Annotated in this window: 39 protein-coding genes, 1 tRNA gene and 2 pseudogenes; 10 read left to right on the top strand and 32 right to left on the bottom strand. The window is 73.0% G+C overall.

The annotated features are described in order from the left end of the window. Nucleotides 1-938: 938 nt before the first annotated feature. Nucleotides 939-7,151: a hypothetical protein gene (locus ACIO5D_RS36215; RefSeq protein WP_400659629.1), complete on the bottom strand. Its 6,213-nt coding sequence runs from the start codon at nucleotides 7,149-7,151 to the stop codon at nucleotides 939-941. Nucleotides 7,152-7,267: 116 nt separating this feature from the next. Further along, nucleotides 7,268-9,553: a hypothetical protein gene (locus tag ACIO5D_RS36210; protein ID WP_400659631.1), complete on the bottom strand. Its 2,286-nt coding sequence runs from the start codon at nucleotides 9,551-9,553 to the stop codon at nucleotides 7,268-7,270. A gap of 299 nt (nucleotides 9,554-9,852) precedes the next feature. Here ACIO5D_RS36210 and ACIO5D_RS36205 point away from each other — a divergent pair. Then, nucleotides 9,853-10,268, top strand: a pseudogene (locus tag ACIO5D_RS36205) (transposase); the annotation flags it as partial. A gap of 564 nt (nucleotides 10,269-10,832) precedes the next feature. Here ACIO5D_RS36205 and ACIO5D_RS36200 read toward each other — a convergent pair. The 6 genes and pseudogenes from ACIO5D_RS36200 to ACIO5D_RS36175 all read right to left on the bottom strand — a co-directional run bounded on the left by ACIO5D_RS36200 (nucleotide 10,833) and on the right by ACIO5D_RS36175 (nucleotide 16,411). Beyond that, a tRNA-Pro gene (locus ACIO5D_RS36200) sits at nucleotides 10,833-10,906 on the bottom strand. A gap of 154 nt (nucleotides 10,907-11,060) precedes the next feature. Next, nucleotides 11,061-12,240: pseudogene (locus ACIO5D_RS36195) on the bottom strand (MFS transporter). A 288-nt stretch (nucleotides 12,241-12,528) separates the two neighbouring features. Next, a complete protein-coding gene (locus ACIO5D_RS36190; protein WP_363614803.1) occupies nucleotides 12,529-13,320 on the bottom strand; it encodes a DUF1684 domain-containing protein in 792 nt (263 codons plus the stop codon). 225 nt (nucleotides 13,321-13,545) lie between these two features. Beyond that, nucleotides 13,546-14,406 carry an acyl-CoA thioesterase II gene (locus ACIO5D_RS36185; RefSeq protein ID WP_363614805.1) on the bottom strand — a complete coding sequence of 287 codons (861 nt, stop codon included), beginning with the start codon at nucleotides 14,404-14,406 and terminating at the stop codon, nucleotides 13,546-13,548. Nucleotides 14,407-14,644: 238 nt separating this feature from the next. Next, on the bottom strand, nucleotides 14,645-15,277 hold the full coding sequence (locus ACIO5D_RS36180; protein WP_400800417.1) for an alpha-ketoglutarate-dependent dioxygenase AlkB: 633 nt from the start codon (nucleotides 15,275-15,277) through the stop codon (nucleotides 14,645-14,647). A 324-nt stretch (nucleotides 15,278-15,601) separates the two neighbouring features. Then, nucleotides 15,602-16,411, bottom strand: coding sequence for a transglycosylase family protein (locus tag ACIO5D_RS36175; protein ID WP_400659639.1), 810 nt, complete (start codon nucleotides 16,409-16,411; stop codon nucleotides 15,602-15,604). Between the two features lie 712 nt (nucleotides 16,412-17,123). Between ACIO5D_RS36175 and ACIO5D_RS36170 the strand changes: the two genes are divergently transcribed. Further along, nucleotides 17,124-17,990: a hypothetical protein gene (locus ACIO5D_RS36170; RefSeq protein WP_400659642.1), complete on the top strand. Its 867-nt coding sequence runs from the start codon at nucleotides 17,124-17,126 to the stop codon at nucleotides 17,988-17,990. 222 nt (nucleotides 17,991-18,212) lie between these two features. Next, on the top strand, nucleotides 18,213-18,923 hold the full coding sequence (locus ACIO5D_RS36165) for a hypothetical protein (RefSeq protein ID WP_400800405.1): 711 nt from the start codon (nucleotides 18,213-18,215) through the stop codon (nucleotides 18,921-18,923). A 151-nt stretch (nucleotides 18,924-19,074) separates the two neighbouring features. On the opposite strand, the gene der is transcribed toward ACIO5D_RS36165, so the two are convergent. The 4 genes from der to ACIO5D_RS36145 all read right to left on the bottom strand — a co-directional run bounded on the left by der (nucleotide 19,075) and on the right by ACIO5D_RS36145 (nucleotide 23,834). Beyond that, on the bottom strand, nucleotides 19,075-20,529 hold the full coding sequence (der, locus tag ACIO5D_RS36160; RefSeq protein WP_400659694.1) for a ribosome biogenesis GTPase Der: 1,455 nt from the start codon (nucleotides 20,527-20,529) through the stop codon (nucleotides 19,075-19,077). Between the two features lie 179 nt (nucleotides 20,530-20,708). After that, nucleotides 20,709-21,422 (bottom strand): (d)CMP kinase, encoded by a 714-nt coding sequence (gene cmk / locus ACIO5D_RS36155; protein ID WP_363613335.1) that lies wholly within the window; start codon nucleotides 21,420-21,422, stop codon nucleotides 20,709-20,711. 142 nt (nucleotides 21,423-21,564) lie between these two features. Next, a complete protein-coding gene (locus ACIO5D_RS36150) occupies nucleotides 21,565-22,677 on the bottom strand; it encodes a DUF4419 domain-containing protein (RefSeq protein ID WP_400800402.1) in 1,113 nt (370 codons plus the stop codon). A 71-nt stretch (nucleotides 22,678-22,748) separates the two neighbouring features. After that, nucleotides 22,749-23,834: a prephenate dehydrogenase gene (locus ACIO5D_RS36145; RefSeq protein WP_400659689.1), complete on the bottom strand. Its 1,086-nt coding sequence runs from the start codon at nucleotides 23,832-23,834 to the stop codon at nucleotides 22,749-22,751. 242 nt (nucleotides 23,835-24,076) lie between these two features. Here ACIO5D_RS36145 and ACIO5D_RS36140 point away from each other — a divergent pair, with 242 nt between their 5' ends. The 3 genes from ACIO5D_RS36140 to ACIO5D_RS36130 are packed head-to-tail and all read left to right on the top strand — an operon-like array spanning nucleotide 24,077 to nucleotide 28,313. Next, on the top strand, nucleotides 24,077-26,326 hold the full coding sequence (locus ACIO5D_RS36140) for a DUF4139 domain-containing protein (RefSeq protein ID WP_400800399.1): 2,250 nt from the start codon (nucleotides 24,077-24,079) through the stop codon (nucleotides 26,324-26,326). A 3-nt stretch (nucleotides 26,327-26,329) separates the two neighbouring features. Continuing rightward, nucleotides 26,330-27,901: a mucoidy inhibitor MuiA family protein gene (locus ACIO5D_RS36135; protein WP_400800396.1), complete on the top strand. Its 1,572-nt coding sequence runs from the start codon at nucleotides 26,330-26,332 to the stop codon at nucleotides 27,899-27,901. A gap of 49 nt (nucleotides 27,902-27,950) precedes the next feature. Next, nucleotides 27,951-28,313 (top strand): DUF952 domain-containing protein, encoded by a 363-nt coding sequence (locus ACIO5D_RS36130; protein ID WP_363613325.1) that lies wholly within the window; start codon nucleotides 27,951-27,953, stop codon nucleotides 28,311-28,313. A 32-nt stretch (nucleotides 28,314-28,345) separates the two neighbouring features. On the opposite strand, the gene ACIO5D_RS36125 is transcribed toward ACIO5D_RS36130, so the two are convergent. From ACIO5D_RS36125 to ACIO5D_RS36080, 10 genes are all read right to left on the bottom strand, one after another. Then, the gene (locus ACIO5D_RS36125; RefSeq protein ID WP_363613323.1) at nucleotides 28,346-29,329 is read right to left on the bottom strand and encodes a helix-turn-helix domain-containing protein; all 984 of its coding nucleotides are present in this window, start codon (nucleotides 29,327-29,329) and stop codon (nucleotides 28,346-28,348) included. Nucleotides 29,330-29,546: 217 nt separating this feature from the next. Further along, on the bottom strand, nucleotides 29,547-31,022 hold the full coding sequence (locus ACIO5D_RS36120) for a pseudouridine synthase (protein ID WP_400800393.1): 1,476 nt from the start codon (nucleotides 31,020-31,022) through the stop codon (nucleotides 29,547-29,549). Beyond that, complete coding sequence (scpB, locus tag ACIO5D_RS36115; protein ID WP_363613345.1) at nucleotides 31,022-31,687, bottom strand: SMC-Scp complex subunit ScpB; 666 nt, start codon at nucleotides 31,685-31,687, stop codon at nucleotides 31,022-31,024. The genes ACIO5D_RS36120 and scpB overlap by 1 nt, the downstream gene beginning before the upstream one ends. A 326-nt stretch (nucleotides 31,688-32,013) precedes the next feature. Then, nucleotides 32,014-32,895 (bottom strand): segregation/condensation protein A, encoded by an 882-nt coding sequence (locus ACIO5D_RS36110; protein WP_363613319.1) that lies wholly within the window; start codon nucleotides 32,893-32,895, stop codon nucleotides 32,014-32,016. 158 nt (nucleotides 32,896-33,053) lie between these two features. After that, a complete protein-coding gene (locus ACIO5D_RS36105) occupies nucleotides 33,054-33,611 on the bottom strand; it encodes a hypothetical protein (RefSeq protein ID WP_400800414.1) in 558 nt (185 codons plus the stop codon). A 41-nt stretch (nucleotides 33,612-33,652) separates the two neighbouring features. Beyond that, entirely contained in the window at nucleotides 33,653-34,720 is a 1,068-nt protein-coding gene (locus tag ACIO5D_RS36100; protein ID WP_400659699.1) for a ParA family protein, read from the bottom strand. Nucleotides 34,721-35,202: 482 nt separating this feature from the next. Next, nucleotides 35,203-36,318 carry an alanine dehydrogenase gene (gene ald, locus ACIO5D_RS36095; RefSeq protein WP_363613313.1) on the bottom strand — a complete coding sequence of 372 codons (1,116 nt, stop codon included), beginning with the start codon at nucleotides 36,316-36,318 and terminating at the stop codon, nucleotides 35,203-35,205. Nucleotides 36,319-36,578: 260 nt separating this feature from the next. Beyond that, complete coding sequence (locus tag ACIO5D_RS36090; RefSeq protein ID WP_400800390.1) at nucleotides 36,579-38,777, bottom strand: AAA family ATPase; 2,199 nt, start codon at nucleotides 38,775-38,777, stop codon at nucleotides 36,579-36,581. 164 nt (nucleotides 38,778-38,941) lie between these two features. Continuing rightward, a complete protein-coding gene (locus tag ACIO5D_RS36085; RefSeq protein WP_400800388.1) occupies nucleotides 38,942-39,589 on the bottom strand; it encodes an NUDIX domain-containing protein in 648 nt (215 codons plus the stop codon). Between the two features lie 115 nt (nucleotides 39,590-39,704). Then, nucleotides 39,705-41,381, bottom strand: coding sequence for a CTP synthase (locus ACIO5D_RS36080; protein WP_400659672.1), 1,677 nt, complete (start codon nucleotides 41,379-41,381; stop codon nucleotides 39,705-39,707). A gap of 723 nt (nucleotides 41,382-42,104) precedes the next feature. On the opposite strand from ACIO5D_RS36080, the gene ACIO5D_RS36075 reads away from it, so the two are divergent. Then, complete coding sequence (locus tag ACIO5D_RS36075) at nucleotides 42,105-44,108, top strand: glycoside hydrolase family 15 protein (protein WP_400659669.1); 2,004 nt, start codon at nucleotides 42,105-42,107, stop codon at nucleotides 44,106-44,108. A 37-nt stretch (nucleotides 44,109-44,145) separates the two neighbouring features. Here ACIO5D_RS36075 and ACIO5D_RS36070 read toward each other — a convergent pair whose 3' ends face one another. From ACIO5D_RS36070 to ACIO5D_RS36060, 3 genes are all read right to left on the bottom strand, one after another. Next, complete coding sequence (locus ACIO5D_RS36070; protein ID WP_400659666.1) at nucleotides 44,146-45,327, bottom strand: glycosyltransferase family 4 protein; 1,182 nt, start codon at nucleotides 45,325-45,327, stop codon at nucleotides 44,146-44,148. 168 nt (nucleotides 45,328-45,495) lie between these two features. After that, nucleotides 45,496-47,229, bottom strand: a complete 1,734-nt coding sequence (gene recN, locus ACIO5D_RS36065; RefSeq protein ID WP_363613341.1) for a DNA repair protein RecN — start codon at nucleotides 47,227-47,229, stop codon at nucleotides 45,496-45,498. 75 nt (nucleotides 47,230-47,304) lie between these two features. Continuing rightward, a complete protein-coding gene (locus ACIO5D_RS36060; protein ID WP_363613303.1) occupies nucleotides 47,305-47,994 on the bottom strand; it encodes a hypothetical protein in 690 nt (229 codons plus the stop codon). 134 nt (nucleotides 47,995-48,128) lie between these two features. Between ACIO5D_RS36060 and ACIO5D_RS36055 the strand changes: the two genes are divergently transcribed. Further along, nucleotides 48,129-49,640: a PLP-dependent aminotransferase family protein gene (locus tag ACIO5D_RS36055; protein WP_363613301.1), complete on the top strand. Its 1,512-nt coding sequence runs from the start codon at nucleotides 48,129-48,131 to the stop codon at nucleotides 49,638-49,640. A 35-nt stretch (nucleotides 49,641-49,675) separates the two neighbouring features. Here ACIO5D_RS36055 and ACIO5D_RS36050 read toward each other — a convergent pair whose 3' ends face one another. The 4 genes from ACIO5D_RS36050 to ACIO5D_RS36035 all read right to left on the bottom strand — a co-directional run bounded on the left by ACIO5D_RS36050 (nucleotide 49,676) and on the right by ACIO5D_RS36035 (nucleotide 52,691). Beyond that, nucleotides 49,676-50,578 carry an NAD kinase gene (locus ACIO5D_RS36050; protein ID WP_363613299.1) on the bottom strand — a complete coding sequence of 301 codons (903 nt, stop codon included), beginning with the start codon at nucleotides 50,576-50,578 and terminating at the stop codon, nucleotides 49,676-49,678. Nucleotides 50,579-50,669: 91 nt separating this feature from the next. Continuing rightward, nucleotides 50,670-51,476: a TlyA family RNA methyltransferase gene (locus tag ACIO5D_RS36045; protein ID WP_363613339.1), complete on the bottom strand. Its 807-nt coding sequence runs from the start codon at nucleotides 51,474-51,476 to the stop codon at nucleotides 50,670-50,672. Between the two features lie 41 nt (nucleotides 51,477-51,517). Beyond that, on the bottom strand, nucleotides 51,518-51,715 hold the full coding sequence (locus ACIO5D_RS36040) for a hypothetical protein (protein ID WP_400659661.1): 198 nt from the start codon (nucleotides 51,713-51,715) through the stop codon (nucleotides 51,518-51,520). Beyond that, nucleotides 51,708-52,691: a hypothetical protein gene (locus ACIO5D_RS36035; RefSeq protein WP_400800385.1), complete on the bottom strand. Its 984-nt coding sequence runs from the start codon at nucleotides 52,689-52,691 to the stop codon at nucleotides 51,708-51,710. Before ACIO5D_RS36035 ends, ACIO5D_RS36040 begins: the two co-directional genes overlap by 8 nt. A gap of 174 nt (nucleotides 52,692-52,865) precedes the next feature. Here ACIO5D_RS36035 and ACIO5D_RS36030 point away from each other — a divergent pair, with 174 nt between their 5' ends. After that, nucleotides 52,866-53,213: an SCP2 sterol-binding domain-containing protein gene (locus ACIO5D_RS36030; RefSeq protein WP_400800383.1), complete on the top strand. Its 348-nt coding sequence runs from the start codon at nucleotides 52,866-52,868 to the stop codon at nucleotides 53,211-53,213. A gap of 34 nt (nucleotides 53,214-53,247) precedes the next feature. Here the strand turns inward: ACIO5D_RS36030 and ACIO5D_RS36025 are convergent, their stop codons facing one another. Continuing rightward, complete coding sequence (locus tag ACIO5D_RS36025) at nucleotides 53,248-54,291, bottom strand: HAD-IIA family hydrolase (protein ID WP_363613291.1); 1,044 nt, start codon at nucleotides 54,289-54,291, stop codon at nucleotides 53,248-53,250. Nucleotides 54,292-54,375: 84 nt separating this feature from the next. Next, nucleotides 54,376-55,002 carry a tetratricopeptide repeat protein gene (locus tag ACIO5D_RS36020; RefSeq protein WP_363613289.1) on the bottom strand — a complete coding sequence of 209 codons (627 nt, stop codon included), beginning with the start codon at nucleotides 55,000-55,002 and terminating at the stop codon, nucleotides 54,376-54,378. A 92-nt stretch (nucleotides 55,003-55,094) separates the two neighbouring features. Here ACIO5D_RS36020 and ACIO5D_RS36015 point away from each other — a divergent pair, with 92 nt between their 5' ends. Then, on the top strand, nucleotides 55,095-56,465 hold the full coding sequence (locus ACIO5D_RS36015; RefSeq protein WP_400800380.1) for a DUF1015 family protein: 1,371 nt from the start codon (nucleotides 55,095-55,097) through the stop codon (nucleotides 56,463-56,465). A gap of 99 nt (nucleotides 56,466-56,564) precedes the next feature. Here the strand turns inward: ACIO5D_RS36015 and ACIO5D_RS36010 are convergent, their stop codons facing one another. Further along, complete coding sequence (locus tag ACIO5D_RS36010) at nucleotides 56,565-57,392, bottom strand: tetratricopeptide repeat protein (protein WP_363613285.1); 828 nt, start codon at nucleotides 57,390-57,392, stop codon at nucleotides 56,565-56,567. Nucleotides 57,393-57,671 lie beyond the last annotated feature (279 nt).

Below are 57,671 nucleotides of genomic sequence, written 5' to 3'. Positions count from 1 at the left end.
TGACGGCGCGCGCCTCGGCAATCGGCACGCACCTACCCGGTGTTGCCCGCAAGCCCGGGGCTGGCCGGCGACAGCGCTGATTCCAAGGCCGACCGGGCAAGTCGCCAAGCTGGCCAACTGCCAGTGCAAATGGCCACCCTGCGGCGCAAGTGGTACCGGCGCCGCACTTGCCGTTCGCCCGGGGCAAACGCGATCTACCACGCAAAGCTCCTGAGCCCAAGGAGAGCTGGTCACCGCGCTGGCGGCCTGGGCCTGCGTCGGCGGCACACCCGTCGGGCGCCCAACGGTGCACGCTGATGCGGCAAGATCCGAAAGCCCCAATGCGCGCGTTCCCAGGACCATGGTGAGCCGCGGCGGGTCCTGGCTTCGCCGACTCACTGGTCCCCGGCTGGTCCCCAGCAAGATCACGAACCGGCCGCCCAGTACCGTGGACCATCTGTCGGACCATCAACAAAAAGGCCGCCGACCTGGGATTTCTCCCGGCCAACGGCCTTCCGACATCACTGTCGGGACGACAGGATTTGAACCTGCAACCCCTTGACCCCCAGTGGTCGAACGGGCATCTGACTTATGCTCACCAGTCCAGATCACGCAGGTCAGGTCGTATCTCATCCACTCGCCATGACGCCTAATACCGCCTCATGACACCCAGTCCGTGAGAGGTGCGTGAGAGGTGCGCGAGCCGCAGTGAGCTTCCTCACTGCGGCTCAGCGGTGAGCACGTGGATGCCGACGAACCTCTGCTGTCTCGCAAGCGACGATTGTCCCAGCGGTCATCGAGCGCGAAACTCTTAAGGCCGGTGTCCTCGCCGCCCCCGAGGGCCAAGTCGGAGGAGGCCCCGCCAGGACGGGGCCTCCTCGTCGCCGCCCTCGCCGACCGCTACGGTACGGAGTCGCCCCCGCCTGACCGCACGCCGTCTGGGCCAAGGGGAGGCTCCGCTATGGAATTGCCGGGGAGAAGCGCCCCCGCCTCGGGGTCAGCCCCTGGAGCGCCATGCACCTCCGGAGCAGCGGTTCCAGGCGCAACTGGCCTCCCTCGTGGTCGAACACCTGGAGGGCGTCAAGGCAGGTAATGATCCAGCGGGCCTCGTCCTCGTCCTCAATCCGGACGGCCACGGCGGTCACCGCGCTCTCCAGGTCGAACGAGTCCTCCGTGAATTCTTCGGCAAGAGACCGGTAGCCGGTCACGAGCAACGGATCCGCGTACACGCCGGTCGCCTCGGCAAAGGCGCGAGCTTCGGCCCGGTCCTCGCGCAGGCCGGCCAGTCTGTGCAGCACCGCATCCGGGTCGCCCACTTCGCCGTGGAGACGGTGGGCCCGGTCGACCAGGATCGGCCAGCCTCCGGTCAGTTCATGGAGACGGTCCAGGCGGTCCTCCGTATGGAACTTCTCGACCCGCTGGGCCCAGCCGCGTAGGCTGCGACGGTCGTGCCGACGCAGCACCACCGGAGCCGCCGAGGTGGCTTCGGTGCCCGTCAGCAGGGGACGCCACAGACCCAGCTGGGAAGGGTCTGTGACCACGACCACCGCGCGGGTCACCCCCGGTGTCACAGGCAACAGCGTATCGGCCAGGTCCACAGCCTGCCGGGGGGCCTCGGGTCGGGCGTCGGGGTACCGAGCGAAGTCACTGATGACTACACGTCGTTCACGCGGACGCCCACCCGTGAGTTCCTGCTTGTAGACACTGGGCCTGCCGACAGGCGGCAACGTCCAGTCGGCGATACGTCCGGCAACCGTACGAAGGGTGTCACCGACGTCGCCGACACCGGTCGCGGTGGTACCGAGGACGACCCTCGTCTGGTTGGCTCGCTCGCCGAGGAGGTCGTCAAGCTGGGTGATGGTTAGCGGGGCCGACCGGCCATCGGGCAACTCGGGACGCCCCTCCTGCACGATGCTCTCCTGGAGCTCGCAGTCCTGTTCGGCTCTGAGCAGACGGGCGTCCACCTCATGAGAGGTGCCGATCATGCGAAGGGCGTTCGGGCCCCTCAGATGCCAGCCCTGGCCATCGTGGTTGGGAGCGAGGATACCGAGGCCCACCATCTCGGAGAGATATGCGCGGAAGCCCTCGGTGTCGAGTTGTTCGAAACCCTTGCGCCAGAATGTCTCGCACTCTTCGCGCAGTTCGGCGTCACTCAGCCGCACTTCCAGACCGCGGTGGCGCGCGTGGTAGGCCAGCACGTTGGCGATCACGTCGTAGCGATGGTCGAGACTCAGGGTGTCCTTGAACGCCGCCGAGATGCCGTCCCTGAGGCCGGTGTCCGACTCCACGACCTCGATGTCGGCGATTTCTACCGCGTAGGGGGGTCCCTCGACCCCGCGCCTCGTCCGCTTGCGGTGCATCACCTCGACCAGCCGGTGACCGAACATCTGGAGCAGGAAAGGCTGGTAGGAGCAGTAGCCGAGTACCCGGTTGACGAGGTCTATGTCCTGGAACTCGAAACCGAGCGCCCGCATGGGGTCGACCAACAGTTCGGCGGCGGACTGGGGAGCGAGCGGGCCGATCACCTTCGGGGTCTGCGCGAGGTGACCGAACGGCCCGTTGCTGGCGAGCTTGGAGAACCGCTGCACGGAGTGCAAGCCTGCGAAGACGACCTTGGCGCGGTCCTTGGTGTCGGAGCCGAGGCCCTTGAGCTTCTTGGTCTGATCGAAGCGGGGAGCATCCGCCTCGAAGAACTGGTCGCACTCGTCGAGCAGGACCAGCAGCCGCCGACGGGAGTCCCCGTCGAGCCAGGCGCAGATGCCCGCGCGAACCCGTTCGGAGATGTCCTTCCCCGACTTACGGCTCGGCTGTCCGCCCAGCACTTCGGTCGTCCTGAGCTTCTGGTCGAGGACACTCCACAGCGCCTCCGGTCCCAACGAGCTGCCCTTACCGATGTTCTCCTGGTCGAGGTTGACATACACCGCCAGCTGGTAGCCGGGGCGCTGCTCCTCGAACCGCTCCCCGGCGTCACTGAGCAGGGCGGACTTGCCAAGTCCCCGGCCGCCGAAGATGACCTGTGTGCCGCTCCGGTCGAGAACGCTCTTGCGCTCGACGTCGCGCCCGTAGAACATCTCTCGGCCGATCCGTCCGCGCTTCTCCCTGATGTAGGGGTTGACCCCCGAGAACGGCAGCAGGGTCTGCGTGGCCGTGCTGACCTGCCGGTTCCCCCGTGCCGCGAGATAGGCGAGGGCTGCGTCGTCAACGACCAGCATCGGCTGCAACCGGGCTGATCCGACAGCGAGTTCGGCACGGGCCTCACGGCCCAGCGTGCCGAAGTAGAGGACGAGGAGGCTCGCACCGCTCGTGTCGCCCTCCGCCAGACTCATCACGTACTTGGCGGACGGACGGCCCCAGACCATCAGCACACGCAGGTTGCCGCCCTGCTCCCGGATCTCCGAGCCGAACGCGGGCGCCTTCGCTCTACCGTTGATCTCCACTTCCGTCGCTTCGAACAGACGGTACTCGCGTCGCCGGTGGGACTTCTCGTCCAGCGGCTTGGCGCTCTTGGCCTCGTAGCCGAGGAGCTTGAGAGCTGGGAGCAGCTGCCGCCGGGCGGACACTTCAAGCCGGTCCTTCGGCTCGGTCGCACCCAGCTCCCGCCATTCCTCCACGGCGTCCGCCGCCAAGGCCGCCTCGTCGGTCGACAGCGCGCTGTAGTCCAGGATAGGGATGTTCGGGTGGGTTCCGCCGGATCGGATGAGGTCGACGAGGGCGTGGTCAATTCCCTTGGGCAGCCCGTCGGGCACCGCCGGAAAGAACTCGGTCAGGTGGGACTCGCCGCCGTCGATCTCTGGAACGTCCTCGCCGATCTCCAGGAAGTAGACCAGGTCCGCGGCCGTGGCCAGGCCACCGGTGTCCAGGTGCCGCAGGACCTGTGAGCGCAACTCCTCTGTGGGATCCAGGACGTCGAGCCGGGCTCGGATCCGGTCGGCCGCCTGCTGCCGGAAGGTGGGCAAGTCGTCCCGCACGGTGTCGAGCGCCCGTCGTACGTCGACCAGGCCGTGCACGTCGATGTCGTCAAGCCGGCCCCTGGCGTCGGCAAGGAGTTCTTGGAGACGCAGGTCCTGGTCGTCGGTGATGGCACTGTCGGCCTGTGCCCGGTGCAGTTCCGCAACGAGGTCGTCGTGTTCGCCGTGCAGTTTCGTGCGCCGGGCGGCTGCCAAGGCCTCGATCTCGGCCACCGCGGGTGGGGTGAACTCCCCGGGCTGTGCGCCGGGCAGCAGCCCTCGTCCCGCCAGGTCGACGAGGGTACGAGCTGCGGCGAAGGCATCGTGTGCGAGCCGCTCGGCGAGAGCGTCCTGCCAGCTCCGGTCGACGGCGGTGAGCAGCTTGCCGAGCGCCGGACGCTGGCCACGGCGGTCGCATACCTTCAGAAGTTCCGCGTCCAGCACGAGTTCGGGATCCACGGGGCTTCCGGGACGCGTGGTCACGGTGCCACTTTCCAGCAGGGCAAACAGCTCCTCCATGGAAGCGAGTGCCGCCCAGGCAGTAGCGGCCTTGACAGCGCCGTAGCTCCGAGTCAACTGCTCCAGTTCGCCCAGTGCCGCCTCCCGGCCGTTCAGCAGGGAACGACGCAGGGATGAGATCTCCTTGACCGCGCGGTTGCTGTCGGAGCGATCACCACGACGGATGGTGTCGACCGCCAGGCACCACTCCTTGGCCAGGCCGACGGTTCGTTCCACGAGATGCACCAAGTCTTGCCGCCCGGAGCCCTGGAGCGGCTTGCCACTGGACGCGCGGTGCTTGCGGTCCATTCGGTCGATCTCGTTGTTCACCTCGGGCAGCTTCGACAGGCGTTCGGCCTGCTCGCGTACCTGGGCCGCCCCGTCACGGTGGTCGCGGACCACGGTGGTGAGCATCGATCCGAGGAGGCCATCGTCGGACAGCCAACGCTTGGCGATCTCCGTCGCCCGCACGAACCGAAGCCGCGGTGGCACCAGCAGAACACGACACTGCTCCAGTAACTCCCGCAACCGCACCTCCGCCCCGGAGACATCGGCGCTGACCGTCAGCGGCGAGGCCGTCATCAGGGCACCGCTGAGGGTACGGTCGGCCACCGCGGTCGCCGCCTCCGCCAACCGTTCCGGCAGCCGGGGTGCCAAGGCCTTCAACTGGGCACCCGCCAGGTGGTCCCCGGTGATCAGCGCCGTACGTAGCAGGGCGGGCAGCAGAAGGAGCTCGCTGCCTTCCATGTCTCGGCCTTCGTATCCGCTGTACTGCCGGAGCAGGTCCGCGGTCAGCCGGGCTCGCTGGCTGTCACCCGACGTCAGCAGTGCGGCGGCACCGGCCAGACGAAGCGCCACCACCTGCGCCTCGGCGTGACCGGCTGCCTTCGCGACATGGTGGGCGAGCCCGAAGCGTCGCTCCACGACCAGCCTCGTCAGTGCCTGCTCCGTCGCGACCGCGCCGAGGTTCTCCTTGGTGGTGACCGGGGCGATATCCTTCGGAGCCGGCTCTGCGGACTGAGCGTCTTCGTCGTACGCCCCGGTGGACACCGACGCGGACACAGGGGCTAGCGCTGCCGGGAGGCCCGCCGTCAGATCCGTAGTCGCTGCCACCGTCCCGTCCGTGGATGCCATGGCCTGGGGCTCGTCAGTGTCGGGCAGACCGGCCACCGGTTTCGGGGCGGGAGCTTCCGGCACGGTTACGGCGTGAGGCTGGGATCCCTCGGGGGTGCGGCCACCGGGCTTGACCGTGAGGCCATCGTCCGGCTCCTTGGCGACCTGCTCCCCCTGCCCGGCGGTCATGTCGGCGGCAGCTGGCTCGTCGGCCGCTCCGACATCGCCTTCAGCAGCCTTCACGTCCGCCTGGATCTCCACCTTGGCCCCGACTTCAGCCGATTCCGCGAAGGCTTCCTCCGGCTGCGCCAGTACCAGCTCATGGGCCATGACCACCGCCATGGCACAGGTGGGCAGTAGCCGCACCATCTGATCCTGCAGAGCCAGAATCTCCGCCGCTGCATACAGCTGCCGCCCGTCGCGGATCAGCCGCGCGAGATCGGCGAGCGTGGCACCTTCCTGCCGTTGGGTCTGCTCCCATACGGCTGTGTCCAGCAGCCGGCGGGTCGCTCCTCGCACGGCCTCGGCAGCGGATGCGGCGGGGCTGTCCGGTCGGCATGCGACGTCCAGCAGTTCCCGCAGCGTCTCCCGTACCTGGCGGTCATGGTCGTGTACCGTCCGGTACTCACGTGCGGCTTGCGTCATGTTCTCCAGTCGGCGGGGCACCCCGTTCATCCCCGCCGCACGGAACACCGCGTCGGCCGTGTCGAAGACGGCGCCGAGCGCGCCCAGTGCGGCCAGGTCCTCGTCATGCGGAGGGCGCCCGTCGGCCACCGTACCGGTCACGTTCTCCGCGGCCTGCCGGGCCAGTGCGAGAGCCGACTCCAGTTGTCGGCAGACTCCCTCCGGCTCCGTCTCCTGGTGGGCACGAGCCTCTTCGGACGCGGCCGACAGCACCTCGTGTGGCGCGCTGGAGTCCGACACAACGTCCTCGGAAGCTCGGGCCGTCCCATCCGACCCGTGGGTGACGGCAACCGCTTCGCCGTCTCCGTCACCCGCAGACAACCGCTCGCGGCCTTCTCGTATGCCCTTGAGGTCCGGGTACGCCGCTACTACGGAGCGGGCCTCGTCAGCCACGGAGGCCAGCCGTAGGGACTCCTCTTCGTCGGCCGTCTCGGTGAACCAGTCCTGGCCGGCCGCCCAGGCGAGCACGTAGGCATCGGTGACGGAAGCGTTGCACCAGGCAAACACCGTGGCCCGAACCAGCGTGCCGCCCCATCGGGAGACGGGGTCGGAGACGGTCGTGTCGTCCTGGGCGAAAACGGCCTCGGCGATCTGGTTCACCACAGTGGGCGTGAGGTCCCTGATGCCGCAGGTGCAGGCGTGCTGCCGAACATCGCGCCGTAACCGGGAGAGGACGTCCTGACACAGGGCCCTACCCACCCGCCGCGGGGCCGCCATGCGGATACCCAGGTTGCCGAGCAACCGCTGCCGCTCCCTGGGCGCCAGTGAGTTGAAGGCGAGTTCCACCATGTCGACCGTGAACCCGCTCATGGTGGCGTCGACCGGGTGCTTCAAAGCGTTGAGGGCGGTGGCCAGACCTTCGAGGTCCTCGGCCGAGGCGACCGGCGGGGACAACGGCGGCCCCGTGATGACGCGGTAGCGGTCGTGCATGTACGCCTACTCCGTTTCTGCGGCTGATTCTGCGGGATCGGCTCGCTCGACGCCGAGGAGCCGGGAAAGTGGGGACAGGACGGCGGAAGGAGAGATTGGCGGCATGGATTCACGAATCAGCGGCCGCGAGTGTGCTCAGTTACGAACGTGTAGCCGAAGGGCAGTTCCCAGCCGTCCGCCTTACCAAGCCGGCGGCAGTGGTCGCGGAAGGCAGCTCGCTGCGCTTCGCTGGGGAAGCAACCTGGCCGAAGGCGCCGAAGGTGACCTGCAACGAGCTTGGAGGTGAGCAGCCCCACGCTCTCCAGGTCCGCGCCGCCCCAGGGGCGTATGACCCGTCGTGGTACGGGGCGGTAGCCGATGAGCGGGATGGTCGGCTGCCCGTCGCGCGCCGGGTAGTGGGGTTGGCCCCCGCCATCCCGGCTGCCAAGGGCCGGCTCCAGAAGTCGTTCCCCGATCAGCTCCGCGACCGCCGACTCCAGAGCGGCGGTCTGGGAGCGCGCCGGCCGACGTCCGTAGGTCGCACTCGGCAGAACCGAGCGGTCCAACAGGGCATGACCGTCCGGGGTGAGCAGCCCGCAGCGGCGCACGGTGCGCATCACCAGCTGCCGGGGGCCGAGGCCGGCCGCGCTGTCCCCATGGCGATCGCTGCCCGGAGCATCCTCTCTGGTGAGCACGCGGGGGTCGTAGCGGTGCCCGATCACTCGGTCGCTGACGTACAACGGCTCCGGGAGCTGGGTCGTGGCCAAGCGGACCACTGTTTGACCGCGGAGCCAGAGCAACTCAAGCATCAGACCGGGGAAGAAGTCGCGGGGCCAGTGGATGCCCGTCAAGCGACCGGGTTCGGCGCCGAGTTCGGCGGTGACATCCTGAGCCGCCTCGCTTTCGAGCAGTATCCGCCCGGCGTGACCAAGTTCGAGGTGAGATGTGAGACGTGAGCCGTGGGATGAGCGGAGTTCGCGTGCGACATGCGGGGGCAGGGGGAACCAGCCGCCCATGAGATGGGCCAGTCGCAGGGGCGACCGCCAGGCGATCCCTGTGTCGTTCCGCAGAAGTTCACCGGCGCCGAGTAAGGCATCGTCGGCGAGGGGTGGATCGACCGGATCGACGTCCGCTTCCGTGTCCATCCCTGCTTCCGGATCCGGCGACTCAGGAAGAGTCGATGCCCAACCACGTCCTGCCGGGGCCAAGGGGTCGCCGGGCGCTCCGGCGCCACCAGGATAGTGAGACCGCCAGACCCCCCCGCTCTCGAAGGCGTCGTCGTGCGTGATCAGGGAGCCGTTCTCGAACAGGCCCTCGTTACTGTCCCCTCGGACAACGTCGGCGATCGTCAGGTTCGCCCGGCAGACCGCCGCGGCGTATCCCACTCCCCTGAGCAGTTCCGTAGCACCGGGGAACTGGCGAAGCCGCGGTCCGACCGCCGTGTACACGGTGGTCGGGGCGACAAGGCCATGGCGCCGCCGCCTCGTCGGGGTGGCTGCATGCTCCACCGCAGCTGCAAAGGACCTGAGGTCGCCGCCACCCAGCGGGCCTGTATCTCCCCAGCACTGCGCGAGGGAGGCCCGGGTCATGGCGTAGTGGCCCCATGTGCGCAGCGCAGCGCTGGAGCCGAGGACGCCCCGTACGGTGTCGAGCAGACCGAGCAAGCCCGCTCGGAGTTCGTCATCACTTGTGCTGCCGATGAGTTCGGCCAGCGATACGGGCACGAAGGGACTGAGCAGCTGATCCCGTGCCGTAGTCAGGAGATGGTCCGTATAGGCCGTCAGGTCGTCGCACCGGGCCGCTTCCGGGGACGGGTAGGAGACATCGACGACGACATGTCCGTCCTCGTTGATCCAGCGCCGTCGTGTACGTAAGCGGTGGAGCTGGGCCGGCGAAAGGCTCAGGGCCGGGCCAAAGGCATGGAGGTCCGGGACCAGAAGTTCTCTTCGGCGAAGAGCCGCGCCAGTCGCCGTCCGGCCTGGGCCCACTGCACCAACAGGTGCCCCCGACACCCAAGCTGGTACATCCCCGAGAGCCCCCACTTCCGGGTGTGCTCCCTCGCGGTGGACGATCTCTGCGTAGATCGGATCCGACCCTGTGGCCACGCACACCATGGCGCCGACAGGAAGCGGCGGAGCCCACTCCCCGAAGGTGATCACAGGGAAGTCGTCGAGCCGCAGGGGACTGCCACCATAACCATCACCTCCGAGGTTGTACCCGAAGTACGCAGCGTTTAAGGCAACGGCAGTGTGCACTGGTGCCCTTCGGGCGGCGACCACTGCTTCGAGATAGCGCAGCAGCAGATCCCGTTCCTTGCCGGGGGTCGCGTCGTAGCCTTTCGTCATGGCGGGGGTCAGCAGGTCCTGTTCCCCGTACGGATCGGGCACCCCCGGATGCCTGTGGTCGCCGCCCATCGCTGACATATACAGATCCCCACCCATGGCACTTCCGCCACATCACAGGCCACCCGGCCCGCTGGCGGTAATTCCGGCAGACTACGCCGAAGTGTCGGGTCCCTGTGGCAGCTTCCTCACTTTGTAATCGTCAAATATCCAGATACGCCCAACTTGCACGATCGTTTACGCCTGTCATGGTCCGTCCACCAAGGAGCAGAGTGCTGCTGGTCGGCCGCTGGACCGGACGCGCCAGTATCCTCGACCCCTACTAGCCCTACCTCCGGCAGCGCAGCTTCCCCGGTCAGGAGCAGATCGTCCGCGTCTATGTGCGCCTGCTGAGGGAGGCTTTCCGCTACCAGGACCCGCCCCAACGCAAGCCCTTTGTCAGGGACGTGACCAGCTGGATCACCCGCCGCCCCGACCGCCTCCGCAACGAGGACGCCCAGCAGCTCAATGGGGTCCTCGCCCGCGTCCCGGCGCTGGCCACCACGGCCGAGCACGTCAGGGCCTTCACCGGGCGGATGAACGACTGCCGCGGACGAGAGCTCAAGGACTGGATCGCGCGCGTCCAGAACGACCAGGTCCCGGCCCTTCGAAGCTTCGCAAACGGCCTCCTGCAGGACCTCGATGCGGTCGTCGCCAGCCTCACCCAGCGCTATAGCTCCGGCGCAGTCGAGGCCACAACAACAAACTCAAAATGCTCAAGCGCCAGATGTTCGGCCGCGCCGGCTTCGAGCTCCTGGGCTGCACCAGGCTGAAGGACTGTCGGCCCGGGCCGTGGTCCGGCAGTTGGGGATCCCAACGTCCGCTGAAGGGCTCGGCGGTGGACTCGGTCGAAACCCGCGAACTGGGAGCTGCTGAAGCAGACCCCCTGCTTCGGCTGCCGCCGAAGGAGGTACGGCAACGGCCTGACACCGGGACCAGGAGCGGCCGCACACCGAGCCGCGCGACAAATTGAGATGCGGCCACCTCAGCATCTCCTGGTTCATCCGCCGCTGGAACAGCCGCAGGACCTGTTCGGGCTCACTTGATCGGCGCCGGAGATCGTCAAGTGCCAACGCGTCAGACCGAGGCCGCAATGACGGCGAGCAACCATCGAGACCATAGTTGCGACCGACAGAGCAGACAAAAGGGAAGGAACGATGCAGATACTCACCAGTCCGCGACGCCAAGCGGTCTTCGCCCCAGGTATCGAACCGTGAAACCGTGAGACGAATGTGAGAGACAGGCCCCAGAACGCACCAGAGGCCGCTTCCTCGCGAAGGAGAAAACGGCCTCTGACCTGCGACAATGGAGCGAACTCCAGTCGGGACGACAGGATTTGAACCTGCGACCCCTTGACCCCCAGTCAAGTGCGCTACCAAGCTGCGCCACGTCCCGTGGTCTCGGCGCCTTGCAGCGGGGCCTGGGGGGCTCTGCTGTGGGGCTTCTCGACCTTGTCTCCGGTTCCCGGCGACGTGGAAAACAATACAGCACGTCGGGGGGTGCTCGCTGCCAGGTTTGCGGGTGGCGGGGGGTGGGGTGGGTCGTGGGGTCAGGGGGTGGGGTGGCGGGCGTCGTAGGCGAGGAAGGCGGGGCGGCAGGCGGCGAGGAGGAGGACGGCTGCGACGCAGCCGAGGCCGCCGCTGATGACGGAGGTGGCGGGGCTGGTGAGGGAGGCCACGGCGCCGGACTCGAAGTCGCCGAGTCGGGGGCCCCCGGCGACGATGACGATGAAGATGCCCTGGAGGCGGCCGCGCATCTCGTCGGGGGCGGCGACCTGCATCATCGTGTTGCGGAAGATCATGCTGACGGTGTCGGCGCAGCCGGCGACGGCGAGCAGGAGGAGGCCGAGCCAGAGGTTGCGGACCAGGCCGAAGGCGGCGATGGCGAGGCCCCAGGCGACGACGGAGGCCGACGGTGCGGGCGTCGCCGCCGTAGAAGGTGACCGCGATGGCAGGGAAGAGGGCGCGCGGCATGCCGAAGACCATCGCGGCCAGGTCGGCGAGGAAGCTGGTGCGCATGTTGGGCTGTTCGCGCAGGAAGCGCAGGCCGTCGAGGACGGAGGCCCGGCCCTTGCGGTCGCCGAGCGGGAGCATGGCGGGCAGGCGCCACATCGCGTAGATGGTCGCCGCGAAGGCGACGGTGTCGACCAGGTAGGCCGCCTGGGCGCCGTAGGCGCCGATGAGGACGCCGCCGAGCATGGGGCCGACGGTGAGGCCGAGGTTCATGCTGACGGTGTTCAGGGCGTTCGCGGCGGGGAGCTGGTGGCTCGGGACGAGGCGCGGGATCATCGCCGAACGGGCGGGCGAGCTGAGCGCGAAGAAGCCGGCCTGGACGGCGACGGCGGCGTACAGGACGGCGACCTGGCCGAGGCCGGCCAGCGACTGGGCGGCCAGGAGGGCGGAGACGGCGGCGAGGCCGACCGAGCCGATGAGCCCGAGGCGGCGGCGGTCGACGCTGTCGGCGATCGCGCCGCCGTAGAGGCCGAAGGCGATCAGCGGGAAGAGGGAGAAGAGGCCGACCAGACCGGTGGCGAAGCTGGAGCCGGTCAGATCGTAGACCTGGACGGCGACGGCGACGGCCGTCATCTGCTGGCCGATCGACGAGACCGCCTGACCGAACCAGACCCGCCGGTAGTCGGCGTTCTCGCGGAGCGGGCTGAGGTCGGCGAAGGCCCGCCGGTACCAGGGAGCGGGTGGGGCGGGGCTGGCAGAGGCCGACGCGGGAGGCACCGGCGAGGGAGGCGCCGACGCAGGAGGGATCGGAGGAGTGGCCGAGGGCGAATTGGCAGGATGATTGGTCGACACAGCCACCCATGTTCGACCCGTCCGCCGACGCCCCGCCCACCGGGGTACCCACCAGTCGGCTCCCGGCCCGCGCGGGCACCCCGCCCAGCGGAAAACTCCGGGGAAACCCGCTGGAAGGCGCCGGAAGCCCACCGCCGCCCACCGGGCCGGTGGGCGGCGCGAATCCACGGAAGCGGACCTACGGAAGCTGACCCGCGGACGCGGACCCGCGGACTACCGCGTCAGGACGTGCTTCTCCCCCGCCTCGACCGCGAAGTCCAGGCGGTTGCCGGGCGGCGGGAAGGGGCAGATGAAGTGGTCGGCGAAGGCGCACGGCGGCAGGTAGGCCCGGTTGAGGTCGAGCACCGTGCGGCCGTCGGCATCGGGGGCGGGGAGGGTGATGAAGCGGAAGCGGTAGGTGTCCGTGCCGCTGGTCGCGTCCGCGATGACACCGCTGAGCCCGCCGCCGGAACCACTCACCGTCAGGGTGCGGTGCTCCCCCGCGACGGTGAACGCGATCTGGCCGACGACAGCCAGCGGCCGCTCCTTGCCGTCCGCGTTGGGGACGAGGACGGCCTGCCCACCGTCGCCCTCGAACGGCGTGAAGACCGCCGGGACGGCCCACTCCGGGGAGTAGGGGTACGCGGAGATCCCTGCGAAGGACACCCGGCGCGGGGCGGCCGGGTCGAAGACGCGCAGGGCCAGCTCGCCCTCGCGCTCGATCGGCACGAGCCGCAGCTCGCCCAGGGAGGCGGTGTCGCCGGCCGGGTCGGTGTCCGGACGGAGCAGCGCCTCACCGTCGACGGGAGCCGACGCTCCCGCGACCGTGATGCCGTCACCCGCCTCGGCCCGCACCCGGACGCCCTCGGCATCGGCCCACCAGCGGCCGGGCAGGCCGGGTATCCCGGCGGGCTCGGGCTCCAGCCAGTGCGTGCCGGTCAGCGCCAGCTGCCCGTGCGGCGCGCTCACCGACGCCGCTCGGCTGTCGCTCCAGTGCTTCCATTCCTCCGCGGCTGTCGCCGTCATCGAAACGCCCTCCCACTCCGGTCCGTGACCCGCCCGGGCCATCCCTTGTCCGTCACCAGCATCAAGTCCGTCAACAGCATCAACGCCGAAACCCGGGGTGGATCATTCCCGCATCCGGAACCCCGTGGAGCCGGACCGGCCGACGCCGGGCAGCCCCCACGGCCACCACCCCGGCCCGACCGGCCTTCGACCGGCCCGGACAGCCCCCCGACCGACCCTGCGGTGTCAGCCCTTCAGCGGCCGGAACAGCCCCTCCTGCACCACCGACACCACCAGCTGCCCGCGGCGGTCGAAGATCTGCCCGCGCGCCAGACCGCGGGCGCCGCGGGCTATCGGGGACTCCTGCTGGTAGAGCAGCCAGTCGTCCGTCCGGAACGGCTGGTGGAACCACATCGCGTGGTCGAGCGAGGCCATGTCGAAGTGCCGCGTGCCCCAGAGCGGCTCGACGGGGGCCCGGACCGCGTCCAGCAGCGTCATGTCGCTCGCGTAGGTGAGGGCGCAGACGTGGATCAGCGGGTCGTCGGGCAGGGAGCCGTTGGTCCGCAGCCAGACCCCGCTGCGGGCCTCGACACCGGCCAGCTCCTCCTTCGTCCAGCGCAGCCGGTCGACGTACCGGATGTCGAAGGGCTGCCGGCGGCTGATGAACGGGGGCAGCTCGCCGAGCCGCGAGCCGACCTCGTCCAGCGCGCTGGGCAGGCTCTCGGGGGCCGGCACGGCGGGCATCGGGTACTGGTGCTCGATGCCGCCCTGCTCGGGGAGGTGGAAGTCGGCGGTGAGGGCGAAGATCGAACGGCCGCCCTGGATGGCGAGCACCCGGCGGGTGGTGAAGGAGCGGCCGTCGCGCAGCCGGTCGACCTGGTAGACGATCGGCACGCCGGGCACACCGGGGCGCAGGAAGTAGGCGTGCAGGGAGTGGACGGGGCGGTCGCCGTCCACCGTGCGCCCCGCCGCGACCAGCGCCTGGCCGGCCACCTGGCCACCGAACGTGCGCTGGAGCGCCTCCTCGGGGCTGCGCCCGCGGAAGATGTTCAGTTCGATCTGCTCAAGGTCCAGCAGTTCGACGAGTTCGTCGACGGGGGTACCCATGCGTGCGTTCCTCTCCGGACACCCGGCCCGGACGGAGATCTTCCGTCCGGCTGCCGGCGCCCGTTCTATCGAATTCTCCAGCCCAGTCGAATTCTCCGGAGGGCCCGGGAATTCCCGCACACCGGAGCGCCCTCGACGGATTCACTCGAACGAGGTTCGAGCACTCGAGCACTCAAGCACTCGAACACTCGAGACTCAAGGATTCGGGGTCGGGCTCCGGAGCCCCGGACGGCTCCAGCTAGTCGAACAGACCGGACTGACGGATGGTGATGTTGAGCCGCCCGGTGAGACCGAGCGCCGGATCCGCCGTGCCCGGCAGCGTGCGGACCACGCCGTGGTAGGCGTAGCGGGCCGGACCGCCGAAGACCAGCAGGTCGCCGCTGTGCAGTTCCAGGTCGGTCCACGGGCGGGTGCGGGTCCGGGTGTTGCCGAGCCGGAAGACACAGGTGTCACCGAGTGACAGCGAGACGACCGGCGCGTCGGCCCGCTCGTCGCGGTCCTGGTGGAGACCCATCTTCGCGCCGTGCGGGTAGTGGTTGACGATGGCGATGTCCGGTTCGTACGCCCCGGCACCCGCGATACCCGCGACGCCCGAAACGTGCTCGCCCTCCCCGCCGTACGCGTCGGCGACCGCCCGGTGCGCGAGGTCGCCGAGTTCGGGTGGGAACGCCTTGACGGGCGTACCGTCGGCGGCGGTGCGGCGATACCCATAGGGGTACCAGTGCCAGCCCAGGCTCACCATCCGCACGGACATCACGCCGCCGGTCGGCATCCGGACGGTGTGCATCCCGGCCGGCGGGCGGGCCCACTCCCGGCAGGCGGCGACCAGCCGGAGCTGGGCGTCGGCGTCGAGCCATCCGGGGAGGAGCACGGCGCCGGGCGCGGGCTCGGACCGCCCTCGCGCGGAAGGCTCGCCGGAGGCCGCTCCGGAAGCACCACCGGAAGCACCGCCGGAAGCCGCACCGAACAGCTCGCCGGAGAGCTCGCCGAAGAGTTCACCCTGGGACACACCACCATCCTCGCGCACCGGTGAAACCGGGGCACCTGCCCCTCCCCGGTACGGGACGCGACCCGGAACCCGGCCCCGGACACGGCCGGGAACGCCGACCGCCGCTCCCCCGCACAGCGGAGAAGCGGCCGTCGGAACAACGCGGACCGAGGACGGCGCCTACGGAACCACGACGCGCGCCGGAGATCAGACGGTGAGGGTCTGGCCCGGGAGGATGAGGTCGGGGTTGCCGCCGATGACCTTGGCGTTGTCGTTGTACAGGGCGTGCCAGTCGACGCCCTTGGCGGCGGCGATCGAGCTCAGGGTGTCGCCCGCCTTGACGGTGTAGGTGCCACCGGTGACCGGCTTGGCGTTGTTCGAGGCCCGGCCCTTGCCCGCCTGGGCGGACTTCGCGGCGTTGTCGGACTTCCACGACTGGGCGGAGTCGGCGGCCTTCGGCGCGGCGGCGGCCTTGGGAGCCTCGGTGGCCTTGGGAGCGGCGGCCTTGGGAGCCTCGGTGGCCTTCGGGGCCTGCGCGGGCTTCGGCGCCGGGGTGGTGGCCGGGGCGGCCGGCTTCGCGGCGGTCGAGCCGGCCGAGGTGTCGACGGCGGCCGGGGCGCCGCCCTTGGTCAGGCCGGCCTTGACGGAGCAGACGGGCCAGGCGCCCGGACCCTGCGAGGCGAGGACCTTCTCCGCGACCGAGATCTGCTGCGCCTTGGTGGCCAGGTGGGCCTGCGAGGCGTACGCGGTGCCACCGAAGGCGGCCCAGGTGCTGGAGGTGAACTGCAGACCGCCGTAGAAGCCGTTGCCGGTGTTGATGGCCCAGTTGCCACCGCTCTCGCACTGGGCGACCTTGTCCCAGGTGGAGACGGACGCGGCGGAGGCCGAGGTGGCCGTGACGAGGCCGGCCACCGGCAGGGCCGCGACAGCGGCGCCCGCCACCACGGCCATCCGAACACGGTTGCGCTTGGTGACGGTGGAGGGGGTGGCAGCGGCGGTCTCGTTACGGAAGGTCATGAGGTTCCTCTCGACAGCCCCGGGCGGGCATGCGGAACCAGACCCTCGAAGGGGCCGATTTCGCTCACCGCGTCCGCCGGGCGGCCGGGCACGTGTCGGACGTGCCGCGCCGCCCCTGGCCACCCGCCACACACCGGGGACCTGTTCGAGCGGTCACATCGGCGGGCACTGCCGACGCCGGGCTGAGCCGGCGGGCTGTGCGTCGGGGGTGAACCCGGGTGGTGCTCGTTGCACCGCCAAAGAAGCTACGAGCCGGTAGTCACGGAAACCAAACACTCAACGGTCTGCCCAGCTCAGCCATGGGTTACCTGCGGTAACGACCATGCAATGGTGACCCAAATGTCCGATTTGGCCGCCGTTTCCTAGATCAAACATCGCCAGGACGTGTCTCACCCCACATTTCCATTCCGGCACTCCCACCATCGACATCGACACATTGCGAGCAGGCGACCACGCGGCGCGGTCGAATCCCGGGCAATTCCCGTCACCCTCACCGGCCACCCGTGACCCCTGACACAGGGGTCCGTTGGTAATGGCGGCCGGAGGCACCCCTTCGTCCACCCCCAGGCCGGCCCCACCGGCACCCCTCACTCCGCCCAGCCCCACCCCGCCCCACACCCGCCCCACCGCACACCCCACGCCCGCCCACGACGTACCCGACAGCCCGACAGCCCGACAGCCCGACAGCCCGACAGCCCACAGAGGAGTCCCAGTGCCGCGCATGCTCAACGTCAGCGACGAGGTCCGATCCGAGATCGGCGACGACGAGGCCGACCGCCTACTCGGCGGCGCCCACGCCCCCGACAGCTACGAGTGCACCTCCTGCCGCACCCCCGGCGACTCGTTCCAGGAGCCCACCAGCACCGTGCTGTTCGTGGGCGAGGAGACGGCGGTGCTCGCCTTCGCCCACGCCCGCTGCATCCCCTCGCAGGTGGTGCCGGTCTCCGAGGAGCAGTTGGTCGGCGCGGTGCGCAGCATCAGCCAGGCCCAGGCCGACGCACCCGCGGCGGCCCCGGCGGCCCCCTCCGCCTCGATTCCGGCCCCCGCCGCACCCGCCCCGGCCCCCGCCGCCCCGGCCCCCACCCCCACCACGCCCAGCGCGGCGGGCCAGGCCGCCGTCCTGGGCATCACCTGCGGGCTGATCCTGCACGGCGACGCCGGCCACGCCTCGTTGGTGGTCGAGCCGACCGGGCCGGTCGGCCGGCCGGGCAACACCTCGGGCACGGACGAGTTCCTGGACCTCCTCCAGGACGCGGGCTTCCAGCTCGTCACCGATCTCGACAAGACACCGGACCAACTGCCCGGCTGGTCCGTGCTGGTGGCGATGGGCAAGCTGCACGCGATTCTCCAGCCCGCTGCCGCCGGCGGCAGCACCGGCTGGTGGCAGGCGCACCAGCCGCTCCAGGTCACCGACGCATGGCGGTTCGCGGCGAACCAGCTCGCCGAGGTGACGATGTACGCCGTTCCGGCGGGCATGGTCGGCCGTCAGCCCCGCGAGGACCTGCTCCGCCAGGCGCTCGAACGCGCCGTGGCGCTGGGCCAGGTGGTCGCCGCCTCGCTCCCGCTCGCCGGCACCTGAGCCGTCCCCTTCGCCGCCCCGCATGCCGGGGTGCCGCGCGCCGACGGCGCGAACGCCGCGGCACCCCGCGTCTCCGCACCGCCCCAGGCGCCCTGACCGCGCTCCCGGGGCGGTGCAACCCCGCATCCCCTGCCGCTCTCACTCGTTGGCCCCTACGTGTACAGCTACGACGTCCCCGCATCCCACCGCCGGTCCCCCAGTGCTCCCCGCGCGATCCCGGGCATGCGCCCGTCGTACGACGCGGAGCACCCGCACTCGGCGACACCGATCTACGACGAGCTGTACTCCGAGTACCGGCGTCTGTTCCGGGCGCTGCCGGGCGACCGCTCCGGCGAGGAGAACCTGAAGTTCGCCGGCTTCGCGGTCCGGGACGGCTACCCGGTACTCGCCGACCCTCGCCCGTACCCGCCGCAGCACCAGGCGTTCCACACCTACGCTGGGCAGGCCGCCGGCATTCCCCAGTTCATGCCGAGCCAGCAGAACGGCTCCGGGGCGGCCGGCCACACCCACCACGGCGGCCAGGGCGACCCGGTCGGCGGACACGGTCCCCTTGGCGCCCCCGGCGACCCCACCGGCGACAGCGGCGGCCACACCGCCCCGGCCGGCCATCCCAACCACGCCAACCAGGGCGGTCGCGCCGATCACAACAACCGGCACACCCCGAACGGCCACCAGGACGCACCCCCCGCCCAGCCCGCCTCCCACTTCACCAACGGCCAGGGCTGGGTGGCCGCCGGCTACCTCGGGCCGGTCCCGCACCCGATGCCCGCGCCGCCGCCGGCGCCCGCACCGGCCCTCGGTCCCGGCACCGACAACGGCACCACCACTCCCGGAGAGAACACCGCCCCCCAGACCACCACCCGCCAGAGCACCGGCGGACGGCACCGCAACCTGCTCTCCCTCCCCCCGGGCCGCGGCAGCGACCAGCACTGACCCCCGCCCTCCCCCCACCCCCGCACGCACAAGGGCCCCGCCACCGAAGTGGCGGGGCCCTCACCGGCTCCGACGCGCACCGACACACAACCGGTACGCACCGCGCCGCGTCCGTCGCCGTACCCGTAGCCACGGCCGGACCGACTGCTTACTACTTGCGCTTGCGCTTCTCCCGCACCCGGACCGAGATCGAGATCGGCGTCCCGACGAAGCCGAACTCCTCACGCAGCCGGCGCTCGACGAACCGGCGGTACCCGGCCTCCAGGAAGCCCGAGGCGAACAGGACGAAGCGCGGCGGACGGGTGCCCGCCTGGGTGCCGAACAGGATGCGCGGCTGCTTGCCGCCCCGGATCGGGTGCGGGTGCGCGGCGACCAGCTCGCCGAGGAAGGCGTTCAGCCGGGCCGTCGGGATACGGGTCTCCCAGCCCGCCAGCGCGGTCTCGATCGCCGGGACGAGCTTCTCCATGTGCCGGCCGGTCTTGGCCGAGACGTTGACCCGGGGGGCCCACTGCACCTGGACGAGGTCGCGCTCGATCTCGCGCTCCAGGTAGTAGCGGCGCTCCTCGTCCAGCTGGTCCCACTTGTTGTAGGCGATCACGACGGCGCGACCGGCTTCGACGGCCATCGAGATGATCCGGGTGTCCTGCTCGGCCAGGGTCTCGCTGGCGTCGACCAGGACGACCGCGACCTCGGCCTTCTCCAGCGCGGCGGAGGTGCGCAGCGAGGCGTAGAAGTCGGCGCCGGCGGTCAGGTGGACGCGGCGGCGGATACCGGCCGTGTCGACGAACTTCCAGGTCTTGCCGCCGAGTTCGATCATCTCGTCGACCGGGTCACGGGTGGTGCCGGCCAGCTCGTTGACGACCACCCGCTCCTCGCCGGCGACCTTGTTGAGCAGGCTGGACTTGCCCACGTTGGGGCGGCCGATCAGCGCGACCCGGCGCGGGCCGCCGAGCACGGCGTCGCCGAAGGTCTGCGGCGGGGCCTCGGGCAGGGCGGCCATGACGGCGTCGAGCAGGTCGCCGGAGCCGCGGCCGTGCAGGGCGGAGACGGCGTACGGCTCGCCCAGACCGAGCGACCAGAGGTACGCGGCCTCGGCCTCGGTGGACTGGCCGTCGACCTTGTTGGCGCAGAGCACGGTCGGCTTGCCGGCCCGGCGGATGATCTTGATCAGGGCCTCGTCGGTGTCCGTGGCACCGACGGTGGCGTCGACGACGAACAGCACCGCGTCGGCGGTCTCGATGCCCAGCTCGGCCTGCGCCGCCACCATGGCGTCGATCCCGAGGACGTCGATCTCCCAGCCGCCGGTGTCGACGACCTTGAAGCGGCGGCCGTTCCAGCTGGCCTCGTAGCTGACGCGGTCCCGGGTGACGCCCGGCTTGTCCTCGACGACGGCCTCACGGCGTCCGATGATGCGGTTCACCAGGGTCGACTTGCCGACGTTCGGGCGGCCGACGACGGCCAGCACCGGCAGCGGCGCGTGGTCGGCGTCACCGAGGCCGTCGACGTCCTCGGGGTCGAACCCCTCCTCGGCGGCGAGCGCCATGAACTCGGCGTACTCGGCGGCGTCCAGCTCACCGTGGCCGGTGGTGGAGTGCTCTGCGGTCATGTTCGTGTTTTCCGTTTCCCGGCCCGGCCCTTCCCAGGGGCGCGCCGTGCGTACCTGCCCGATCGGGGCAGCGCGAGTACTTCAGTGAAGGTGCCACCACGGCACCGGCCGGACGAACCAACGCCCGGATGATCCATGTCCCGGGACGACTCGACGCCCGGGACGTTCCAACGCCCTGCTCAGACCGCGGACAGCCCGGCCCGCTCCTCCACCAGCGCGGTGATCGTGCCGATCACCTGTTCCAGGGTGAGCTCGCTGGTGTCCACCAGCACCGCGTCCGCGGCCTGGGTCAGCGGGGCCGTCTTCCGCGAGGAGTCGGCCGCGTCCCGGCGTGCCAGGTCGGCGGCCATCGCGGTGATGGTCGCCTCGTCCACGCCCTTCGCCCGCAGCTCGGCCGCCCGCCGCTCGGCGCGGGCCGTCTCCGAGGCGGTCAGGAAGATCTTGACGGTGGCATCCGGGAACACCACGGTCCCCATGTCCCGGCCCTCGGTGACTATGCCGCGCTCGGCGACCCGGGCGCAGCCGCGCTGCAGCTCGACCAGTCGCGAGCGCACCGCCGGCACCGCGGACACCGCGCTGACCTGCGCCGTCACCTCGGGACCGCGGATCGGGCCGGAGACGTCCCGACCGTCGACCGTGATGGTCGGGCCGTCCGCGTCCGTGCCGGAGACGATCACCGGCTTGCCGCAGGCGACGGCCACGGCCTCCGGGTCGTCCACGTCGACGCCGTTGGCCAGCATCCACCAGGTCATCGCCCGGTACATGGCGCCGGTGTCCAGGAAGCTCAGGCCCAGCCTGGCGGCGACCGCCCGCGAGACGGTCGACTTGCCGGAGCCGGAGGGTCCGTCGATGGCGACGACGACCGGGGCGTGCGCTCGGTCGGCAGTGTCCACGGGCGAACCTCTCTCTAAGGCCTGAAGCCTGAAGCATGTCAACGGGACGGAAGCCGGAAGGAAACCGGCAGCCGGGAACCGGAAACCTGGGAATGTCTCCCTCAAGGTTAATGGACCGGCGCCAGACCCCGGTCCGGCCGCGTCAGACCCCGGCCCGGTCCATCTCCAGCACCGCATGCCCGAGCCTCGGCCGGACGAACTCCCCGTCCCGCTCCACTCCGAGTATCCCGGCCACGAAGGCCATGGCACGAATGCCGCCCGGCCGCTCCCACTGGAACGGGACCTTGGAGACGTGCGACGGGAAGTCGTTCTCCAGAAACCTCACCGGCCGATCCGTCCGGCCGTCCGGCCGGACGCGCCGGCGTCGCCGACGGTCCTGCCGACCGCGCCAGCCGAAGGTCTCCCTCGGCCGGGGCCCGTCGGGCGTCTGGGTGTGGGCGAAGAACGCCGTGATCCAGCCGGAGACGAAGTCCCCGCCGGACATCGACTCCCATGTGTACAGCGAGCGCCAGAACTCCTCGTCCACCTCGCCCGCCGCCGCCCGGGCGATGGTGTCCAGCACCGGCCGCAGGTCCGCGAACCACGGGCGCAGCCCGTCGAACCACTGCTCCAGCTCGCCCACCCGCGACGCCAGCAGCCGCCAGTCCTCCGCCGTGCCCTCCAGCCGGATGCTCGGGATGCCGCACAGCGATTCCCAGCGGAACTCGTAGTACGGGCTGACCACGTCCATCAGCGCGACCAGCGCGGCCGACACGTCGTCGGGTGTGGTCGTGGAGAAGGACGGCTGGAACAGCTCCACGGTCTCCGCCCCGAGCGCCTGCTCCAGCGGTTCGCGGACCAGGCGGATCGAACGGGCCCAGTCGGGATCGGGGCCGAGCAGGCTGTCGTCCCGGACCGTGATGGTCGACCGCTCGCCCGGCGTCCTCGTGAACAGCCCGGCGTACTGCTCGGCGTTGAGCCGCAGATGCACGGCGATCTCGTGGACGACGGCGTACCAGAGCACGTCCGGCGACAGGCTGAGCGGCAGGTGCCCGGCGAACGCCAGATGGGCCGCCCGCACCAGCAGGCTCCAGCTCGGTTCGCCCTCGGCGGGGTCGTGCCGAGGGCGCGCGGTGTCCAGCAGCGTCGCCGTGCTCCGGTGGTGGATGCGGAACCCGCCGCCCACCACCGCCGCCAGGAACCCGTCGTTGCCGACGGCGGCCAGCTCGCGTACGTCGCCCGGCTCGCCCTCGGCGAGCGGCACATCGATGATCATTCCCCGTCCCCCACCGGCGTTCGGCCCGCGGCCGCCCCGACCCTCGACCACCCGGAGGCGAAGCGCCTCGCTCAGTCCCGGACGCTCCACCCGCTGGCCCGCAGCGCGACCGTCAGCGGCTTCACCGCCGCCGGGGCGACCGACAGCTGGACGAAGCCGACCTGCTGGCCGGTGGAGTGCTCGATGTCGACGTCCTCGATGTTGACCCCGGCCGCGCCGACCTCGCCGAAGAGGCGGCCCAGCTCGCCGGGCTGGTCGCCGAGGACCACCGCGACGGTCTCGTAGCGGGTGGGCGGCGAACCGTGCTTGCCGGGGATGCGGGCCTGACCGGTGTTGCCCCGGCGCATCACGGCCTCGATGCCGGCCGCGCCCGCATGCCGCTCGCCCTCTTCGGCGGCCTCCAGGGCACGCAGGGCGGTGACGGTGTCGCCGAGGTCGACGGCGACCTCCTCCAGGATGTCGGCGACCGCGCCCGCGTTGGCGGAGAGGATGTCGATCCACATCCCGGGGTTGGAGGCGGCGATCCGGGTGACGTCCCGGACGCCCTGGCCGGAGAGCCTTATGGCCGTCTCGTCGGCGTGCTCCAGCCGGGCGGCGACCAGCGAGGAGAGCAGCTGCGGGGCGTGCGAGACCAGGGCGACGGCGCGGTCGTGCGCGGCGGCGTCCATCACGATCGGCATCGCGCCGCAGAGCGCCACCAGTTCCAGGACGGCGTTGAGCGTCTCGGTGTCGGTGTCGGCGGTGGGGGTCAGCACCCAGGGCCGCCCCTCGAACAGGTCGGCGCGGGCGGCCAGCGGACCGGAGCGCTCGCGGCCGGCCATCGGATGGCTGCCGATGTAGTGGACGGTGTCGAGGCCGAGCGCGGCCACCTCGGCCCGCGGGCCGGCCTTGACGCTGGCGACATCGGTGTAGCAGCGGGCCAGGCCCCGGCGCTGGCAGTCGGCCAGCACCCTGCCGACCAGCGCGGGCGGGACCGCGATGATCGCCAGGTCCACCGGTCCGTCGGCGGGTTCGGTGATGCCGGCGCCGAGCGAGGCGGCGGTCCGGGCCGCGTCCGGGTCGGCGTCCTCCAGATGGACGGTCAGCCCGCGGCCGGTCAGGGCGAGCGCGGCGGAGGTGCCGATGAGTCCGGTACCGACGACGGCGGCAGTGCGCATGGCGGGGTGGCTCTCCTCACGGGGGGCTGGCCTGGACGTGCTGCCCCATCCTCTCGCATCCCCACGAGCCCTGCGGCCATCACGGGCCACTTGTCGCCGCCGCAACCACCCCACCGCCGGGCCCGTCCTCCCACACGCCGCGCACGGCGAAATCCGGAGCCGCCCGTGCCACGGCGGGGCAGACTGGCCGCCCGAGGGTGGCGCGGCGCGAGCGACGCGAACGGAAGCGAAGGGGTTGGCGGGTGGACGATCGGCGAAGCACGGACGACAAGCCGTACGACGGCGACGGGCGGGACAACGGACCGGACACCGGACAGGACAACGGGCCCGGCGACGGACGGCACCACCCGGGCCCGGCGGTCCCGGCCCATCCGTCCGTGCTCGACTCGGTGGTGGTCTACGCGGCCGGCGCGGTCTGCCGCCGTCGGGCCCGGGTGGCCGTGCCGCCGGGCGGGCGGCTTCGGCTGACCGGACTGCCCCGGGTGCTCGACGGCCGTACGCTGCGGGCCAGGGTGCTCGACGCTCCCCCCGGCACCGCCGTCACCGAGGCCCGGCTCGAACCGGTCGCAGAGCTCCGCACGACCGCCGAACTCCCTGATCTCCGACGCGAGTTGAACGATGCCCGGGAGAGCGAGAGCGCCGTCCGCGAGCGGCACCGGCTGGTCCTCACCGCCATCGCCGAGACGGCCTCGCTGCGCGCCGTGCCACCGCAGCGGCGGCACGGCGACCCGCATCGCCGGACACCGGCGGACGCCTGGCTGGAGCTGGCCGACTTCGTCGACGAGCGGCTGGCCGGGCTGCACCGGCGGGCCGAGGCGCTCACCCGGGAGCTCGAACTCGCCGAGCACCGCACCGAGGTGCTCACCGACCGGCTGGAGCGTGCCTCGACGGCCGACCCGGCCCGGCCCGTGGAGACCTCCGCGACCGTCCTGCTCACCCTCACCACCCCCACCACGCCCGACGAAACGCCCGCCGACACCGCCGACAGCACCACCGCGAACACCACCGACCTCCACATCGAGGTGGAGTACGGCGTCCCGGCCGCCCGCTGGGTGCCCGCCTACCGCCTGTCGTACCGGCAGGGGTCCGACACCGGACGGCTGGTCCTGCGCGCCTCGGTGGCCCAGCAGACCGGCGAGGACTGGACGGGCGTGCGCCTCGCCCTCTCCACCGCCGACCTGGAACGGCGCACCGACCTGCCCCGGCTGCGCTCGCTGCGGATCGGCCGCAGCCAGCCCGCCCCGCCGCCCTCCGGCTGGCGCGAGCCCCCGGCGGGCCTGGCCGACCTGTTCACCGGCTACGACGCGCCGGGCCCGCGCCCCGAGCCGCGCCGACGGGGCCCGCTCGCCGTCGCGGCCGCCACACCCCCGTTCCTCGCGGCCCCCGTCGCCGCTGCCGCCCCCGTCGCCCCGGCCGCTCCCGGCGGGCCCCGCTTCGGAGGCGTCCTGTCCGCCGACGAGCCGCTCCCGCCGCCCCCGGGCTTCGCCGGCTACGGCGCGCCCCCGCCGCCGCCCCTGCCCCAGCCGGGAGGCCCGGCCCCGGCGCCGGTCCTCGCCCGCCGGGCCAGGGCGGGCGGCGCGGCCCCCGGCCCCGGCGCCGCCAAAGCCGCCGGATCCACCAACGCCACCAGCACCAGCACCAGCACCGCCGACACCCCCGGATCCCCCGAAGCACCCCCCGCCCCCGACGCCGCGCTCCTCGACTACCCCTCCCTCGTCCTGGCCGGCCCCGACGAACCCGCCGCCCGCCGTGGCATCCTCCGCCCGCCCGCCCCCAGAACCTCGTTCGAGCGGACCGGCGCCGCCCTGCCGCCCCTCCCGCTCCCCCGCCACGCCGTACCGCCCCGCGTCTCGGCCGGCTCCTTCGACCACCGCTTCGACGCCGCCGCGCCCGCCGACATCCCGTCCGACGGCACCTGGCACACCGTCACGATCGACGAGATCCCGGTGAGCGTCCGCCCCGAGTACGTCACCGTCCCCTCCGTCGAGGAGAAGGTGTACGGCACGCTGGTGATCGCGAACCGGACCGACCGGGCCGTCCTGGCCGGTCCCGTCGAGGTCACCGTCGACGACGAGTTCCTGCTCACCGCCGCCCTGCCCACCCTCGCGCCGGGCGGCCTGCGCCGGCTCGGCACCGGCGTCACCGAGAGCATCGAGGTGGCGCGCCGCACCGAGCTGCGCGAGTCCACCACGGGCATGCTGAACAGCAGCACCGTGCTCGACCACCGGGTGCACGTGGAGCTGGCGAACCGGCTCGGCCACACCGTCACCGTGGAGGTCCGCGAGCGCGTGCCGGTCGCGTCCGACGCCGAGATCAGGATCGAGGAGCGGGCCGACTGGCACGCGCCGGCGGTGTCCTCGCCGGACTGCCCGCCGAGCACCCGGCTCTGGCGGGTCGAGCTGCCGCCGGGCGGCCGGGCCGAGCTCGACGGCGGCTACCAGATCAGAATCCCGGCCGGAAAGGCCATCGTCGGCGGAAACCGGAGGAACTGAACGATGAGCACCAGCACGATCCCCCTCCCCGTCACCGCTGTCACCTGTCTGGAGGACCGCAGCCAGGTCGAGCGCACCGCCACCGTCGAACTCGCCGCCGGTGTGCAGCGGCTGCGCCTCGGCCCGGTCACCGCGCTCACGGTCGACCGCACCCTGCGCGCCGAGGCCACCGGACCGGCCGGGTTCACCGGAGCCGGTGGCGGCGCCCGGGTGCTGGACGCCCGCGTCGTGCGTGCCTGGACCCCGCACGCCCCGCTGCCGCCGGGCCCGGGCGACTCCGAGCTGCGCCGGCGCGTCCACGAGCTCGACGAACGGGCCCGCCACGAGGACCGGTCGCACGACCGGCTGGAGGCCCGGCTGGCCCTGCTCGCCCAGCTCAGCGCGGACCTGCTGCGCGAGATCGGCGAGGGCGCCGGCGCCGGCGAGGTCGAGCGGGCCCGCTGGGCGCGCGAGCTGGACCGGGTGGACGCCGAGCGCGAGCGCTACGGCGAGGAACTGCGCGCCACCCGCTCCCGGCTGCGCGAGCTGGAGGAGGAGCGGTCCCTGGCCCGGATCGCGCTCGACGAGGCCGAGGAGGAGCCGGCCGACCTAGTCGCCCACCTCGAACTCACCGTCGAGGCGCGGGCCGCGGGCCCGGTCCGGCTGACCGTCAGCCACCTGGTGCCGTGCGCCCTCTGGCGGCCGTCCTACCGGGCCGCCCTGGCCGACGGCGGTCTGCACCTGGAGTCGGAGGCGGTGGTCTGGCAGCGCACCGGCGAGGACTGGACGGGCGTCCGGCTCACCCTCTCCACCGCCCGCTCCGCGCTGGCCACCCAGCCGCCCGCGCTCGCCGAGGACGTGCTGACGCTGCGCGAGCGCGGCGCCGAGGAGCGGCGCACCGTCGCGGTCGAGCTGCGCGAGGAGGCGGTCGGCGCCCTCGGCCCGTCCGAGACGGTGCCGGGCGTGGACGACGGCGGCGAGGTCCGGGTGCTGCGCGCGCCCGCACCGGCCACCGTCCCCTCCGACGGCCGGGCGCACCGGGTGCCGCTGAGCGGCTTCACGGTGCCGGCGAGCAGCGAGTACGCGTGCGCGCCGGAGCTGTCTCCGCTGGTCACCCAGGTGGTCCGGTTCCGCAACGCGGCCGGGCACGCGCTGCTCGCCGGACCGGTGGAGCTGGTCCGCGGCAGCGGCTTCACCGGCCGGGGCGAGCTGCCCTTCACGGCGGCGGGCGCCGACGCCGAGCTGGCGTTCGGCAGTTCGGACGGCTACCGGGTGGTCCGCGAGACCGAGGAGCGGCAGGCCACCACGGGCCTCTCCCAGCGTTCGGTGACCACCCGGACGGTACGGCTGCACATCTCACGCTTCTCCGGGCCGGAGGAGCGCGACGAACAGCTGGTCGCGGTGCGCGAGCGGGTGCCGGTCTCCGAGGTGTCGGCGGTGGAGGTGCGGCTGCGCAAGGAGGACTGCTCCCCCCCGCCGGACGCCTTCGACGCCGACGGCATCGTCCGCTGGGACCTGCCGCTCGGCCCGGGCGCGCGGCGGACGGTCACGCTGGTGTACGAGGTGTCGGCGACCGCCAGGGTGGCGGGCCTGTGACACCCCGCGCGAACCCCCGCCGTGACGGGCGTTCAGGTAGAACAGGTACATGATCCTGCACCTCGCCCCCCTGGACGACTGGCTGACCGACCCCGGCCGGCCGTACGCCACCGCCTCGCTGCTCACCGACGGGTTCATCCACTGCTCGGCGGACGAGCAGACGGCACTCGCGGTGGCCAACGCCTTCTTCGCCGACACCCCCGGTCCGCTGATGGTGCTGCTGATCGAGGAGTCGCTGGTGGAACCGATGGTCAGGTGGGAGGCCCCGCACGGCGCACCGCCGCCAGGGGCCACCCCAGGCGTGCTGTTCCCGCACATCTACGGACGGCTGAACCGGACCGCCGTGGTCGGCCTGGAGAAGGTCGAACGCGGCCCGGACGGCCGCTGGGAGAGCCTCACCCCCTGGAGCTGAGCCCCGCCGCCCCGGCCCCGTCTGGACGCGCCCTACAGCCAGCCCCGCTCCCGGGCCGCCATGCCCGCCTGGAAGCGGGTGGTGGCGCCCAGCGCGCGCATCAGGCTCTGCAGCCGGCGCTGGGTGGTCCGGGCGCTCCAGCCGAGCGAGCGGGCGATCGACTCGTCGGTGAGGCCGGCCGCCAGCAGGCCGAGCAGCTTGCGGTGGTCGGCCTCCGGCTCCAGCGCCCCCTCGTCGGCGCCGATCGCCGCCTGGAGCTGCACCGCACGCTCCCACTCCGCCTCGAAGAGCGTGTCCAGCGCCTGGAGCAGCGCGGAGGGGTGGATCACATAGGCGGCGTCGAGGACGCTGTCGCCGACGCTGATCGGGATGATCGCCATCCGGTCGTCCGAGATGACCATCTTCATCGGCAGGACCGGCCGGACCCTCGCCTCCTCGCCGTCCGCGACACCGGCCAGGATGTTCTTCTCCAGCCGGCCCGGCCAGGCCACCGCCTCCCGGTCGTAGATCGTCCGGAACCGCAGCCCCTCGGTCATCCGCTGGCGCTGCAACGGGATGCCGGCCACCGGGTCCTGGATGTACGGGGGGCAGTCGAAGCCGCGGACCTGGTACTGGCTGGTCTCCGTGATGTGCTCCAGCCGCTGCGCGATCGCCTCGCCACCGGTCAGCACCTCGACCGAGTGCGCCGGGTCGGTGTAGCGCGAGGCCTCCCGGAAGGCGTCCATCAGACGGTGCATCTCGGCCCGGGCGTGGCGCAGTTCGGACTCGCGGTGGCCGATCAGGGTGCCTATCGCTACGTCGGGGGCCACCGGCAGGAAGCGGTGGCGGTCCACCGGTGCCCGGGTCGCCATGCCCTGCTGCGCCAGCCGGTCCAGTGCGCGGACGCTCTGCTGGAGCGTCAGGCCGCAGGCGCCGGCCAGGTCCTCCGCCGTCGACTGCGGATTGGCCACCAGCGCCGCGTAGACCTGTCCGTCCGGCGCGGCCAGTCCCAGTGCGCTGAGTGGTGCATCGGACACGACGCCGCTCCCCCGTTCGCCTCGCACCCGCGCCGCGGATGGCGCAGTCCCGCCACTCGGCGGGTCGTGGTCAGGTGGCAATCCTCGGCCACGGATCATCACGCTGACAAGGCGGTGACCGGCGGTGCGGTCGGGTTCACAGCGGGACCCCGCCGAACGGCGTGAGGGCCCCCCGCCGAGTGGCGGGGGACCCTCACGATCCGGCGGGCGGGTGGCCCTACAGGCCGACCTCGTGCATCAGCTGGCCGACCTCGGGGTTGGTCAGCCGGCGCAGCCAGCCCGACTTCTGGTCGCCCAGCGCGATCGGGCCGAAGTGGGTGCGCACCAGCTTCTCGACCGGGAAGCCGACCTCGGCCAGCATCCGGCGGACGATGTGCTTGCGACCCTCGTGCAGGGTCACCTCGACCAGGTAGTTCTTGCCGACGTTGGAGATCACCTTGAAGCTGTCGGCGCGGGCGAAGCCGTCCTCCAGCTCGACGCCCTGGGCGAGCTGCTTGCCCAGGTCACGCGGGATCGGGCCCTGGATGGCGGCCAGGTAGGTCTTGGTCACGCCGTACCGGGGGTGGGTGAGGCGGTGGGCCAGCTCGCCGTGGTTGGTGAGCAGGATGATGCCCTCGGTCTCGGTGTCCAGGCGGCCGACGTGGAAGAGGCGGGTCTCCCGGTTGGTCACGTAGTCGCCGAGGCACTGGCGGCCGTCCGGGTCCTCCATGGTGGAGACCACGCCGGCCGGCTTGTTGAGCGCGAAGAACAGGTAGGACTGGGTGGCGACGGTCAGGCCGTCCACCTTGATCTCGTCCTTCTGCGGGTCGACCCGCTTGCCCTGCTCGGTCACGAGCTTGCCGTTGACCTCGACCCGGCCCTGCTCGATCAGCTCCTCACAGGCCCGACGGCTGCCGATGCCGGCCCGGGCCAGCACCTTCTGCAGCCGCTCGCCCTCGGGCTCGCCGAAGGTCTTGGGCAGCTTCACGGCCGGCTTGTCGTGCCGGGCGAGGACGGCGTCCTCGATCTTGGCCTGGAGCTCGCGGGAGCGCTGGGGCTGGCGGCGCGGGTCGCCCGGGGCACCCTGGCCCTCGCGGCGCGGGCGCGGGGCCGGGCCGGGGCGTCGCCCGGTGAAACCGCCGCGCGCGGGGGTGGCGTTGGGGCCGCCGCCGTACTCGGGGCGGTCGTAGCGCCGCTCCTCGGGCCGCAGCGGGCGGTCGGGGTACCGGCGGTCGTCGCGCCGGTCGTCCCGACGGCTGTCGCGCCGGTCGTCCCGCCCGTACGAGCCGGAGCCACCGCGCGAACCGGAGCCGCCGCCGTACGAACCCGAGCCACCCCGCGAGCCGCCACCGTACGAGCCGGAGCCGCCCCGCGAGGAGCCCGAGCCACCGCCGTACGAACCCGAGCCACCGCGCGAGGAGCCCGAACCACCGCCGTACGAACCCGATCCGCCCCGCGAACCGGAGCCGCCGCCGTACGAACCCGAGCCACCCCGCGAGGAGCCCGAACCGCCACCGTACGAGCCGGACCCGTCACGCGAGCCACCGCCGTACGAGCCGGAGCCGCCCCGCGAGGAGCCCGAGCCACCGCCGTACGAGCCCGAGCCGCCGCGGCCGGAGCCGCCCCCGTGGGAGCCGCCGCCCCGGCCCCCGCCCTGTCCGCCGCGGCCGCTTCCGCCGCCACTGCTGTTCCTGCCGTTGCCACTGCTACGCATCAAAGTGTCCGTACGTCGTTCCGTCTGGGATGTGCGGTCGTTTCGGCCGACCTCACCGCCCCCTGCCGATCAGGCGCAGCCCGATCGGCCTCGCCTCTGCCGTCCGCGGCCTGCGCGGCGGCGACCGCCTCCGCGATCATCGTGCCCTCCAGGGACTCCGCTTCCACGTCGTCGACCTCGGGCAGGAAGGGAGCGAGCTCCGGCAGCTCGTCCAGGCCGCGGAGCCCCATCCGTTCCAGGAAGTAGTTCGTCGTCCGATACAGGATCGCACCTGTTTCGGGCTCGGATCCGGCCTCTTCCACCAGTCCTCGCTGTACCAGGGTACGCATCACGCCGTCACAGTTCACACCGCGGACGGCGGAGACCCGCGATCTGGACACCGGCTGACGGTAGGCGACGACCGCCAGAGTCTCCAGCGCGGCCTGGGTCAGCCGGGCCTGCCGGCCGTCCAGGACGAAGCGGTCCACGGCGGGCGCGCACTCGGCCCGGGTGTAGAACCGCCAGCCGCCGGCCACCAGGCGCAGGTCGAAGCCCCGGCCCTGGGCGGTGTATTCGGCCGCCAGCTCGCGCAGCACCGCCGCCACCTCGGCCCGGGGCCGTTCCAGGACGGACGCCAGGTGGGCCTCCCCGGTCGGCTCGTCCACGACCATCAGGATCGCCTCCAGCTCGGCCTTGAGTCCGAAACCCTCCCCCGTGCCGCCGCCGTCACGACCGTCACCGCCGTCACAGAAAGTCGGCGGGGCCGACTTCTGGTGCACGACCCGGCCCGCCGCCTCCGGTGTGCGTACCCCGGGTCCGACGGCCGGGGCGGCCGAGGGCCCGGGCACCACCGGCAGCGGGGCCGGTTCCAGCCACTCCTCGGCCCGCGGCCGCCCCGGCAGGCCGAGCGGCCGCCGCGCCGGCCGCCCGCCCCCTTCCGAAGCCCCGGCCTCCTGAACGCCGGCCTCCGGGCCCCCGTTCTCCACGCCCCCGCTCTCCAGACCGCCGTCCATCAGCGCCCGTCCTCCTTCCGCTCGCCCGCCGGCCGGTCGAACTCGTCCGTCACCTCGACCTCGCCCCGGTCCGCCTCGGCCACCCACCGCACCAGCAGCTCGCCCAGCGCCTCCGGCTGCTCGAAGGCGAGCACCCGCTCCCGGTACAGCTCCAGCAGCGCCAGGAAACGGGCGACCACCACCAGGGTGTCCGGCGCGTCCGCGACCAGCTGCTGGAACGACGCCTCCCCGAGTTCGCCGAGCAGCCCGGCCACCAGCCCCGCCTGCTCGCGCACGCTGACCGGCGGGGTGTGGATGTGGTCCACGTAGACCACCGGCTCGGGCCTGGGCGTCATCGCCCTGGCCGCCAGTTGCGCGAACCGCTCGGTGCCGATGGTGATCACCACCTCGGGCAGCAGCGCCGCGTGCCGGGGCTCCAGGCCGGCGGTCCTGGGGTGTCGGAGCAGTTCGGCCGCCCAGCGCTCGCCGAACACGGCCGCCGCCCGCTTGTACGCCCGGTACTGCAGCAGGCGGGCGAAGAGCAGGTCGCGGGCCTCCAGCAGGGCGAGGTCCTCCTCGTCCTCGACCTCGGCGGCGGGCAGCAGCCGGGCGGCCTTGAGGTCGAGCAGGGTGGCGGCGACCACCAGGAACTCGGTCGCGGCGTCCAGGTCCCAGTCCGGGCCCATGGCGCGGATGTGCGTCATGAACTCGTCGGTGACGGTGGCCAGCGCCACCTCGGTGACGTCCAGCCGGTGCTTGGTGATCAGGCTCAGCAGCAGGTCGAAGGGGCCTTCGAAGTTCTCCAGCCGCACCCGGAAGCCGCCCTGCGGCTCATCGGCGGCGGCGGTCCCCACGGCGACGGAGGTCCCAGCGGCGGCGGGCGGTTCGGCGGTGCTCGGCATGACGGTCCATCTTCACCCGGCCGGGCCGCCCGCCCCCCGCCGGTGCCGCCGACACGCCGCGCGCGATGCACAGGACGCGCCCGGCCGGCCCGGGCCCGCGCCGCTCGATCCCGCCCGGCGCGCCGTCCGGCACCCCCCGGACGCCCCTCGGACGCCGCTCAGCGGCCGCGCAGCCGCCGTACCAGGATGCTGGCCTCACCGCGCTGCTCCAGGTCCGCCAGCACCACCGCGATGGCCTCCCGGACGATCCGGCCGCGGTCCACGGCCAGGCCGTGCTCGCCGCGCAGGACCAGACGGGTGTGCTCAAGATCCATGAGCTCCTCCGCGGACACGTACACGGTGATCTTCTCGTCGTGCCGTTCCCGCCCGGTGGGGCGGCGCGGGGCACGGCCGCGTGCCCGGGAGCGCCCGGCGGTCCCGGCCTGCTCCTCGGCGGCACCGGCGTGCTGGCGCTGCGCCGGGGCGGCGGTGGTCCGGCCGCCCGGCGCGGTCTGCGCACCGGCCGGCTGCGAAGGCGCCGGCACCACGGCCCCCGGCCCGGCGGTCCCGGCCCGGTTTCCGGCCGCGGCCGGCTGCTGCTGGTACTCGTGCGGCTGCCCGGCCTCGCCGGTGCCCTCGGCGCCCTCGGCACCGTCCGTACCGTTGACGGCCCGCGCGGTCTCCGGTCTGGGCGCCTCGGCGGCCGGACGCGGCGCGAGGGACGGCGACAGCGCCATCCCGCCGGTGGTCCGGAACAGCTCGTCGGCACCCGGGAGACTCACTCGGCGGGGCGGCACCGGTCGAGCACCTCCCTGGCGAGCTGGCGGTAGGCGGCGGCACCGACCGAGTTGGTCGCGTACGTCGTGATCGGCTCGCCGGCGACGGTGGTCTCCGGGAAGCGCACGGTCCGCCCGATGACGGTGTGGAAGACGTGGTCGCCGAACGCCTCGACGACCCGCGCCAGCACCTCACGGCTGTGCACGGTGCGCGAGTCGTACATGGTGGCCAGGATGCCGTCCAGGCGCAGCTCGGGGTTGAGCCGCTCGCAGACCTTCTCGATGGTCTCGGTGAGCAGCGCGACACCGCGCAGGGCGAAGAACTCGCACTCCAGCGGGACGATCACGCTGTGAGCGGCCGTCAGCGCATTGACCGTCAACAGGCCCAGCGAGGGCTGGCAGTCGATGATGACGTAGTCGTAGTCGGGCAGCAGCGGCTTCAGGGCGCGCGCCAGCGCGGACTCCCGGGCCACCTCGCTGACCAGCTGCACCTCGGCGGCGGAGAGGTCGATGTTGGACGGCAGCAGGTCCATGCCCGGCACGGCCGTCTTGAGCAGCACCTCATCGGCCGTCAGCCCGCGCTCCATGAGCAGGTTGTAGACGGTGACGTCGAGCTCCATCGGGTTGACGCCGAGGCCGACCGAGAGCGCGCCCTGCGGGTCGAAGTCGACGAGCAGCACCCGGCGGCCGTACTCGGCCAGCGCGGCGCCCAGGTTGATGGTCGACGTGGTCTTGCCGACGCCGCCCTTCTGGTTGCACATCGCGATGATCTGCGCGGGGCCGTGCTCGGCGACCGGCGCGGGGATCGGGAAGTACGGCAGCGGCCGGCCGGTCGGGCCGACCCGCTCGCGGCGCTGGCGCGCGGCGTCGGGGGCCAGCGTGGCGGCGTACTCCGGGTCCGGCTCGTACTCGGCGTCCGGGTCGTCGTAGGCGCCGTAGGCGAACTCGCCGTAGGCCAGGCCGTGGGCCGGCAGATCGGCGTCGTAGTCGGTCACCGTGGTCACCTGTGCTGTGGTCTGGCGTGCTTCGAAAGTACGGAGAGCGACCGAGCCGACCTCGGCCGAGCCCACGGTGGCCTGCCGGGCCCCGGGCTCCTCACTCGGCAGTCCGGCGGCGTGCTCCGCCAGTCCTGGCTGACCACCCCCGGGAGCAAATGTCGACTCATTCACAAGTCGTCTTACCTCCTTGGGCATCCAGGACTCTATGTCGATTCGTCAGCGTGGCAGCATGCCGACGGTTTGCGACTCTAGGCCGTTCAAGGCGTTCGCAGCAACACAATCCACGGTAGTGGGCCGGATGTGTCGACTATCGGGCAACCCTCTGTCAAGGGATGGGCGGGCCCCTGACTCTAACGTTTCCGGGGGCGGGTGACGTGACCCACAGAAATTGACGACAGAGCGACCCACCCGGGCCACCGTCCGTTCGCGGGCACGGCGAAGCCCCCGGCCCGAGGGGAGCGGGTCGGGGGCCAACGGGCCGCCCCGCGGGGGCGGCCCGGTCCGGAGCGGGGCGCCGACGAGGGCACGCACCGCCCCGGGCCGGGGTGAGACGATCAGGCGAGCACGGTCTCCAGGGAGACGGACTCCAGGCCGAAGGCCTCGGCGACGGCGCCGAAGGTGATCTGGCCCTCGTGCACGTTCAGACCCTTGGCCAGGGCCGGGTCACGGCGCAGCGCCTCCTTCCAGCCACGGTTGGCCAGCTCCACGATGTAGGGCAGCGTGGCGTTGGTCAGCGCGTAGGTGGAGGTGTTCGGGACGGCGCCCGGCATGTTCGCCACGCAGTAGAAGACCGAGTTGTGGACCTTGAAGGTCGGGTCGGCGTGCGTGGTGGCGTGCGAGTCCTCGAAGCAGCCGCCCTGGTCGATGGCGATGTCGACGAGCACGGAGCCCGGCTTCATGCGGGAGACCAGCTCGTTGGTGACGAGCTTCGGGGCCTTGGCGCCCGGGATCAGCACGGCGCCGATCACCAGGTCGGCCTCCAGCACGGCCTTCTCCAGCTCGAAGGCGTTGGAGGCGATGGCCTTGATCTTGGTGCCGAAGACCTTGTCGGCCTCGCGCAGCTTGTTGATGTCGCGGTCGAGCAGGGTCACCTCGTAGCCCATGCCGATGGCGATGGTGGCCGCGTGCCAGCCGGAGACGCCACCGCCGATGACGACGGCCTTCGCCGGGTGGGTGCCGGGCACGCCGCCGGGCAGCACGCCGCGGCCGCCGGCCGGGCGCATCAGGTGGTACGAGCCGACCTGCGGGGCCAGCCGGCCCGCGACCTCGGACATCGGGGCGAGCAGCGGCAGGGCGCCGTTGGCGAGCTGCACGGTCTCGTACGCGATGGCGGTGGTGCCGGAGGCGATCAGCGCGTCGGTACCGGCGCGGTCGGCCGCCAGGTGCAGGTACGTGAAGACGGTCTGGCCCTTGCGCAGACGGTGGTACTCCTCGGCGATGGGCTCCTTGACCTTCAGCAGCAGGTCGGCGGTGGCCCACACCTCGTCGGCGGTGGGGAGGATGGTGGCACCGGCGGCCACGTACTCCTCGTTGGGGATCGAGGAGCCGACACCGGCGTTGTCCTCGACGTAGACCTCGTGTCCGTTGCGGACCAGCTCATGCACGCCGGCGGGCGTGATGGCCACGCGGTACTCGTGGTTCTTGACCTCGCGGGGGATGCCGACCTTCACGGCTAAACACGTCCTCTTGCCATGGGGGTCCCTACCGGAGAAGACCGGCGGGCGACGCGCATAGGGGGAAGCCGCCGGACGACACCGGGGCACAGACTTCTGCGCGCTGAGTTCGAGTGTAATGAAGCCCAGGCGGCGTGTCAGCCTTCCAAAGTGAATAAATCTGCCGGACACATTGGCAGGTTCGTAGGCTTCCCCAGTGATCTTCCCGCCAAATGCACCTCAACCGGGCATATTCGACAATACTCCCGAAGCTCCGGCTACCACCCGCTGTCGAAGCGTTCCCGCAGGTCCGCCAGGGCGGCACCGACGGCCGCCCGGCCGCGCTCGTCGCCCAGCCTGCGCAGCACCACGAGCGAGGCCCGGTACTCCCGCTCGGCCTCCTCGAAACGGCGCTGCGCGGTGTGTGCCTCGGCCACCCGGGCGAGCAGTCTGGCCTCGGCGGGCTGGTCCCCCATCGACTGCCGCAGGCCGAGCGCCCGGCCGTACCAGTCCGCCGCCCGCACCGCGTCGCCGAGCGCCCGGTGACAGCCGGCCGCGCCCTCCAGGGCCCGGGCGCAGGCGGCCTCGTCATCGGCCGCCCTGGCGTGCTCCAGGGCGGCCCGGTAATGGGTGACGGCCCGCTCCCAGCAGCCGGCCGCGGCCTGCAGGTCGCCCAGGTTGAGCAGCGCGGCAGCCGCCCGCCGGGCCTTGCCGTGCCGCTCGGCCACCGTCAGCACCAGTTCGTGCAGCTGGTAGAGGTCGGCGGGCGCGGCGCCTTCGGTCAGCGGCAGGGCCCGCAGCAGGGCGGTGACCAGTCGGCCGGCCGAGCCGTCCAGGTCGCCCTGGCCGATCGCGTCGGCGACGGCACCGAGCAGTTGGTCCCGCTCGCCGAGCAGCCACTGCCGGGCGTGGTCGGCGGAGCGCAGCCGCAACGGGCCGGGCAGCGGGTCGGGGCCGGGACCGCCGGCCGGGTCGAGCAGCGCGCGGGCGGAGTCGGTGAGCCGGACGAGCCGCTCCAGCAGCCGGGCCCGGGCCAGCTCGATCTCGGCGGGCCGGTCCTCCCGCTCGCGCAGCCGGACCAGCCGGGGGTGGAGCCGGCCGGGCACCCGGTAGCGGGGGGTTCCGTCGGCGGCGGGCGGCTCCTCGCCGAGCAGTTCCAGCTCGGCCAGCGCGGCCAGCATCGCGGCCGCCTCCGGAGCCGGGCAGCCCACCAGGGCGGAGGCGGTCCGCAGGTCGGCGGTCTGGGCGGGCGCGAGGGTGAGCGCGCGCAGGAGCCGCGCCTGGGCGGCCGGCAGCGTCGCGTACAGCAGGGTGAACGCGCCGATCAGCGGGTCGTTGTCGGGGACGGGAACGGGCTCGGCGGGCTCCGGGCCCGGCTTCACCCAGTCCGCCGGGCCGGCCGCCGGGGCCGCTGCGGGCGGCGCGGCGGTCTCCGGCGCGGCCGTCTTCCCGGCGGAGCTCCCCACGGCCTGCCCGGCACCGTGACCGCCACCGCTCCCGCCGCCCCTGGCCTCCGTCCGCCTTCCCCGGCCGGCCCGCCCGTCGGCCGCTGCCCGTCGGCCGCCCTTGACCCCGGTCACCGACCGCCCGGCCCGCTCGGGCCGCTGCTCCGTCTTCTTCTCCGGCTCCACCTCGGACCGCGGATCCGACCGCGCGTCCGGCTGCCGGTCCGCCGACCGGTCCGCCTTCGGGTCCTCCTCCCCCACCACCCTGGCCAGCTCCTGCGCCGCGTCCGTGACGGCCGCCTCGGGGTTGCCCCGCAGCCATCCGGCCATCAGCCGCAGCGCGGCCGGCCGGGAGCCACAGGTCTCGGCGAGATCGACCCCGCCGACCGGGTCGCAGCCGATCCGGGTGCCGCCGACCAGGTCACCGAGCAGCTCGCCGGAGGCCTGCCGGTCGAGGCCGCCGAGGATCACCGGGTCGATGTCCTCGATGCCGGTGAGCGGTCCCGCCGTGGTGGCGAGGACCAGGCAGCCGGGCTCGTCGGCGAGCAGCGGCCACAGCTGTCCGGCGTCCCGCACGTCGTCCAGCAGCAGCAGGACCCGCCGCCCGGCCAGCGCCTCGCGCAGCGCGACACAGGCCGGTTCGTCCCGGCCGTCCGCGGCGGCGCCGGGCAGCGGGACGGCGGCGACGTCCGCGCCCAGTTGCTCCAGCAGCCGGCGGGCGGCCCGGGCGGGCGGCACCCGGCCGCCGTCGGGCGCGGACAGCCGGGCGAACAGCACGCCGTCGGGGTAGTCGGCGGCGACGGTGACGGCGAACCGGACGGCCAGGGTGGTACGACCGGAGCCGGGGCGGCCGGCCAGCACCAGGACGGTGCTGCGGCCCTCCGCCGGGCGGGCGGCGGCGGCCCGCAGCGCGGCCAGTTCGGCCCGCCGGCCGACGAACAGCGCGGGCCCGGCGGGCAGCCGGTGCAGCGAGGGGGCCCCCTCGGCGGGCGCGCCGGGCCCCGCGTCCATCGTCGCCGTCTTCCTCGCCACCCGTGCCACTCCCGACGTCACCCAGCGCTCAGCGAAGGCGGCCCGGGACGGGCGCCCTGTCTGCGAAGCGTAGTTCGAGCGTCCGGCTCAGCTGAGGTGCCATCCGGTCGTACGAACCGGTAAATCACCCCGGCGGATCAACTGGGCGTGCGAAAGCCGTCCGCTCATGCCCGGAACGGCCGGGCCGGCCACGGCGAGTCGGCCGGGCGCAGCGTGTCCAGCCCGCCGGGGCCGGTGAGCGCGGCGTGCACGGCGAGGGTGCCGGTGATCAGCGTGGGGTTGTGCAGCTCGCCGGCCTGGATCAGCCGGATCAGCTCGGCGACCGGCACCCGGGCGACCTCGATCTCCAGCTCCTCCCCGTGCGCCTCGTAGCGCTTGCCCTCGGCCTCGGAGAGGTCGGTGGCCAGGAAGAGCCGCACCGCCTCGTCGGTGCCGCCGGGCGAGGTGTAGAAGTCGACCAGCACCCGCCAGCTGCCGGCCGCGCAGTGCGCCTCCTCGTACAGCTCCCGCTGCGCGGCGTGCAGCGGGTTCTCGCCGGGGACGTCCAGCAGGCCGGCCGGCAGCTCCCAGAGGCGCTGGCGGACGGGGTGGCGGTACTGGCGCAGGATCAGCACCCGCTGCCGGTCGTCCAGGGCGAGGACGGAGACCGAGCCGGGGTGGGTCTGGTAGTCGCGGCGGGCCCAGCTGCCGTCGGGCATCCGGACCTCGTCGGTGCGCACCCCGGTGACCCGGCCCTGGAACGGCGTCCCGCTGGCCCGGACCTCCCACTCCTCGGCCACATCGCGGATCCGCGGCTGCTGCTGGTCGTCCATCGGTCTCCCCTTTTCGTCAGTACGACACAATCTAACGCCGAACGGCGGCCCCGCAGGAATCGCGGGGCCGCCGTCCGGTGAAACACCTCGGAACTACTGCGCTACTGCGCGTGCGCTACTTCGCGGCCGTCTTGATCTCGATGGCGGCCTTCACCAGCCCCGCGAAGAGCGGGTGCGGGCGGGTCGGGCGGGACTTCAGCTCCGGGTGGGCCTGGGTGGCCACCAGGTAGGGGTGCACCTCGCGCGGGTACTCGACGTACTCGACCAGGTCGCCCTTGGGCGAGAGGCCCGAGAAGACCAGGCCGGTCTTCTCCAGGTCCGCGCGGTAGGCGTTGTTGACCTCGTAGCGGTGGCGGTGGCGCTCCTCGACGTACTGCTCGCCGCCGTACACCTCACGGACGATCGAGCCCTCCGCGAGCTTGGCCGGGTACAGGCCCAGACGCATGGTGCCGCCCAGGTCGCCCTTGCCGTCGACGATCGCCAGCTGCTCGGCCATGGTGGAGATGACCGGGTACTTGGCGGCCGCGTCGAACTCGGTGGAGTTGGCCTCGGGCAGGCCGGCCAGGTTGCGGGCGGCCTCGATGACCACGCACTGCAGACCGAGGCAGAGGCCGAGCAGCGGGATCCGGTTCTCCCGGGCGTAGGTGATCGCGGAGACCTTGCCGTCCACGCCGCGGTCGCCGAAGCCGCCGGGGATGCAGATCGCGTCCACATCGCCGAGGTGCTCCTGCGCGCCCTCGGGCGTGGTGCAGTCGTCCGAGGTCACCCACTTGATCTCGACCCGGGCGTTGTTGGCGAAACCGCCGGCGCGCAGCGCCTCGGTCACCGACAGGTAGGCGTCCGGCAGGTCGATGTACTTGCCGACCAGGGCGACCTTCACGATGTGCTGCGGCTCGTGCACGCGGCGCAGCAGGTCGTCCCAGGTGGTCCAGTCCACGTCGCGGAACGGCAGGTCGAGACGGCGCACCACGTACGCGTCCAGGCCCTCGCCGTGCAGCACCTTGGGGATGTCGTAGATCGACTTGGCGTCGATGGCCGCGACCACGGCCTCCTCGTCCACGTCGCACATCAGCGAGATCTTGCGCTTGATGGCCTGCGGGACCTCGCGGTCGGCGCGCAGCACGATGGCGTCCGGCTGGATGCCGATGTTGCGCAGCGCGGCCACCGAGTGCTGGGTCGGCTTGGTCTTCAGCTCGCCGGAGGGGCCGATGTAGGGCAGCAGGGAGACGTGCACGAAGAAGACGTTGTCCCGGCCGACCTCGTGGCGGACCTGGCGGACCGCCTCCAGGAACGGCAGCGACTCGATGTCGCCGACGGTGCCGCCGACCTCGGTGATCACCACGTCGACGTCCTCGGTCGCCATCCGGCGGATCCGGGACTTGATCTCGTTGGTGATGTGCGGGATGACCTGGACGGTGTCGCCCAGGTACTCGCCGCGGCGCTCCTTGGCGATGACGGTCGAGTACACCTGGCCGGTGGTGACGTTCGCCGAGCCGTGCAGGTTGGTGTCCAGGAAGCGCTCGTAGTGACCGATGTCCAGGTCGGTCTCGGCCCCGTCGTCGGTGACGAACACCTCACCGTGCTGGAACGGGTTCATGGTGCCCGGGTCCACGTTGAGGTAGGGGTCGAGCTTCTGCATCGTCACGCGCAGGCCGCGGGCCTTGAGCAGTGCGCCCAGGCTGGAGGCGGTGAGGCCCTTGCCGAGAGAAGAGGCGACACCCCCGGTGACGAAGAGGTGCTTGGTCGTCACGGCGCGGCCGTTCGATGCCTTGCCGGAATGGGGCTGTGCCAAGAGGGGGCTCCCGTGGGTCGCGTGTCGAAGGTGACGTGGGCGGGAGGCTCGCGGGTCGCCTGCCGACGGGAGTGCGGTGTGGTGCACGGCACTCGGAGGGTCGTCGGTTCGGCTGGTCCGGGGCGTTTGATCCCACCGGTCCACGGGATACCAGGGTAACAGTGACCCGGCCGGGACGCGTTCCGGCCCGCCCGGGTCGCCCGGGGAGCGCACCTGCGGCGTACCACCGGCGCACCACCCGGCGCACTTTTCACACCGGTCGCACCACCGGCCGAAGCGGGCCACTCCGGGGCTCTCTCCCGGGCCATCAGGGCCCCTCCGGACGGGTCATCCGGAGGTGATCCTTCCGAGCCATCCTGTGCCGAGCCACCGCGATGCACGGCATTTCCGCCGAATTGTGGCGCCACACGAGGCGGCGTCCGCGTGCTTCGCCCCTTTCGTCCGTCGTAAGCTGCACGGACGCATCGCCGACAGCAAGAGCACGCGGAGGGCGTGGGAGGGTCAGGACACCTCTCGGTCCCCGATGCGCGACCGGACCTCCCCGTAATCCAGCTTCTTCCACCCACCCAGGGACTCGACCGAGCCCCGCGCGGACACTCCAGCAAGGCCCGCCACCACCCCCCGGCGGGCCGGACGTCCCGGGGTGACCACCCGGCCCCGCAGACCGCTCGCTCTCCTCGGATCGCCGATGCGTCGTGACCACATTGCGAACTGGAGATCCACGTGGCCGGCCGTATCGAGGACTACGCACTCATCGGGGACATGCAGACCGCCGCCCTGGTCAGCAGGGACGGAGCAGTGGACTGGCTCTGCCTGCCCCGTTTCGACTCGCCGGCCGTGTTCGCCGGCCTGCTCGGCACCGATGAACACGGCTTCTGGCGGATCGGGCCGGCCGAGGTGATGGCCGTCGACCTACCCGCCCCGGCCGCCGCACCGGCCGTCCCGCCCGTCCGCTTCGCCGGCACCGGCGGACTACGGATGCCCCCGGCCACCGCCGCCGCGCCGGCCGTCCCCGCCGACCGGCGCCGCTACCGGGGCGACTCGCTCGTCCTGGAGCAGGAGTGGGACTCCCAGGGCGGCACCGTCCGGGTGATCGACTTCATGCCGCCGCGCCCGCTGGCCGGCCGCGACTCCGTCCCCCAGATGATCCGGATCGTCGAGGGCGTCTCCGGCACCGTCCGGATGCGCTCGGCGCTGCGGATGCGGTTCAGCTACGGCCGGATCGTGCCCTGGGTGCACCGGGTCGAGCAGGCCGACGGCGGCCACCGCACCGTCGCCGTGGCCGGCCCCGACTCGGTGTGGCTGGACGGCGAGGCCGAGACCTACGGCCGCGACCTCACCACCTACGCCGACTTCACCGTCACCGCCGGTGAGCGGATCGCCTTCGCGCTCACCTGGCAGGCCTCCCACCTGGAGGCCCCGAAGGCCCCGGACGCCGAGGAGATGCTCGACGCCACCACCGACTTCTGGCACGAGTGGGCCGGCCAGTGCACCTACCAGGGCCCCTACCGCGAGGCCGTGATCCGCTCGCTGATCACCCTCAAGGGCCTCACCTACGCCCCGACCGGTGGCATCGTCGCCGCCCCCACCACCTCACTGCCCGAGGACATCGGGGGCGAGCGCAACTGGGACTACCGCTACACCTGGCTGCGCGACGCCGCCATCACCCTCTCCTCACTGCTGCGCACCGGCTACCGGGACGAGGCCAAGGCCTGGCGCGAGTGGCTGCTGCGCGCCGTCGCCGGGGACCCGGAGAACCTGCAGATCATGTACGGCATCGCCGGCGAGCGCGAGCTGACCGAGTCCTCGCTGGACTGGCTGCCCGGCTACGAGGGCTCCCAGCCCGTCCGGGTCGGCAACGGCGCGGCCGGCCAGCTCCAGCTCGACGTCTACGGCGAGGTCGTCGAGGCCCTGCACCTCGCCCACATGACCGGCCTGGTCCGCAACGACCACGCCCACCACCTCCAGCTGCGGCTGATCGAGTACCTGGAGGACCACTGGCAGGAGCCGGACGAGGGCATCTGGGAGGTGCGCGGCCCGCGCCGCCACTTCGTCCACTCCAAGGTGATGGCCTGGGTCGCCGTCGACCGCACCATCAAGCTGCTGGAACAGACCCCCGAGGACGCGCCCTCCGACGGCCACCTGGAGCGCTGGCGCGAGCTGCGCGAGACCATCCACCGGGACGTCTGCGAGAAGGGCTACGACGCGGAGCGCAACACCTTCACCCAGTACTACGGCGGCCAGGAGCTGGATGCCTCGCTGCTGCTGATCCCCCAGGTCGGCTTCCTCCCGCCGGACGACAAGCGGGTCATCGGCACCATCGAGGCCATCCAGCGCGAACTGTCCACCGAGGACGGCTTCGTGCTCCGTTACCCGACGCACGACGATTCGAGCGGTGACCACGCCGAGAACGTGGACGGCCTCTCCGGCCACGAGGGCGCCTTCCTGGCCTGCTCGTTCTGGCTGGCCGACGACCTCGCCATGATCGGCCGGGTGCAGGAGGCACGGGAGCTGTTCGACAGGCTGCTGTCGCTCCGCAACGACCTGGGCCTGCTCGCCGAGGAGTGGGACCCGCGCGAGAAGCGCCAGGTCGGCAACTTCCCGCAGGCGTTCAGCCACGTCCCGCTGATCGACACCGCGCTGCGGCTGACGGCCTGCGGCGGTGCCTACCTGTCCGCCCAGCCGGACGGCCGGGCGGCCGACCGCACCGAACAGGCCACCGTCTGAGCCTGGGCCGGTCCGGGCAGGGCCCGCCGGACCGGCCCTACGCGCTGCGCTGGACCAGCTCGTCGTAGGTGCTGAGCACCTGGGCGACGGTGGCGGCCTCGTCCGGCCAGGTCCGGGCCTGCTGGCGGCCGGCCTCGGCGAGCCGCTCGCGGCGGGCCGGATCCGCCAACAGCTCGCGCACCGCCCGGCCGAGGGCGGCCGGGTCGCCCGGCGGGAGCAGCACGGCCGCGTCCCCGACCAGTTCGGGGATACCGCCGACGGCGGTGGCGACCACCGGCACCCCGGCCCGCATCGCCTCCTGGACCACCAGGGAGCGGGCCTCCCAGCGGCTGCTGACCACCACCAGGTCGGCGGCCGCCAGCAGGTCCGGTACATCGGTGCGGTAGCCGAGCAGCCGGACCGGCAGCCGCTCGGCGGCCACCCGCTCGCGCAGCCCGGGGGCCTCCGGGCCGTCTCCGGCGACCAGCAGCAGCGGCCGCGGGTCCAGGGCGGACAGCTCGCGGGAGGCGTCCAGCAGCACCCCGAAGGCCTTCTGCGGGACGAGCCGGCCGACCGCCAGCACCAGCGGGCGGTCCGGGCCGTCGCCGAGCAGCGCGGCCCTGGCCCCGGCCCGCTCCAGCCGGCCCTCGGGCATCGGCGGGGCGGCCACCGGGCCGAGCCGGGCGTCGGTGGCGCCCAGTTCACGGGCCCGGGCGACCAGGTCGGAGGAGGCGCCGAGGACCAGGTCGGCGGCGCGTGCCACCCGACGCTCCATCAGCCGCTGGAGCCTCCGCTCCATGCCGGTGGCCAGCAGCGCGTGGTGCGAGGTGACCACCAGCGGGGTCTCCGGGCGCAGCCCCGGGAAGCGGCCCGCGGTGCGCAGCGCCAGGTCGGAGAGGAGGGCGGCGCGCAGGCCGTGGGCGTGCACGACGTCGGCGCCGGTGAAGGCGCGGCGCAGTTCGCCGATCGCGGTGGCGTCGCTGCGGGCGCCCGCGGTGGGGGTGATGTCGACCAGGTGGAACCTGGCGCCGGTGCGGGAGAAGCCGAACAGCGCGTCCGTACCGGCGGGGGCGCAGACCGTGACGGTCACTCCGTGCGCGACCAGGCCCTGTGCCAGGGAGCGCACATGCGCACCGATGCCGCCGGTACTGGCGGCCAGGACGAGCACCACGTGCAGCTGCCCCGGCTCGGGGGCGGCCGCGGTGGCCCGTGCGGCGGAATGGTCCACGTCGTCTCGCATCCGACTCGATCAGGTACTCACGCCGCGCTGCGAGGATTGCCCGCCGACGGCGCTCGGGACTGGAAAGCCAGTGTCCAGCCGCCACCATGCCAGGTCGGCGGCCCTCTTGGACAGTCGGCGCCACCGAGGGGCGCGTCGCCGTCGTCCGTAGGGCCGCCGCCCGTACGGCTAGCGGTGGCGCGGGGCCCTGGCCGCGGCGAGCAACTCCTCGGCGTGGGCCCGGCCGAGCTCGGAATCCTCCAGACCCGCCAGCATCCTGGAGAGTTCGCGCACCCGCTCCTCGTCGTTCAGCACCTTGACACCGCTGCGGGTCACGGTGCCGTCGTTGGTCTTCTCCACCACCAGGTGCCGGTCGGCGAAGGCGGCGACCTGCGGCAGGTGGGTGACCACCACGACCTGGGCGGTTTCGGCCAACTTGGCGAGCCGGCGGCCGATCTCGACCGCGGCCTTGCCGCCGACGCCCGCGTCCACCTCGTCGAAGAGATAGGTGGGGACGGGGTCGGCACCGGCGAAGACCACCTCGACGGCGAGCATCACCCGGGAGAGCTCACCACCGGAGGCGCCCTTGGCGATCGGGCGGGGCTGGGCGCCGGGGTGCGGGGCGAGCAGCACCTCGACCTCGTCCACGCCGTGCGGGCCGTAGGCGACGGTGCGGCCGTCGACCTCGAGCCCGGCCAGGTCGTCCACCCAGCCGACGGCGAAGGTCACCCGGGCGTGCGGCATGGCGAGTTCGGCGAGCTCGGCCGAGACGGCCTCGGCGAAGCGGCCGGCGGCGGCCTGCCGGGCGTTCGAGACCTCGGCCGCCAGATCGGCCAACTCGGCGCGCAGCGCGGTCTCCTGGGCGCCGAGCTCGTCGATCCGCTCGTCGTCGCCGTCGAGCTCGGCGAGCCGGGCGGCGCCCGCCTCGGCCCAGGCGATCACCTCGGCGAGGGAGTTCTCCGGGCCGCCGTACTTGCGCAGCAGCTGGGCCAGGACGGCCCGGCGGTCCTCGACGGCGGCCAGCCGGACCGGGTCGGCGTCCAGGTCGTCGGCGTAGCCGGCCAGGTCGCCGGCCACGTCGGCGAGGAGGTAGCCGACCTCGTTCAGCCGGTCGGCGAGGGCGGCGAGCCGCTCGTCGTGGTGGCGGACCGCCTCCAGCGCGCGGCGGGCCTGCGCGAGCAGGGTCCCGGCGTCCAGCGCCTCCGGGTCGGCCGGGTCGCCGGCCAGGGCGGCGTGGGCCATCGTGGCGGCCGAGGAGAGCGCGTCGGCGTGGCCGAGCCGCTCGGCCTCGGCGGACAGCTCGCCGTCCTCGCCGCCGACCGGTTCGGCGGCGGCGACCTCGTCCAGGCCGAAGCGGAGCAGGTCGGCCTCCTGGGCGCGCTCGCGGGCCCGGGTGGTCAGCTCCTCCAGGGTGGCCGCGACCTCGCGCAGCCGCCGGTAGACCTCGCGGTAGCGGGCCAGCGGCCCGGCCACCGCCTCGCCCGCGTACCGGTCCAGCGCGCCGCGCTGGCGCGCCGGGCGGAGCAGGCGCTGCTGGTCGGTCTGGCCGTGGACGGCTACCAGGTCCTCGCCGAGTTCGGCGAGCAGCCCGACCGGGACGGCCCGGCCGCCGACGTACGCCCGGGACCGGCCCTCGGCGGAGACGGTCCGGCTGATCAGCAGCGCGCCGTCGTCCAGTTCGGCCCCCGCCTCGACCGCGCGGACCGCCGCCGGGGAGCCGGCGGGCAGTTCGAGGCGGCCCTCCACGACCGCGCGTCCGGTGCCGTTGCGCACCAGGCCCGGGTCGGCGCGTCCGCCGAGCAGCAGGCCGAGGCTGGTCACCACCATGGTCTTGCCCGCACCGGTCTCACCGGTCACGGCGGTGAAGCCGGGAGCCAGTTCGACCACCGCATCGTCGATGACCCCAAGATCCCGTATCCGCATCTCGTCCAACACGGTGACGACCTTACGAGGTTCCACCCCCGGCGCGCGACGAGCGGCAACCTGGCGCCCGCAAGTTCATCCCTTCCGGGAGGTTCGCGAAGCGGTGGGCACGGTGCACCAGCGCAGGAAGAACTGCGCGAGCGGGCCGATGGCCAGCGCATACGCGACGGTGCCGACGCCGACGGTGCCGCCCAGCAGAACGCCGGCGGCCAGAACGGTCAGTTCGATTCCGGTGCGGATCAGCCGCAGCGAGCGGCCGGTGCGCCGGTGCAGGCCGGTCATCAGGCCGTCGCGCGGGCCGGGGCCGAGCCGGGCGCCGATGTAGAGGCCGGTGGCCAGGCCGTTGAGCACGATGCCGGCGGTCATCAGCGCGATCCGGCCGGGCAGTCCGCCGGGGGTGCCGACCACCCGCAGGGTGAGGTCCATCGTCACCCCGAGCACCAGCACATTGGCGACGGTGCCGACCCCGGGCCGCTGGCGCAGCGGGATCCAGAGCAGCAGTACGGCCGCGCCGCAGATGGTCACCCAGGCGCCCACCGAGAGGCCCACGGTGCGCTGGAGGCCCTGGTGGAAGACGTCCCACGGGTCGAGGCCGAGGGCGGAGCGCAGCATCAGCGCCAGGCTGGCGCCGTACAGGGAGAGCCCGACGGCGAGCTGCGGGAGGCGGCGGCCCAGCGCGTGGGTGTCGCCGAACAGGCGGACGGCGGGCGGGGTCCGCTCCGGGCGGACGGTGGGCGTGGGGGTCGGCGTGGTCGTGGTGGCCATCGGGTCTCCTGCTGGTGGTGCTGCACCGCCGGCGACAGGCCCGGCAGTGGCGGACTTGACGGCCGCCCTGCCATGATGGGCAGGCCAAAGCGACCCGCTCCAGGGCCAATTCCAAGCAAGTGGACTGATCAGCCATGGCCGACTGGCACACCACCGTCACTCCCCCCGCGCTCGCCCGGCTGCTCGGCACCGCCCGGCTGCCCGAACCGGCCACCCCCCGCCGGCCCGCCTACCGAACGCTGGCCGGGCAGATCCGGCTGCTGGTCTCCGAGGGCCGGCTGCCGGTCGGCGCCCGCCTGCCCGCCGAGCGCGAACTGGCCGCCGCCCTGGAGCTGAGCCGCACCACCGTCGCCACCGCGTACGAGACCCTGCGCACCGACGGCTATCTGCGCAGCCGTCGCGGCGCCGGCAGCTGGACGGCCCTGCCCGAGGGCGCCCCGCCGCCCAGTGACGCGCTGCACCCGGTGCCGCCGGACGAACAGGGCCGCACCCTCGACCTCGGCGTCGCCGCCCTGCCCGCCCCGCAGCCCCACCTCGGCGCGGCGGCCGCCCGGGCCCTCGAACAGCTGCCCGCGTACGCCGCCGGGCACGGCCACTTCCCGACCGGCGTCCCGGTCCTGCGCGAGGCGGTGGCCCGCCGCTACACCGAGCGCGGGCTGCCGACCACCCCCGACCAGATCCTGATCACCACCGGCGCGATGGGCGGTCTGCACCTGGCCCAGCGGGTGCTGATCGGCCGCGGCGACCGGGTCGCCGTCGAGGCGCCCAGCTACGCGCACACCCTCCAGGCGCTGCGGCTCGCCGGCGCCCGCCTGGTGCCGGTCCCCTACGCCTGGCCGGGCGGCCCCCGGCAGCAGCCCGGCTGGGACCTCGCCGAGTGGCGCCGGGTGCTGCGCGGCGCCGCGCCCAGGGTCGCGTACGTGATCCCGGACTTCCACAACCCGACCGGCGCGCTGACCGGCGAGGAGCAGCGCCGCGAGCTGCTGGCCGCCGCCCGGGCCGCCGGCACCGTGGTACTGGTCGACGAGACCACCGCCGAACTCGGCTGGGGCGTGCCCGAAGGGGCCGGATTCCCCCGCCCGACGGCCGCGCTGGACCGGGCCGCCCAGGTGGTCACCGTCGGCTCGGCGGGCAAGCTGCTCTGGGGCGGCCTGCGGATCGGCTGGGTGCGGGCGGCCCCCGCGCTGGTCCGCCGGCTGGCCACCGAGCGCGTCTACAGCGACGTCGGGGCCCCGGTGCTGGAGCAGCTGATCGCCGCCGAGCTGATGGGCGAACCGCTCCCGGCCGTCCGCGCCCACCAGTGGGACCGGCTGCGGGCCACCGCCGCCGCCTTCGCCACCGGGCTGGCCGCCCGCCTGCCCGGCTGGACGTACGCCGAACCGCCCGGCGGGCTCTGCCTCTGGGTCGCCACCGGCGGCCTGTCCGGGGCGGCGATCGCCCGGGCCGGCGAACACGGCGGAGTACGGATCGCGGCGGGCAACCGCTTCGGCTCCGACGGCGCCTTCGAGAACCACATCCGGATCCCGCTCACCGTGCCCGCCCCGGCCGTCCCCGCCGCCGTCGAACGACTCGTCGCCGTCGCCGCCAGGGCGGCCGACGGCGGCCGGTGGAGCGCCACCGACGACAGCCAGCCACTGGCGGTCTGACTGGGCGTCAGGGCGGCTCGGGGACCGTCAGGATCTCAGGGGGTCTGCGAGCGCCCGCGCCAACCCGTCACCGGCAGCGCGAACTTGGCCACCAGCCGGTCGGTGAACGGCGCCCGGTGCAGCCGGGCCAGGCGCACCGGCGTCTGGCCCCGGCGGACCTCCACCCGCGCCCCGGCCGGCAGTTCCACCGAGCGCCGCCCGTCGCACCAGAGCACCCCGTGCGGCGTCTTCGGCTGCACCTCCACCGCCAGCACCGAGTCCGGCGAGGTCACCAGCGGCCGGGCGAACAGCGCGTGCGCGCTGATCGGCACCATCAGCAGCGCCTCCACCTCCGGCCACACCACCGGGCCGCCGCCGGAGAACGCGTACGCCGTCGAACCGGTCGGCGTCGCGCAGACCACCCCGTCACAGCCGAAGTTGGAGACCGGACGGCCGTCGACCTCGGTCACCACCTCCAGCATCCGCTCCCGGGAGGCCTTCTCGATCGACGCCTCGTTCAGCGCCCAGTCGTGGTGCACCGCGTCGCCGTTGGTCCGCACGATGACATCGATGGTCATCCGCTCCTCGACCTCGTAGTCGGCGTCCACCACCCGCTCGACCACCACCGCGAGATCGTCCCGTTCGGCCTCGGCGAGGAAGCCCACCCGGCCCAGGTTGATGCCCAGCATCGGCAGCCCGTGCTCGCGCGCCAGCTCCGCCCCGCGCAGCAGCGTGCCGTCCCCGCCCGCGACCAGGATCAGCTCGCAGCCGTCCGCCGCACCCGGCCCCCCGGCCACCCGCTCGACCCCGTCCGGCAGATCCAGGTCCACCGCCTCGGCCGCGAGCAGCCTGATCCGGATGCCCGCCTTCAGCAGCCCGTGGACCAGGCCCTCGACGCTGCGCAGCGCCGCCTCCCGGCCGGTGTGCGCGATCAGGAAGACCGTACGTTCCTCACTCATGCCGCTGCCCTCTCCCTACGCCTGCCGGGTCGCCCTCGGCCCGGTGCGGCCGCGTCACTCAGCATGACGGACCGGACGCCCGCAAAGCACCCTATCGGGGGCCCTCGGCGACGGCCCGGTCCGCCTCCGCGGGGTCCAGCGCGGGGGCGTCCCGGCGCAGCCAGAGGAAGTACTCGACGTTTCCGGACGGGCCCGGCAGCGGGCTCGCGGTGACCGCCCGCACGCCCAGCCCGAGCTCCCAGGCCTGCCCGGCCACCTGCCGGACCATCTCGGCCCGCAGCTGCGGACTGCGCACCACACCGCCGTTGCCGAGCCGGTCCTTGCCGATCTCGAACTGCGGCTTGACCATCAGCACCAGGTCCGCGTCCTCGGCGGCGCAGGCGGCCAGCGCCGGCAGCACCAGGCCCAGCGAGATGAACGAGAGGTCGCCGACCACCAGGTCGACGGGGGTGCCGCCGATCAGCTCCAGGGTCAGCTCGCGCACATTGGTGCGGTCCATCACCGTCACCCGCTCGTCGCTCTGCAGCGACCAGGCGAGCTGGCCGTAGCCGACGTCCACCGCCAGGACCCCGGCCGCGCCGCTTCGCAGCAGCACATCGGTGAACCCGCCGGTGGACGCGCCCGCGTCCAGCGCCCGGCGCCCCTCGACCACCAGGCCCTGCGGCACGAACGCCGCGAAGGCCCCGGCGAGCTTGTGACCGCCCCGGGAGACGTAGTCGGGGTCGTTCTCGTCCTTCGCCACCACGACCGCCGCCGCGGTCTCCACCTGGGTGGCCGGCTTGGTCGCGGTGGTGCCGCCGACGGTCACCCGGCCGGCCGCGATCAGCTCGGACGCGTGCTCGCGCGACCGGGCCAGCTTGCGGCGGACCAGCTCCGCGTCGAGACGGCGTCGTGCCACTGCCACTGGTGTTTCAGCTCCTACGGGTCATTCCTGGCGGGTCATTCCTGGTCGAGCGCGGCCAGCGTGTCGGTGAGCCGCTGGTGAACATCTTCGTACACCGCGGGGTGCGCCTCGGTCGGCACCCCGTCCAGCGCCGCCAGCCGGGCCAGCCCGGCGTCCACGACGGGGTGGCCGGTCGGGGCCGGTTCGCCGCCCGGCGGCAGGAGTTCCCCGGTGATCGGTTCGGTATCAGGCATCGGGCTTCTTCGTGCTGGTCTTCCGGACGGTGGTCTTCCTCGTGGCGGTCCGCTTGGCGGGCATCTCCTGCCCTGCGGCCGCCGTCCTTCGGGTGGCCGAGCTCTTCGTCACGGCGGTCTTCTTCACCGCCGTCTTCTTGGCGGCGGCCTTCTTGGCGGGCGCCTTCGCGGCCGGGGTCCTGTCCGTGGCGGCCTTCTCCGATGAGGCCTTCCCGGTGGGGGTCTTTCCGGTGGGGGTCTTTCCGGTGGGGGCCTTCCCGGCCGGGGCCGGCTTCTCCGTGGCCGGCCGCGCGGTGGCCTTCCCGGCCTGCTTCTTCACCGGCTTCCCCGCCGCCGGCTCGGCCGGACCCACGGGTTCCCCGGTGCGTGCCGGGCTCTCGGGCTCCACGTCCTTCACGTCCCGAACATCCCGCACGTCCCGGACGTCCCGGACCTCCCGCACGGCCTTCGCGGGCCTTGCGGGCGGCACCGGCGGGTCGACCTCCACCGGCTCGTCGACCTCGACCCGCTCGGCCGCTATCGGCTCGCCGATCACCCGGACCGCGGGACCGTCCTCCTGCTCCCAGCCATGCCCGAACAGATCGTCCGCCCGGGGAGCCGGAGCCGGCACCACCGTCGTACCCGCCGGCCCGTCCCCGTCCTGGACCTCACGCAGTCTGCTCTCCAGATAGGCGAGCACCACACCGACCTTGGTCACCTGGTCGCCGACCCGCTCGAAGGCCTTCTCCACCTCGCCGCGCGCCACACCGACCGCCAGGTCCACCCCGGCCCGTCCGGCGGTGACCGCCTCCTCCGCCAGCGTCTGGAGCTGCTTGGCGGACGGCGGGAACTGCCCGCCGAACCGGCGTTCCACCTCGGTGACGTCGATCCCGGTCCGTTCCAGCAGCTCCGCCGCCGTCCCGACGACCCGCTTGCCGACCTCCTCCACCAGCCCGGCGGCGACCTCCACCGCTCCCCGCACCGTCTTCGGCAGCATCCGGGTGCCTCCTAAGCGCCTGCGCGCATCGCTCCGTCGCCGTCGGGTGTCCGGAACGTCCGGGCACCCCACTGACGACGCTACCGCCAAAACCCTCCTGCGGTACCGTGGCCCGCAGTCACCGCCGCCGCCCGCCACAGGCCGGACGCCGTACCGAGGAGTGGACCCACCGCCATGGCCAACGCCGAGGAGTGCCGTGAGGCACTGGAGCAGCTCAGCCGGAACATGGCGAAGTCCACCGGAGACGTCCGCACGGCGGCCTCCCTCGACCGCTCGCTCACCTGCCGGATCACCGACCTCGACCTGACCTTCTCCGGACGGCTCCGCGACGGCCGGATCCAGGACGTCACCGAGGCCCCCGGGGGCCCCGCCGAGAAGGCCGAGATCCGGCTCACCATGGCCAGCGACGACCTGGTGGCCCTGGTCGACGGCAGGCTCAACTTCGCGGCCGCCTGGGCGGGCGGCCGGGTCAGGCTGGAGGCCGGCTTCCGCGATCTGCTGCGGCTGCGCACCCTCCTCTGACCCCGGCCGCCCGCCCAGGACGGGTCGGGGCCGGTCAGAAGCCCAGCTCGGCCAGCGCCTTCCGCCCGTCGACCGGCTCGCCGTCCGCGTCCAGCGCCGTCCACGCCGCCGCGCAGAGCGCCCGCAGGCCGTCCCAGCGGTCCGCCCCGACGCCCTCCAGCCGCAGCACGCCGCCCTCGGCCACCGCGGTCCAGCCGCCGCAGCCGAAGCCGCCACCCGGCTGTTCCGTCACCACCGGGTGCGGCACCAGCAGCCCGCGCAGGTCCGCGGCCAGGTACGTCGGCCGGTGCTCCACCACCGCGGCCAGCAGCTCCGCCGCGGTGGTCACCCCGGTGAAGACCAGCAGGCTGTCCACCCCGCCGTTGAACGCGCCCTCGATGTCGGTGTCCAGCCGGTCCCCGACCACCAGCGGCCGCTGCGCGCCCGTCCGCAGCACCGTCTCCCGGTGCATCGGCGGCAGCGGCTTGCCCGCCACCTCCGGCTCCACGCCCGTCGCCGCGCGCACCGCCGCGACCAGCGTCCCGTTGCCCGGCGCGATGCCGCGCGCCGTCGGCACCGTCAGGTCGGTGTTGGACGCGACCCAGGGCAGCCCCTGCTGCACGGCGTACGAGGCCTCCGCCAGGTGCGTCCAGCCGACCGAGGCGTCGTAGCCCTGGACCACCGCGAGCGGCTCCTCGGCCAGCGTGCGGACCGCCACCAGGCCGCGCTCGGCCAGCGCCTCCTCCAGGCCCGCACCGCCCACCACCAGCACCTTCGCCCCGGCCGGCACCTTCTCGGACACCACCCGGGCGGCCGCCTGGGCCGAGTTGATCACGTCGGCGGGCTCGGCCGGCACACCCAGCTCGGTCAGGTGGGCGGCCACCACCCGGGGCGGCCGGGAGGCGTTGTTGGTCACGTACGCCAGCCGCATCCCGGTCGTCCGCGCCGTCGCCAGCGAGTCCACGGCGTGCTCGATCGCGTTCGGGCCCGCGTAGACCACGCCGTCGAGGTCCAGCAGCGCCGTGTCGTACGCCTCGGTGAGCGGGTGCTCACTCCCGCCCGGGGCGGTCCGTCGCGCGGTGGTGGCCGTCTCGGTCATGCCTGCTCTACCTCATTCGCTGCGTCGAAAGTCACTGCGTTCACTGCGCTCACCGCGTCCGTCGCGGTCACGCCTTCGGTGCGGTCACTGCGTCGGATCCCCGTCGGCCGGCACCTCGGACTCCGCGTTCCCCGGCAGCGCGCCGGACGCCCGCGGGGCCTCCAGGTACCCGGGCGCCCCCGGCAGCAGAGGGCCGAACGCCCCGGCGCGGGCCGCCAGGGTCGCCCGGGTCTGCCGCAGCGCCGCCCGGTAGTGGTCCGTCTCCGGCCGCATCGCCACGGCCAGCGCCAGATGCTCGGCGGACGTCTCGAAGTCGCCCAGCCGGGCGGCCGACACACCCCACCCGAACTGAGCGTAGTCGTCCGAGGGGTCCGCCAGGGCGACAGCCCGGAAGTTCTCCAGCGCCGCCGCGTACGAACCGGCGTCGAACTGGGCCCGCGCCAGCGTCTCCCGGATGCTGCGCGAGTGCGGCTCGGCGGCGGCCGCCCGCGCCAGCAGCTGCTCGGCCGCCGCCGGGTTCCCCTGCGCGAGCAGCGCCCCGCCCCGGCGGAACCAGTCGTAGACGTCCCCCGCCGGATCCCCCGTCCGCCCCTGCGCGGGCACGCCGCCGCCCTCGGCCGGACCGTCCCCACCGGTGGCACCGCCCGACCGGGCGGGCATACCCGGCTCACCGGGTCCGCCGCCGTCCACCCTCTCCTGCCTACCGCTCATGCGTACCTCGCCCTCGGTCACGACGCCCGCCCCACCGATCGGCACGGGCGTTCAGATCTCTGAACAACGCGTACCCGATTACGATGCCCAGAATGAGCACACCCAGTGCAGAAAGCGGAGTGGAGTCTCCGCAGGGCGGCCCCGGCGATCCCGGGCACGTCGCCACCGCAGGTCTGTCCCTGTCCCCCTTCCGAGGTCTGAGGTACGTCCCCGACCGGGTCGGCACCCTGGCCGCGGTCACCTCACCGCCGTACGACGTCGTCGACCCCGGCCGCCGGCTCGACCTGGAGACCGCCGACCCGCACAACGTGGTCCGGCTGATCCTGCCGCGCCCCGAGCCCAACGACGCCGGCGACCGCCCCGACCGCGACACCCGCTACCGGCACGCCGCCCGGCTGCTGCGCGACTGGCAGCGCGAGGGCGTCCTGGCCGCCGACCCGGAGCCCGCGCTCTACGTCTACGAGCAACGCGTCCCCGCCACCGGCGACTCCCCCGAGCTGCTGCAGCGCGGTCTGGTCGGCGCCCTCGCCGTCAGCGGCCGGGAGGCCGGCGTGGTGCTCCCGCACGAGGACGTGATGCCCCGGCCGGTCGCCGACCGGGTCGGCCTGATGCGCACCACCCGGGCCAACCTCGAACCGCTGCTGCTCACCTACCGGGGCAACGGCGGCGCCGCCGGGGTGGTCGAACGGGCCGTCCGGGGCGAACCGCTGCTCACCACGACCACCACCGACGGCACCCACCACCGGCTCTGGGCCGTCACCGATCCCGCCGAAATCGCCGAGGTCGGCCGCGACCTGGCCACCTGCCGGGCGTTGATCGCCGACGGCCACCACCGGTGGGAAATGTACCTGCGGCTCCAGCGCGAGCACCGCCACCTGCCGCGCAGCCCCTGGGACCGGGGCCTGGTACTCCTGGTCGACACCGCCCGCTACCCGCTGCGGGTCCGGGCGATCCACCGTGTGCTGTACCGCCTGCCGGTCGCCGAGGCGCTGAACAAACTGGGCGACCACTGGCAGGTCAAGGAGGTGCCGGGCCCGCTGGACACCGCCCTCCAGGCCCTCGCCGAGCAGAAACGGCACGGCGGCACCGGCTTCCTGCTCACCGGCGGCGACGGCGTCTACTGGCTGATCGGCGAACCGGACGAGTCCCTGATCGACGCCACCGTGCCGAGCGACCGCCCCGAGGAGTGGCGTCACCTGGACGCGACCGTCCTGCACGCCACGCTGCTCGACCACACCTGGCGTGTCCCCGACGGCCCCGACGACATCGGCTACCTGCACACCGCCGTGTCCGCCGAGCGCGAGGCCGCCCGGACCGGCGGCACCGCCGTGCTGCTGCACCCGGTGCGCGAGAGCGTGGTCCGCCGGCTCGCCGAGCAGGGGGTCACCATGCCGCGGAAGTCGACCTCCTTCGGCCCGAAGCCCGCCACCGGGCTGGTCCTGCGCAGCCTCGAACTGGGCTGACCGGGCTGGGCTGACCGGCACAGCAGTGAGGCCCTGCCGCACTCCGGGAACTCCCGGGGTGCGGCAGGGCCTCACTCAGTTCTGACGGGCGCGCGTCGGTCAGCGCTTCTCGTCGGTGGAGCGCTCCGGCACCACGCCGTCGAACTCCTCGTCGATCTCGACGTCGTCCTCGTCGTAGTACTCCTCGACGTCTTCCTCGTCCTCGAAGATCTCCCGCTCGTCCGGCGCACCGCCGCGCGACTTCGCCGCCGGGGCCTCGGCCGGCTCGTCCTGCTCGGACTCGTCCAGCTCCGGGTCGAGCGCGTCGACGAACTCCAGGCCGTCGATCTCGGCCAGCCGCTCGGAGGCGTTGGTCGCACCGTCGGTGTCAGCCTCGGCGGCCTTCGCGAACCACTCGCGGGCCTCCTCGCCACGGCCGGCCGCGATCAGCGCCTCGGCGTACGCGTAGCGCAGACGGGCGGTCCACGGCTGCACGGAGCTGGAGGCCAGCTCCGGGCTCTGCAGGGTGACCACGGCCGCGTCGTACTGCTCCATGTCGCTGCGGGCACCCGCCGCGACCAGGCGCATCTCGACCTGGCCGGCCTTGTCCAGCTGCTTCACCTCGGGCTCGCCGGCCATCGCCAGCGCCCGCTCCGGACGGCCCAGACCGCGCTCGCAGTCCGCCATCACGGGCCACAGGTCAGCGCGGCCGGTCATCCGGCGGGCGGCGCGGAACTCGGTCAGCGCCTCGGAGTAGCGCTGCGTCATGTAGGAGGCGAAACCGGCCGCCTCACGGACGGCGGCGACCCGGGAGGCCAGGCGAAGCGCGATACGCGAGTACTGGTACGCCTCCTCCTGCTCGCCGTCCAGCAGACGGGCGACCATCACCAGGTTGCGGGCGACATCGTCGGCAAGCGTCTTGGGCAGGCTCTTGAGCTCCTGGCGCACGTCCGCGTCCAGCTCGAAGCCGGTGACGTCCTCCGGGATCGGCAGGCGCTTGACCGGCTCGTAGTTGCCCCGGCGGTCGTCGTAGTCCCGGCCGCCACGGTCGTCACGGTCCCGGTTGTAGCCGCCGGACGGGCGGTCATCACGACGGAAACCACCACCGGAGGGACGGTCATCGCGGCGGAAGCCGCCACGGTCGTCACGGTCCCGGTTGTAGCCGCCGGACGGGCGGTCATCACGACGGAAACCACCACCGGAGGGACGGTCATCGCGGCGGAAGCC

The sequence above is a fragment of the Kitasatospora sp. NPDC087315 genome (assembly GCF_044744345.1).
In the GTDB taxonomy this organism is placed as follows: domain Bacteria; phylum Actinomycetota; class Actinomycetes; order Streptomycetales; family Streptomycetaceae; genus Kitasatospora.
This window is presented reverse-complemented; position numbering and strand designations above follow the sequence as displayed.

Excerpts from the sequence above, each read along its gene's own strand:
- ACIO5D_RS36215 (WP_400659629.1), bottom strand. The coding sequence starts at position 7,151 with ATGCACGACCGCTACCGCGTCATCACGGGGCCGCCGTTGTCCCCGCCG.
- ACIO5D_RS36210 (WP_400659631.1), bottom strand. The coding sequence starts at position 9,553 with ATGTCAGCGATGGGCGGCGACCACAGGCATCCGGGGGTGCCCGATCCG.
- ACIO5D_RS36190 (WP_363614803.1), bottom strand. The coding sequence starts at position 13,320 with ATGACGGCGACAGCCGCGGAGGAATGGAAGCACTGGAGCGACAGCCGA.
- ACIO5D_RS36185 (WP_363614805.1), bottom strand. The coding sequence starts at position 14,406 with ATGGGTACCCCCGTCGACGAACTCGTCGAACTGCTGGACCTTGAGCAG.
- ACIO5D_RS36175 (WP_400659639.1), bottom strand. The coding sequence starts at position 16,411 with ATGACCTTCCGTAACGAGACCGCCGCTGCCACCCCCTCCACCGTCACC.
- ACIO5D_RS36165 (WP_400800405.1), top strand. The coding sequence starts at position 18,213 with ATGCGCCCGTCGTACGACGCGGAGCACCCGCACTCGGCGACACCGATC.
- der (WP_400659694.1), bottom strand. The coding sequence starts at position 20,529 with ATGACCGCAGAGCACTCCACCACCGGCCACGGTGAGCTGGACGCCGCC.
- ACIO5D_RS36150 (WP_400800402.1), bottom strand. The coding sequence starts at position 22,677 with ATGATCATCGATGTGCCGCTCGCCGAGGGCGAGCCGGGCGACGTACGC.
- ACIO5D_RS36145 (WP_400659689.1), bottom strand. The coding sequence starts at position 23,834 with ATGCGCACTGCCGCCGTCGTCGGTACCGGACTCATCGGCACCTCCGCC.
- ACIO5D_RS36135 (WP_400800396.1), top strand. The coding sequence starts at position 26,330 with ATGAGCACCAGCACGATCCCCCTCCCCGTCACCGCTGTCACCTGTCTG.
- ACIO5D_RS36130 (WP_363613325.1), top strand. The coding sequence starts at position 27,951 with ATGATCCTGCACCTCGCCCCCCTGGACGACTGGCTGACCGACCCCGGC.
- ACIO5D_RS36120 (WP_400800393.1), bottom strand. The coding sequence starts at position 31,022 with ATGCGTAGCAGTGGCAACGGCAGGAACAGCAGTGGCGGCGGAAGCGGC.
- ACIO5D_RS36110 (WP_363613319.1), bottom strand. The coding sequence starts at position 32,895 with ATGCCGAGCACCGCCGAACCGCCCGCCGCCGCTGGGACCTCCGTCGCC.
- ACIO5D_RS36105 (WP_400800414.1), bottom strand. The coding sequence starts at position 33,611 with ATGGCGCTGTCGCCGTCCCTCGCGCCGCGTCCGGCCGCCGAGGCGCCC.
- ACIO5D_RS36085 (WP_400800388.1), bottom strand. The coding sequence starts at position 39,589 with ATGGACGACCAGCAGCAGCCGCGGATCCGCGATGTGGCCGAGGAGTGG.
- ACIO5D_RS36070 (WP_400659666.1), bottom strand. The coding sequence starts at position 45,327 with ATGCGAGACGACGTGGACCATTCCGCCGCACGGGCCACCGCGGCCGCC.
- recN (WP_363613341.1), bottom strand. The coding sequence starts at position 47,229 with ATGCGGATACGGGATCTTGGGGTCATCGACGATGCGGTGGTCGAACTG.
- ACIO5D_RS36060 (WP_363613303.1), bottom strand. The coding sequence starts at position 47,994 with ATGGCCACCACGACCACGCCGACCCCCACGCCCACCGTCCGCCCGGAG.
- ACIO5D_RS36055 (WP_363613301.1), top strand. The coding sequence starts at position 48,129 with ATGGCCGACTGGCACACCACCGTCACTCCCCCCGCGCTCGCCCGGCTG.
- ACIO5D_RS36050 (WP_363613299.1), bottom strand. The coding sequence starts at position 50,578 with ATGAGTGAGGAACGTACGGTCTTCCTGATCGCGCACACCGGCCGGGAG.
- ACIO5D_RS36040 (WP_400659661.1), bottom strand. The coding sequence starts at position 51,715 with ATGCCTGATACCGAACCGATCACCGGGGAACTCCTGCCGCCGGGCGGC.
- ACIO5D_RS36035 (WP_400800385.1), bottom strand. The coding sequence starts at position 52,691 with ATGCTGCCGAAGACGGTGCGGGGAGCGGTGGAGGTCGCCGCCGGGCTG.
- ACIO5D_RS36030 (WP_400800383.1), top strand. The coding sequence starts at position 52,866 with ATGGCCAACGCCGAGGAGTGCCGTGAGGCACTGGAGCAGCTCAGCCGG.
- ACIO5D_RS36025 (WP_363613291.1), bottom strand. The coding sequence starts at position 54,291 with ATGACCGAGACGGCCACCACCGCGCGACGGACCGCCCCGGGCGGGAGT.
- ACIO5D_RS36020 (WP_363613289.1), bottom strand. The coding sequence starts at position 55,002 with ATGAGCGGTAGGCAGGAGAGGGTGGACGGCGGCGGACCCGGTGAGCCG.
- ACIO5D_RS36015 (WP_400800380.1), top strand. The coding sequence starts at position 55,095 with ATGAGCACACCCAGTGCAGAAAGCGGAGTGGAGTCTCCGCAGGGCGGC.